At 60.9% G+C, this 57671-nt stretch carries 50 protein-coding genes, 1 tRNA gene and 1 pseudogene (2 of these 52 cut by a window edge); 22 read left to right on the forward strand and 30 right to left on the reverse strand.

What is annotated here, in order from left to right:
* Both ACIOU9_RS07755 and ACIOU9_RS07760 read left to right on the forward strand, forming a co-directional pair.
* Positions 1-323 carry the 3' portion of an MMPL family transporter gene (locus ACIOU9_RS07755; RefSeq protein ID WP_105661746.1) on the forward strand. 3181 nt of this gene lie to the left of the window's left edge, so only the last 323 of its 3504 coding nucleotides appear in the window; its start codon lies off the left edge, out of view; the stop codon is at positions 321-323.
* Positions 320-961, forward strand: coding sequence for a nucleoside triphosphate pyrophosphatase (locus tag ACIOU9_RS07760; RefSeq protein ID WP_105661745.1), 642 nt, complete (start codon positions 320-322; stop codon positions 959-961). The genes ACIOU9_RS07755 and ACIOU9_RS07760 overlap by 4 nt, the downstream gene beginning before the upstream one ends.
* 54 nt (positions 962-1015) lie before the next feature.
* On the opposite strand, the gene ACIOU9_RS07765 is transcribed toward ACIOU9_RS07760, so the two are convergent.
* The gene (locus tag ACIOU9_RS07765; RefSeq protein ID WP_146112252.1) at positions 1016-1219 is read right to left on the reverse strand and encodes a hypothetical protein; all 204 of its coding nucleotides are present in this window, start codon (positions 1217-1219) and stop codon (positions 1016-1018) included.
* A 25-nt stretch (positions 1220-1244) separates the two neighbouring features.
* Here ACIOU9_RS07765 and ACIOU9_RS07770 point away from each other — a divergent pair, with 25 nt between their 5' ends.
* Positions 1245-1763, forward strand: coding sequence for a CGNR zinc finger domain-containing protein (locus ACIOU9_RS07770; protein WP_105657118.1), 519 nt, complete (start codon positions 1245-1247; stop codon positions 1761-1763).
* Between the two features lie 85 nt (positions 1764-1848).
* Positions 1849-2415, forward strand: a complete 567-nt coding sequence (locus ACIOU9_RS07775; RefSeq protein WP_400290185.1) for a GNAT family N-acetyltransferase — start codon at positions 1849-1851, stop codon at positions 2413-2415.
* Between the two features lie 54 nt (positions 2416-2469).
* Here ACIOU9_RS07775 and ACIOU9_RS07780 read toward each other — a convergent pair whose 3' ends face one another.
* The gene (locus tag ACIOU9_RS07780; RefSeq protein ID WP_402696462.1) at positions 2470-2913 is read right to left on the reverse strand and encodes a hypothetical protein; all 444 of its coding nucleotides are present in this window, start codon (positions 2911-2913) and stop codon (positions 2470-2472) included.
* A 306-nt stretch (positions 2914-3219) separates the two neighbouring features.
* Here ACIOU9_RS07780 and ACIOU9_RS07785 point away from each other — a divergent pair, with 306 nt between their 5' ends.
* Complete coding sequence (locus ACIOU9_RS07785) at positions 3220-5001, forward strand: acetyl/propionyl/methylcrotonyl-CoA carboxylase subunit alpha (RefSeq protein ID WP_402696651.1); 1782 nt, start codon at positions 3220-3222, stop codon at positions 4999-5001.
* Positions 5002-5072: 71 nt separating this feature from the next.
* Here ACIOU9_RS07785 and ACIOU9_RS07790 read toward each other — a convergent pair whose 3' ends face one another.
* From ACIOU9_RS07790 to ACIOU9_RS07805, 4 genes are all read right to left on the reverse strand, one after another.
* The gene (locus tag ACIOU9_RS07790) at positions 5073-5528 is read right to left on the reverse strand and encodes a DUF6176 family protein (RefSeq protein ID WP_286134588.1); all 456 of its coding nucleotides are present in this window, start codon (positions 5526-5528) and stop codon (positions 5073-5075) included.
* A 102-nt stretch (positions 5529-5630) separates the two neighbouring features.
* Entirely contained in the window at positions 5631-6371 is a 741-nt protein-coding gene (locus ACIOU9_RS07795) for an SDR family oxidoreductase (RefSeq protein WP_402696464.1), read from the reverse strand.
* Between the two features lie 183 nt (positions 6372-6554).
* The gene (locus ACIOU9_RS07800) at positions 6555-7943 is read right to left on the reverse strand and encodes an MFS transporter (RefSeq protein ID WP_105657113.1); all 1389 of its coding nucleotides are present in this window, start codon (positions 7941-7943) and stop codon (positions 6555-6557) included.
* A 335-nt stretch (positions 7944-8278) separates the two neighbouring features.
* Positions 8279-9688, reverse strand: a complete 1410-nt coding sequence (locus ACIOU9_RS07805; RefSeq protein ID WP_181148819.1) for an NAD(P)H-quinone dehydrogenase — start codon at positions 9686-9688, stop codon at positions 8279-8281.
* A 126-nt stretch (positions 9689-9814) separates the two neighbouring features.
* Between ACIOU9_RS07805 and ACIOU9_RS07810 the strand changes: the two genes are divergently transcribed.
* The 5 genes from ACIOU9_RS07810 to ACIOU9_RS07830 all read left to right on the forward strand — a co-directional run bounded on the left by ACIOU9_RS07810 (position 9815) and on the right by ACIOU9_RS07830 (position 14016).
* Positions 9815-10615: a purine-nucleoside phosphorylase gene (locus tag ACIOU9_RS07810; protein ID WP_402696653.1), complete on the forward strand. Its 801-nt coding sequence runs from the start codon at positions 9815-9817 to the stop codon at positions 10613-10615.
* Between the two features lie 52 nt (positions 10616-10667).
* A complete protein-coding gene (locus ACIOU9_RS07815) occupies positions 10668-12398 on the forward strand; it encodes a phospho-sugar mutase (RefSeq protein WP_402696466.1) in 1731 nt (576 codons plus the stop codon).
* Positions 12399-12457: 59 nt separating this feature from the next.
* Positions 12458-13144 carry a deoxyribose-phosphate aldolase gene (gene deoC / locus ACIOU9_RS07820; RefSeq protein ID WP_402696468.1) on the forward strand — a complete coding sequence of 229 codons (687 nt, stop codon included), beginning with the start codon at positions 12458-12460 and terminating at the stop codon, positions 13142-13144.
* Between the two features lie 35 nt (positions 13145-13179).
* The gene (locus ACIOU9_RS07825) at positions 13180-13437 is read left to right on the forward strand and encodes a hypothetical protein (protein ID WP_105657110.1); all 258 of its coding nucleotides are present in this window, start codon (positions 13180-13182) and stop codon (positions 13435-13437) included.
* Positions 13438-13521: 84 nt separating this feature from the next.
* The gene (locus ACIOU9_RS07830) at positions 13522-14016 is read left to right on the forward strand and encodes a tetratricopeptide repeat protein (RefSeq protein ID WP_402696469.1); all 495 of its coding nucleotides are present in this window, start codon (positions 13522-13524) and stop codon (positions 14014-14016) included.
* 60 nt (positions 14017-14076) lie between these two features.
* Here the strand turns inward: ACIOU9_RS07830 and mfd are convergent, their stop codons facing one another.
* Complete coding sequence (gene mfd, locus ACIOU9_RS07835; RefSeq protein ID WP_402696470.1) at positions 14077-17691, reverse strand: transcription-repair coupling factor; 3615 nt, start codon at positions 17689-17691, stop codon at positions 14077-14079.
* Positions 17692-17931: 240 nt separating this feature from the next.
* Here mfd and ACIOU9_RS07840 point away from each other — a divergent pair, with 240 nt between their 5' ends.
* Together ACIOU9_RS07840 and nhaA are read left to right on the forward strand one after the other, a co-directional pair.
* The gene (locus ACIOU9_RS07840) at positions 17932-18426 is read left to right on the forward strand and encodes a DUF2505 domain-containing protein (protein WP_105657107.1); all 495 of its coding nucleotides are present in this window, start codon (positions 17932-17934) and stop codon (positions 18424-18426) included.
* A 170-nt stretch (positions 18427-18596) separates the two neighbouring features.
* The gene (nhaA, locus tag ACIOU9_RS07845) at positions 18597-19946 is read left to right on the forward strand and encodes a Na+/H+ antiporter NhaA (RefSeq protein ID WP_402696472.1); all 1350 of its coding nucleotides are present in this window, start codon (positions 18597-18599) and stop codon (positions 19944-19946) included.
* Positions 19947-20026: 80 nt separating this feature from the next.
* Here the strand turns inward: nhaA and sufU are convergent, their stop codons facing one another.
* From sufU to ACIOU9_RS07870, 5 genes and pseudogenes are all read right to left on the reverse strand, one after another.
* Positions 20027-20479, reverse strand: coding sequence for a Fe-S cluster assembly sulfur transfer protein SufU (sufU, locus tag ACIOU9_RS07850; protein WP_105657105.1), 453 nt, complete (start codon positions 20477-20479; stop codon positions 20027-20029).
* Entirely contained in the window at positions 20480-21772 is a 1293-nt protein-coding gene (locus ACIOU9_RS07855; protein WP_133833245.1) for a SufS family cysteine desulfurase, read from the reverse strand.
* Positions 21773-22029: 257 nt separating this feature from the next.
* A complete protein-coding gene (pth, locus tag ACIOU9_RS07860; protein ID WP_105657104.1) occupies positions 22030-22611 on the reverse strand; it encodes an aminoacyl-tRNA hydrolase in 582 nt (193 codons plus the stop codon).
* Between the two features lie 42 nt (positions 22612-22653).
* A pseudogene (locus ACIOU9_RS07865) lies at positions 22654-22926 on the reverse strand (50S ribosomal protein L25); the annotation flags it as partial.
* A 214-nt stretch (positions 22927-23140) separates the two neighbouring features.
* Complete coding sequence (locus tag ACIOU9_RS07870) at positions 23141-23485, reverse strand: hypothetical protein (protein ID WP_332487855.1); 345 nt, start codon at positions 23483-23485, stop codon at positions 23141-23143.
* 416 nt (positions 23486-23901) lie between these two features.
* Between ACIOU9_RS07870 and ACIOU9_RS07875 the strand changes: the two genes are divergently transcribed.
* Positions 23902-24060, forward strand: a complete 159-nt coding sequence (locus ACIOU9_RS07875; protein WP_166650657.1) for a hypothetical protein — start codon at positions 23902-23904, stop codon at positions 24058-24060.
* Between the two features lie 124 nt (positions 24061-24184).
* Here ACIOU9_RS07875 and ACIOU9_RS07880 read toward each other — a convergent pair whose 3' ends face one another.
* The 3 genes from ACIOU9_RS07880 to ACIOU9_RS07890 form a co-directional block, all read right to left on the reverse strand.
* The gene (locus ACIOU9_RS07880) at positions 24185-25165 is read right to left on the reverse strand and encodes a ribose-phosphate diphosphokinase (protein ID WP_105657098.1); all 981 of its coding nucleotides are present in this window, start codon (positions 25163-25165) and stop codon (positions 24185-24187) included.
* Positions 25166-25237: 72 nt separating this feature from the next.
* The gene (gene glmU / locus ACIOU9_RS07885; RefSeq protein WP_400342585.1) at positions 25238-26689 is read right to left on the reverse strand and encodes a bifunctional N-acetylglucosamine-1-phosphate uridyltransferase/glucosamine-1-phosphate acetyltransferase; all 1452 of its coding nucleotides are present in this window, start codon (positions 26687-26689) and stop codon (positions 25238-25240) included.
* A 133-nt stretch (positions 26690-26822) separates the two neighbouring features.
* Positions 26823-26897, reverse strand: a tRNA-Gln gene (locus ACIOU9_RS07890).
* 197 nt (positions 26898-27094) lie between these two features.
* Between ACIOU9_RS07890 and ACIOU9_RS07895 the strand changes: the two genes are divergently transcribed.
* Both ACIOU9_RS07895 and ACIOU9_RS07900 read left to right on the forward strand, forming a co-directional pair.
* On the forward strand, positions 27095-28885 hold the full coding sequence (locus ACIOU9_RS07895; RefSeq protein ID WP_105661906.1) for an ABC-F family ATP-binding cassette domain-containing protein: 1791 nt from the start codon (positions 27095-27097) through the stop codon (positions 28883-28885).
* Positions 28886-28995: 110 nt separating this feature from the next.
* The gene (locus ACIOU9_RS07900; RefSeq protein WP_105661730.1) at positions 28996-29274 is read left to right on the forward strand and encodes a putative quinol monooxygenase; all 279 of its coding nucleotides are present in this window, start codon (positions 28996-28998) and stop codon (positions 29272-29274) included.
* Here ACIOU9_RS07900 and ACIOU9_RS07905 read toward each other — a convergent pair.
* The 7 genes from ACIOU9_RS07905 to ACIOU9_RS07935 form a co-directional block, all read right to left on the reverse strand.
* A complete protein-coding gene (locus ACIOU9_RS07905; protein ID WP_105661729.1) occupies positions 29261-29761 on the reverse strand; it encodes a GNAT family N-acetyltransferase in 501 nt (166 codons plus the stop codon). The two genes, ACIOU9_RS07900 and ACIOU9_RS07905, sit on opposite strands and share 14 nt — an antisense overlap.
* 16 nt (positions 29762-29777) lie before the next feature.
* A complete protein-coding gene (locus tag ACIOU9_RS07910) occupies positions 29778-29957 on the reverse strand; it encodes a hypothetical protein (protein ID WP_133833061.1) in 180 nt (59 codons plus the stop codon).
* Between the two features lie 31 nt (positions 29958-29988).
* On the reverse strand, positions 29989-31359 hold the full coding sequence (locus tag ACIOU9_RS07915; RefSeq protein WP_105661728.1) for an FAD-binding oxidoreductase: 1371 nt from the start codon (positions 31357-31359) through the stop codon (positions 29989-29991).
* A gap of 154 nt (positions 31360-31513) precedes the next feature.
* The gene (locus ACIOU9_RS07920; protein ID WP_105661727.1) at positions 31514-32446 is read right to left on the reverse strand and encodes a 4-(cytidine 5'-diphospho)-2-C-methyl-D-erythritol kinase; all 933 of its coding nucleotides are present in this window, start codon (positions 32444-32446) and stop codon (positions 31514-31516) included.
* A 2-nt stretch (positions 32447-32448) separates the two neighbouring features.
* Positions 32449-33333, reverse strand: coding sequence for a 16S rRNA (adenine(1518)-N(6)/adenine(1519)-N(6))-dimethyltransferase RsmA (gene rsmA, locus ACIOU9_RS07925; RefSeq protein ID WP_105657482.1), 885 nt, complete (start codon positions 33331-33333; stop codon positions 32449-32451).
* Between the two features lie 100 nt (positions 33334-33433).
* Positions 33434-34600, reverse strand: a complete 1167-nt coding sequence (locus ACIOU9_RS07930; protein ID WP_105657481.1) for a resuscitation-promoting factor — start codon at positions 34598-34600, stop codon at positions 33434-33436.
* Positions 34601-34858: 258 nt separating this feature from the next.
* Entirely contained in the window at positions 34859-35815 is a 957-nt protein-coding gene (locus tag ACIOU9_RS07935; RefSeq protein WP_286134587.1) for a TatD family hydrolase, read from the reverse strand.
* Positions 35816-36024: 209 nt separating this feature from the next.
* Between ACIOU9_RS07935 and ACIOU9_RS07940 the strand changes: the two genes are divergently transcribed.
* The 3 genes from ACIOU9_RS07940 to ACIOU9_RS07950 are packed head-to-tail and all read left to right on the forward strand — an operon-like array spanning position 36025 to position 40739.
* Positions 36025-36987 (forward strand): MoxR family ATPase, encoded by a 963-nt coding sequence (locus ACIOU9_RS07940; RefSeq protein ID WP_105657479.1) that lies wholly within the window; start codon positions 36025-36027, stop codon positions 36985-36987.
* A 9-nt stretch (positions 36988-36996) separates the two neighbouring features.
* Entirely contained in the window at positions 36997-38313 is a 1317-nt protein-coding gene (locus ACIOU9_RS07945; RefSeq protein WP_105661726.1) for a DUF58 domain-containing protein, read from the forward strand.
* Entirely contained in the window at positions 38310-40739 is a 2430-nt protein-coding gene (locus ACIOU9_RS07950) for a transglutaminaseTgpA domain-containing protein (RefSeq protein WP_402696655.1), read from the forward strand. Before ACIOU9_RS07945 ends, ACIOU9_RS07950 begins: the two co-directional genes overlap by 4 nt.
* Positions 40740-40806: 67 nt before the next feature.
* Here ACIOU9_RS07950 and ACIOU9_RS07955 read toward each other — a convergent pair whose 3' ends face one another.
* Both ACIOU9_RS07955 and rsmI read right to left on the reverse strand, forming a co-directional pair.
* On the reverse strand, positions 40807-42294 hold the full coding sequence (locus ACIOU9_RS07955) for an NAD-dependent succinate-semialdehyde dehydrogenase (RefSeq protein WP_105657476.1): 1488 nt from the start codon (positions 42292-42294) through the stop codon (positions 40807-40809).
* Positions 42295-42432: 138 nt separating this feature from the next.
* Complete coding sequence (rsmI, locus tag ACIOU9_RS07960) at positions 42433-43293, reverse strand: 16S rRNA (cytidine(1402)-2'-O)-methyltransferase (protein WP_105657475.1); 861 nt, start codon at positions 43291-43293, stop codon at positions 42433-42435.
* Between the two features lie 68 nt (positions 43294-43361).
* Between rsmI and ACIOU9_RS07965 the strand changes: the two genes are divergently transcribed.
* Positions 43362-44972, forward strand: coding sequence for a dolichyl-phosphate-mannose--protein mannosyltransferase (locus ACIOU9_RS07965; protein WP_105661724.1), 1611 nt, complete (start codon positions 43362-43364; stop codon positions 44970-44972).
* Positions 44973-45050: 78 nt separating this feature from the next.
* The gene (locus tag ACIOU9_RS07970) at positions 45051-46892 is read left to right on the forward strand and encodes an AMP-dependent synthetase/ligase (RefSeq protein ID WP_402696475.1); all 1842 of its coding nucleotides are present in this window, start codon (positions 45051-45053) and stop codon (positions 46890-46892) included.
* A gap of 72 nt (positions 46893-46964) precedes the next feature.
* Here the strand turns inward: ACIOU9_RS07970 and ACIOU9_RS07975 are convergent, their stop codons facing one another.
* Together ACIOU9_RS07975 and ACIOU9_RS07980 are read right to left on the reverse strand one after the other, a co-directional pair.
* Positions 46965-48401 (reverse strand): TIGR01906 family membrane protein, encoded by a 1437-nt coding sequence (locus ACIOU9_RS07975; RefSeq protein WP_402696477.1) that lies wholly within the window; start codon positions 48399-48401, stop codon positions 46965-46967.
* Between the two features lie 284 nt (positions 48402-48685).
* On the reverse strand, positions 48686-49087 hold the full coding sequence (locus ACIOU9_RS07980; protein ID WP_402696479.1) for a DUF3499 domain-containing protein: 402 nt from the start codon (positions 49085-49087) through the stop codon (positions 48686-48688).
* A gap of 91 nt (positions 49088-49178) precedes the next feature.
* Between ACIOU9_RS07980 and ACIOU9_RS07985 the strand changes: the two genes are divergently transcribed.
* Positions 49179-49637, forward strand: a complete 459-nt coding sequence (locus tag ACIOU9_RS07985; RefSeq protein ID WP_105661721.1) for a metallopeptidase family protein — start codon at positions 49179-49181, stop codon at positions 49635-49637.
* 11 nt (positions 49638-49648) lie between these two features.
* On the opposite strand, the gene ACIOU9_RS07990 is transcribed toward ACIOU9_RS07985, so the two are convergent.
* From ACIOU9_RS07990 to ACIOU9_RS08005, 4 genes are read right to left on the reverse strand one after another with little or no spacing between them, the layout of a single operon-like run.
* On the reverse strand, positions 49649-50578 hold the full coding sequence (locus ACIOU9_RS07990) for a heme A synthase (RefSeq protein WP_402696480.1): 930 nt from the start codon (positions 50576-50578) through the stop codon (positions 49649-49651).
* Between the two features lie 26 nt (positions 50579-50604).
* Positions 50605-53226, reverse strand: coding sequence for a DUF5719 family protein (locus tag ACIOU9_RS07995; protein WP_402696481.1), 2622 nt, complete (start codon positions 53224-53226; stop codon positions 50605-50607).
* The gene (locus ACIOU9_RS08000) at positions 53226-56750 is read right to left on the reverse strand and encodes a glycosyltransferase family 2 protein (RefSeq protein WP_402696657.1); all 3525 of its coding nucleotides are present in this window, start codon (positions 56748-56750) and stop codon (positions 53226-53228) included. The genes ACIOU9_RS07995 and ACIOU9_RS08000 overlap by 1 nt, the downstream gene beginning before the upstream one ends.
* The gene (locus ACIOU9_RS08005; protein ID WP_402696659.1) at positions 56696-57220 is read right to left on the reverse strand and encodes a WhiB family transcriptional regulator; all 525 of its coding nucleotides are present in this window, start codon (positions 57218-57220) and stop codon (positions 56696-56698) included. Before ACIOU9_RS08005 ends, ACIOU9_RS08000 begins: the two co-directional genes overlap by 55 nt.
* Positions 57221-57508: 288 nt before the next feature.
* Between ACIOU9_RS08005 and ACIOU9_RS08010 the strand changes: the two genes are divergently transcribed.
* Positions 57509-57671: the beginning of a TIGR03089 family protein gene (locus tag ACIOU9_RS08010; RefSeq protein WP_146112920.1), read on the forward strand. It continues 566 nt past the right edge of the window; only the first 163 of its 729 coding nucleotides appear in the window; it begins with the start codon at positions 57509-57511; its stop codon lies off the right edge, out of view.

The following is a 57671-nucleotide window of genomic DNA, read 5'->3' on the forward strand; positions in this document are numbered from 1 at the left end:
CACCGGTCGTCACCGCCGCTGCGCTGATCATGATCTCGGTCTTCGCCGGCTTCGTGTTCTCGCACCTGGCAATGATCCGCCCGCTCGGTTTCGCGCTGGCTTTCGGTGTGCTCTTCGATGCGTTCATCATCCGCATGACCTTCATTCCGGCAGTGATGCACCTGCTGGGCGACAAGGCCTGGTACCTGCCTAAATGGCTGGACAAGATCCTGCCGGATGTTGATGTCGAAGGATCGAAACTCAACGATATGCTGGATTCCGGGGAAAGCACTTCCGCTGATAATTCCAGCCAGGACCAGGCCAAGGAGAACGCCGCCGTATGAGCGAACAGATGAAGACAGGACCCCGGTTGCTGCTGGCTTCGGCTTCGTGGGGACGCAAGAAGGTCCTGGCCGATGCGGGCATCAAATTCACCACCCAGGTTTCCGAGGTGGATGAAGATGCGGTGCTGGCAGCTGCCGTGGCCCGCAACGGCGAGCAGAGTCCAGCGCAGACCGCATTGCTGCTGGCTCGTGCCAAGGCCGAGAACGTGACCCAGGCAGATCATCCGGCAGGCACCGTGGTGCTGGGCTGCGATTCGGTCTTCGAACTTGATGGCGTGGCCTACGGCAAGCCGCACACCAAAGAGGTAGCCCGCGAACGATGGCTGCAGCTGAGCGGTTCTACCGGAATCCTGCACTCGGGCCATTGGCTGATTGATCCCGCCAATCCGGAACAGGCTCGCGGCCAGGTATCTTCCACCGTGGTGCATTTCTCCACCGTGGATGATGCCGAGATCGAGGCCTACGTCGCCAGCGGGGAACCGCTGCCCTGCGCCGGGGCATTCACCATTGACGGGCTGGCTGCAGCCTTCATCGAGTCCATCGAAGGCAACTTCCAGAACGTCGTCGGATTGGATGTCTTCGTGCTGCGCGGCCTGCTGGCCCAAGCCGGGATCAGCATCGTGGATCTCTGGAAATAATCCGGTTCCGGCCGGCAAATGGTGTCTTCCGCCCCACAGCGGAAGGCACCTTTTTCATGCCTGCAGTTCCCTGCTCAGCAGCATCTGTTCGTGCCCGAACCCGCGCTGGAGCATGATGTGGCGCCGGCAGCGGCGGCAATGGAAGTATTCAACAATCCCGGCGGAAGTCCGATGGCTGGATCCGATCTCCCAGCAATGCTCATGGACATCGGTTTCCTGCCCGGAATCAACGGCTTGGCTGTGCTGTGCAATAGTCATGGCTCCAGCATGATGTAATGTTCTTATGCAACTCAACCCTTACGGAGAATATGCGGTGCTCCTCGCTGCATCTCTGGCCAATGACTGGCCATCGGACCGCGACGGCATCGAACAACGCACCCGGCAGAGCGGCATGACCATGCCTTTTCCGCGGTTCGCCTCGGACTATGCCCAAACGCGCGCGGTAGTGGATGACTGGCTGGACATCGTTGATGCGCCGTCCGATCCCGAGCGGGCGCTGCTGCTGAATTTGCAGGCGGCTCGCGCTTCGGCCTATCCACGCCTGGTGGACCACGATGGGGAGGGTTGGCACCTGCACTATCGCGATGACGGCCAGAGCATGCCCCAGGTGCTGCGCTCGGTCTTCTGCGTGGGCACGGCATTGCACCTGACCACCAGGGGCATGCACCGGCTGCGGCGCTGCGAGGCCGCACCGTGCGGCCACGTGGTTGTGGACGTGACACGCAACGGGCGCCAGCGTTTCTGCTCGGTGCGTTGCGCCAATCGCGCGGCCGTCAGGCGGCACCGCGAACGGCAGGCGTAGCTGCCGGGGCTGATTCATGCCAGGCCGGAACCATGGCGTGGCGGCGCACGGCGGGAGGCCGGGCTGGCTTGGCTAGGATATGGATATGACTTCAGCTATCCGTTCCGCGCGCCGCGCGGATATTCCCAGTGCGTCCTCTACTTTGGCCGAGGCGTTTGCGTTCTACCCCTGGACACGGTGGAGCATTCCAGCCGATCGCTACCTGGAGCGCTTGGAACGCCTTCAAGCCGTCTACCTTTCCCACGCTCTGGAGCATGGAGTCGTCCTGGTCAGCGAGGACCTCGACGGTGTCGCTGCGCTCCTGCCACCAAGTTGTCCAGAGCCTGGCTTGGGCATGCAGGAAGAGATTTCGCAGCTGATGGGCGATCGCTTGGAGATCGCCTACGGAGCCGACCTGCCACAGCGGCCTGAGAACGCGTGGGACTTTGCCACGCTTGGGGTTGCTGGATCCAGCGTTGGACGGGGTCTTGGTTCGGCACTCATCAGCCGGTGCCTGAACCATATTGCCGCGTCGGACTATCCCGAGGTGTCGCTGGAAACATCCAACGAGAGAAACGTCCGCCTATACGAGCGGCACGGTTTCGAGGTATTGCATCGCACCGCGATAGCAGAGGGACCTGTGGTGTACACCATGGGCGCCAACCTTGGATAACCCAATCCTGCAGGCGTCAAGCGGCCCTTCAGGAATCCCTTGGCTCCCGGCCAGCTAGAACACCAGAATGTTCTCGTGGATCCTGGTCCAGCCCACCTCTTCCAAGTCCGAGAAGTCGCTTCCGGCCCGGACCAGCATCATCCTCGTTCCAGGCGCCCTCACCTCGACGATGGCGTCCGCGTCCCCTGCCCCGCCGCATCCGCCAGCTGCGGAGACCTCTCCCTGGGCGAATTTGAACAGGCAAGCCCTTTGCTCATCTGCCGATGCGGCGGCGTAGTAGTCGGCGTTGCCGTGCATGACCAGAAAACGCACGGATTGCATGCCAAGGTTCTCCAACTGGCTCCTATCCCCCGGCCACTGGTCGGTTCCAGCCGGTTCGCGGTCAAGCGCCGGGATGCCGGTTGCGCTGGAACAACCGGCCAGGGCGAGCATTCCAGCAGCCAGCAGCGCACAGAGCGCTTTGCCTCGATTTCCCACGGCAGCCTCCTTGTTTTCCATCTTGTCGATAGCCTAGTTCGCCGGGTGCGCGAAGACTAGGGCAGAGGCCAGCGCTGCCAGCGCACCAGCTGAGAGCAGCGCCCCTTTCAGGCCTCGCCGGCGACAGGGTCCGCAGGCCTCGCCGGCGACAGGGTCCGCAGGCCTCGCGGGGCAGGTTCCACGTTGAGCCAGCGCCAAGGTCCTTTGTAGGATTCCTCCAAAAAATTCACCCTAACACCCTCGTTCTAGGCGATAACTACATATAGTTCCCACAAAAACGATAGGCTCATAGCTGAGAAACCCTATTTTTAAAAGACAAGGTTCATGATGAATCCATTGACGAAGGTGCTTATCGCCAACCGCGGCGAGATTGCAGTGCGTATTATCCGTGCCGCACGCGATGAAGGAATCGAGTCCGTTGCGGTCTATGCCGACTCGGATCGCGATGCCCTGCATGTGCGTCTGGCTGATGAAGCCTACGCGCTGGGCGGGACCACCGCCGCTGAATCGTACCTTCGCATTGAGAAGATCCTGGACGCAGCTGAACGCTCCGGCGCCGACGCGATCCACCCGGGCTACGGCTTCCTCTCGGAGAACGCCGAGTTCGCCCAGGCTGTTATTGACGCGGGCTTGACCTGGATTGGCCCATCGCCAGAGTCCATCGACCAGCTCGGCGACAAGGTCAAGGCCCGCCACATTGCTGAAAAGGTGGGCGCTCCGCTGGTTCCCGGCACCAAGGATCCGGTGGCCTCGGCCGACGAGGTATACGCCTTCGCCGACGAGCACGGACTTCCACTGGCCATCAAGGCTGCCTACGGTGGCGGCGGACGCGGCATCAAGGTGGTCCGCAACCGCGAAGAAATCGGCGAGATGTACGACTCGGCAGTGCGTGAAGCTGTCGCGGCTTTCGGCCGCGGCGAATGCTTCATCGAACGCTTCCTGGATGCACCGCGCCACGTGGAGACCCAGTGCTTGGCCGATATCCACGGCAACGTGGTTGTCGTCTCCACCCGCGACTGCTCGCTGCAGCGCCGCAACCAGAAGCTGGTTGAAGAAGCGCCGGCCCCGTTCTTGAGCGAAGAGCAGACCACCCGGCTGTACGAAGCATCCAAGGCCATCTTGCGCGAAGCGAAGTACAACGGCGCAGGCACCTGCGAATTCCTGGTAGGCCAGGATGGCGTCATTTCCTTCCTCGAGGTCAATACCCGCCTGCAGGTTGAGCACCCGGTCTCCGAGGAAGTCACCGGCCTGGACTTGGTTCGCGAGCAGTTCCGCATCGCCCGCGGCGAAGAACTGGGCTACACCGACCCGGTGATCCGCGGCCACTCCTTCGAGTTCCGCATCAACGGCGAAGATGCCGGCCGCAACTTCATGCCGACCCCGGGCACCATCTCCAAGATGAACCTGCCATCGGGGCCCGGCGTTCGCGTTGACTCGGGCATCGAGCAGGGCGAAAGCGTTTCAGGGAACTTCGACTCGATGATCTCCAAGCTGATCGTCACCGGCAGCACCCGTGAAGTGGCTGCGGCTCGTGCCCGCCGTGCGCTGGAAGAATTCCAGATCGAGGGCATGGCTACCGTGCTGCCATTCCACCGTGCAGTGATGAGCGACCCATCGTTCGTTCCGGCCCAGGGGCCGTTCAAGGTCCACACCCGCTGGATCGAAACCGAATTCGATAACGCCATCGAGCCCCACCCGATGCCAATGGACGGCGAGGACGCAGCCGAAGACGAGCGCACCAGCGTGACCGTTGAAGTTGGCGGCAAGCGCCTGGAAGTCACCCTTCCTTCGTCGCTGGGATCGGTATCCTCCAACGGTGCCGAGAAGGCCGCAGGCAAGAAGAAGCGCAAGCCGGGCCGCAAGGCAGCCAGCTCCGCTGGCGCGAACAGCGCAGAACTGCGTTCGCCGATGCAGGGCACCATCGTGAAGGTTGCCGTTGAGAATGGCGAGGCCGTGGCCCAGGGCGATCTGATTGTCGTGCTGGAAGCGATGAAGATGGAGCAGCCAATTACTGCGCACCGTGATGGCGTGGTCAGCGGCTTGGAAGTTGCCCCGGGCGAGACCCTGTCATCGGGCGCCGTCATCGCTTCGATCGAAGAAGCCAAGTAGCACTCGTTTGCAACGACGCAGGGCCTGGACAGATATGTCCAGGCCCTGCGTCGTTCTGCAACTGGAATCTTCTACTCTGGCACCTGTCCATGTTCTGCCCAGTGCGCCATGGATGCCTTCAGGTGATCGGGCATGAGCAGGAACTTCGGTTCAAGTTCTTCCCAGCCAGGCATTTTCGCCTGGCGGCTAGCTGCTTCGTGCGCCACATCGATATCCTGCTGCGTATCGAGCCCGCCGCCGTTCTCGCCTACCAGGCTCAGGTGGTAGATCCATATTGAACCATCGGCTTCCACATGCCTGAATGTTGCTTCCAGCGCTGCCCGTTGTGCCGATAAGGATGCTTCGCATTCCTCGTAGCGCGCATTGAGCATGTCGATCCAGGCGCCAAAGTTCTCATCCTGCCCATCCTTGATCCTTGAACGGCTCAGCTCCAGACGCATGCCTTGCGGCACTGAAGCTGGCATCGCAAAGCCGGGAAAGTCCCGAGGCGTGGGATTGTAGGGAACATGCGGTTCTTTTTCGTCCATGACGTGATGCTTCCAGAATCCACTTGTTTTGTCACGGCTATTCGGATGCTGGAAGTTCCCGCACGCCAGCCAATGGATACTGAATAAGGAGGCTGGTTCGGGCTACTGCCGCGCTAGCCAGGCATCGAAGGTTTCGTGGCCCAACCGGGCGGAACCGCCTGGCAGCAGTCCCCCATCACGCATGGCCTTGCCCATGGGGCCAGGAACAGGCACTTCAACCATCTTTGGAGACCTGCCTTGGGCCTGCAGGTACTTGGCAAACAGGTCGGGAGCGTATTCTTCTTGCGGCCCAGCAAGGTCTTGCACCACGCCCTGCGCCGACCCCTCGGCAAGATCCACTAGTGCTGCAGCCACTTCGATGCCCGCGATGGGCTGCATCCGCATTTTCGGCGCCATCTGCACCGGACCCGCGCCCAGACGCTTGATATTCTGGCCAATGAATTCGTGGAACTGGGTCGAGCGCAGCAGCGTATAGCCACCGGGAAGCATGTGCAGCATCCGCTCTTGCACGGCTTTGCCCGCGTAATAGCTGGAATCCACTTCGGCCGCTCCGATGATCGAGAGCGCCACGTGGTTCTGCACCCCGGACTCGCGCCCCACACTGACGAGGTTGGCCGTCGAGTGGGTGAAATACCGCATGGTTGCAGCAGAGCTGGTGGTGGAAACTCCGGAAACATCGATGACCGATTGGCAGTCAACCAGCCACTGCTTTACCGCGTTGCGGTTCACCAGGTCGCATCCCACGGACCGTGCGAGCACCACTGGTTCGTGGCCAGCACTCTTGAGTTTTTCGACCACCAGCGTGCCGATAGCGCCGGTGCCTCCCGCAACTGCAATACGCATGAGCATTCCCCTTCGGTATTGGATATTCCGCGTCCCATGCTTCCATGCCGCGCATCAAGTTGTCAGGGGTTGATGGCCCTTTTCAGCTCGTATTCATCCAGGCTGCACGGAAACGGGAAACGGCCCGGCGAATCATCATGGCTTGATGATTCGCCGAGCCGTTCCCTCGGCAAGACTGTCGAACTACTCGACCCACTCTTCCATGTCCATGTCAGAGGTATCGCGCGTCATGAACAGCGCGACCAAGGTCAGTACCGCGCCAAGTGCCAAGTACAGGCCAACGCCGGTGGTGTTGCCCGCACCGGCCTTCCACAGGGCTACAGCCACGAAGGAAGCAGGAGCCGCACCGATCACCGAGGACATGTTGTAGGCAACAGCCGAGCCGGTGTAGCGGACATTGGACGGGAACAACTCAGGCAGATACGCAGCCATTGGGCCGAAAGTCAGACCCATCAGGGTGAACCCGATGATCAGCCCGGCCATGGCAGCGCCCTGGCCTGGACCGAAGAACAGGGTCCACGACAGTCCGAAGACGAAGATGCCCGCGGTAACCCAGATCAGGAACTTGCGGCGGCCGAACTTCTCAGCCAACGGGCCGGAAACCACGGTGAAGATACCGAAGAAGACGACACCGATGATCAGCATGGTCAAGAAGGTCGGGCGTTCAATGCCCAAGCCCGGAACGAAGCCTGCGGCGTCAAAGGTTTTGCCCTTGGCTTCAGCTGCAGCAGTCGCCTGCTCGACGGTAGCTGGCTGGGTGCCGTAGGTCAGGGTGAAGGAGGTCATCAGGTAGAACAGCACATAGGTTGCCAGCATGATGAAGGTACCGGCCAGGGTTGGGCGCCAGTGCTTCTTCATGGTCACCGCAAACGGCGACTTCACTACCTTCTTCTGGTCCAGGACCTTCTTGAAGGACGCGGATTCAACCAGCTTCAGGCGTACCCACAGGCCGATGATCACCATGACTGCCGAGAAGTAGAACGGAACGCGCCAGCCCCATGCCATGAACTGCTCTGCAGTGCAGAAGGTCTGCAGGGCCACGAACATCAGGTTCGCGATGATGAAGCCGATGGGTGCGCCCAGCTGGGGGAACGTGCCGTAGATGGCGCGCTTGTTCTTCGGCGCATTCTCGGTGGCCAGCAGCGCAGCGCCGGACCATTCGCCGCCCAGCGCCAGGCCCTGTGCGAAGCGCAGCAGCACCAGTGCGGTCGGAGCCAAAACGGTCCAGTTGCCCGCGGCCGGCGGCAGGAAGCCGATCAGGAAGGTGGCAATGCCCATCAGCAGCAGTGACGCCACCAGGGTGCCCTTGCGGCCGAGCTTGTCGCCGTAGTGGCCGAAGATGATTGAACCCAGTGGACGAGCCACGAAAGCCACGCCGAAGATCGCGAACGATGAAAGGATCGCGTTGATGGTGGAGGCGTTAGGGAAGAACAACGCCGGGAAAACGAGAACCGACGCGGTGGCGTAGGCGTAGAAGTCGAAGAATTCGACAGTGGTGCCAATCATGCTGGCAAACAGCACGCGACCGCGGGTGTTTTCCTTCGGCGCCACTGCTTGGTTAGCCTGCGACATGGAGGCTGCTCCTTAGAGTGAAAGTACGAGTCAGATGTTCATTTACGTTGCCATAATCGTAAACCTCGGTGACCAGTATTCGGATATTGATGTCCAGCATTTGGACACCAGATGAAATGAAACTGAACAGCAAACGGCAATTCACGGGCCTACTAGCAGGAATATGCGCTTCCACATATTGAGACGTGACCTGAGAAAACGGTTTTTACACTTATATCAGAGTCGGTCGGCAAAGTGAATGGCGTCACAAGAGCTTGTATTACGGCATTAATGGCAAAAGGACGGCATCTCCCTGAATGCAAGGGAAATGCCGCCCTGGAAAAGTTCTTCAGAACCTACCGATGACGGTGCAGGCGACGTGCCGCTTCGGCCAGCGAACCGGACAACGACGGGTAAACGGTGAAGGTTTCAGCCACGTCATCAACATGAAGGCTGTTCTGGACCGCCAGTGCCAGCGAGAAGATCAATTCACTGGCACGCGGAGCAACCACAACACCGCCGATAACAGTGCCCGAGCCCTTGCGGGAAACGATCTTCACGAAGCCCTGGTCCACGTTCATCATCTTGGCGCGAGCGTTGGTGTTCAGGTCAACCTTGATGATGTTGGCCTGGTACTTGCCCTCGGCAACCGCACGCTGGGTCACACCCACGGTAGCGATTTCCGGGGAGGTGAAGACGTTGGATGCCACTAGATCCAGGTTCAATGGCTTTACCGAGTCGCCGAGCAGGTGGGCCACGGCAATGCGGCCCTGCATGGCTGCTACCGAAGCCAGGGCGAAGACGCCCGTGCAGTCGCCGGTAGCGTAGATGTTGGTTGCGGTAGTGCGCGAAACGCCATCGACCTTGATGTGGCCCGAGTCGGTCAGCTGCACACCGGCTTCTTCCAGACCCATGTTGGCGGTATTGGGGATGCCGCCCACTGCAACCAGGCAGTGGCTGCCTTCGAGCACGCGACCGTCCGCCAAGGTGACCAGCACCCTGTCGCCCTGGCGCTCCACGCCCTCGGCGCGAGCCTGGGAAACAACGTTAACGCCGTTGTCCTTGAAAGCATCTTCCAGCACGCCAGCTGCGTCTGCATCCTCGCCGGGCAGCACGCGGTCGCGCGAGGAAACCAGCGTGACCTTGGCACCGAGCAAGTTGTACGCCGAAGCGAATTCTGCACCGGTAACGCCGGAGCCTACAACGATCAGGTGTTCAGGCACCTCGTTCATGTTGTAGATCTGGGTCCAGTTGAAGATTCGCTCGCCATCAGGCTTGGCGGTAGGCAGTTCGCGCGGGTGGGCTCCCACGGCAATCAGCATGGCGTCCGCTTCGATTTCCTGCTCGGAACCATCCGGGTGCGATACGGCAACCGTGTGGTCGTCCAGCAAGCGGCCCTCGCCGATCACGATGCGCACGCCAGCGCGTTCGAGGGTGGTGCGGATATCCGAGGACTGCTCCTTGGCAAGATCCAGCAGGCGGTGGTTCACCACCGAGAAGTCGGTGACGGCCGAGTCGAGGCCGTCAACGTGGACTCCAAAGGTCTCTGCGTGCTTCACCCGGCGCACTGCGTCCGCCGTAGCGATCAGGGTCTTGGAGGGCACGACGTCGGTCAGCACCGCTGAACCGCCCATGCCTGCACGCTCCACGACGGTGACATTGGCGCCCAGCTGGGCTGCACCCATGGCAGCTTCGTAGCCGCCAGGTCCTCCGCCGAGAATAACTAAACGGGTTGCTTCATTCCTACGATCTGCGCTCACATTCACTATTGTTCACCATGCACGGTGATTGCGCACATCGAAGCACGATCCCGGAACGTGATTTTGAATCTGAAGCACTAGTTTCACCTGACAAAGCGCCCCGCTACCGGTAGCGTATTTCCCGTGACTGATATGCAAAATGACCCACAGGTCCTGGCGGCACAAGCTGCCCAGGCAATCGCCGAACAGACCGGCGTCGAAAAACACGACATCGCGGTGGTCCTGGGCTCCGGTTGGGGCCAGGCCGCCGAACTCATCGGCGAAACCACCCACACCCTGGATGCCGCCTCGATTCCAGGCTTCCATGCCCCGGCCGTACCCGGGCACAAGGGCAGCATCTCCTCGATCCTGACGTCCACTGAAAAGCGGGTCCTGGTTCTGGGTGCCCGCACCCATTACTACGAAGGGCGCGGCGTGCGCGCGGTAGTCCACCCCATCCGCACCGCGGCAGCTGCCGGCTGCGAGCAGCTGGTGCTCACCAACGGTTGCGGAGGCCTGAATCCGGACTGGACCCCAGGCACCCCGGTAATGATCTCGGACCACATCAACTTGACTGCCGCCTCCCCTTTGGAGGGCGCGACCTTCGTTGACCTGACCGACCTGTACTCCTCGCGCCTGCGCGAGATTGCCCTCGCAGTTGATCCGACCCTGGATCAGGGCGTGTACGCGCAGTTCACCGGACCGCACTACGAAACCCCGGCCGAAGTCCAGTACGCCAAGGTGATCGGTGCTGATCTGGTCGGCATGTCCACCGCACTGGAAGCGATAGCCGCCCGCCATGCAGGCATGGAGATCTTCGGCATTTCCCTGGTGACCAACCTGGCCGCCGGCATCAGCCCGGTGCCGCTGAGCCACGAGGAAGTCATCGAGGCCGGCCAGGCCGCCGGTCCGCGCATCTCCAAGTTGCTGGCAGAGATCATCGCGAAGCTCTAAGCCTCGCATTATCGGCGCAAAGAAGCAGTCAGTGTCCTTCGAAGGGAAATCAGTGAATCACACGCAGAAAATCCAGTTGCTTGATGCGGCGGGCCAATGGGCAGCCCAGGATCCCGATCCGCAAACGCAGGAAGAACTGCAATTACTGATCCAGCGCGTCACCGACGGCGACGCGCTGGCCTTCGAGGACATCGCCGACCGCTTCAGCGGCGTCCTGGAATTCGGCACCGCAGGCCTGCGTGCCGAATTGGGCGCCGGCCCGATGCGCATGAACCGTGTGGTGGTCCTGCGCACCGCTGCGGGCATCGCCCGTTTCCTGGGCGAAAAGGCCAACGGCGGATATGTCCCGAAGGTCGTCATCGGATTCGATGCCCGTTTCAACTCGGATGCCTTCGCCAAGGATTCAGCCGCCGTCTTCGCCGCTGCCGGTTTTGAGGTGCTGCTGATGCCCTCGGCCTTGCCGACCCCGGTGCTGGCTTGGGCCGTTCGTGAATTCAGCGCGGAAGCCGGCGTCATGGTCACGGCCAGCCACAACCCTCCGCGGGACAACGGCTACAAGGTATACGTGGGCGGCAGGATCACCGATGCGCCGGGCCGCGGGGCTCAGATCGTCTCCCCGATCGATGCGCAGATCGCTTCCTTGATTGACCAAGACCAGCCAGTGGCGCAGATCCCGCTGGCACAGTCCGGTTGGGAAGTGCTCCCGGCCCCAGGCGAAGAAGGCGATATCGAGGCAGCCTATCTCGCTTCCATCCACCCGATCATCGAAGCGAACCAGCCGCAGGGCCTGGTGCGCAAGAATCTGCGAATTGTGGTTTCGGCAATGCACGGCGTGGGTGGCCACACCATGCGCCAAGCCCTGCTGAACGCTGGATTCGACGACGTGCACATGGTCGTTGAGCAGGAACACCCCGATCCGCTCTTCCCTACCGTGAAGTTCCCTAACCCCGAGGAGCCAGGGGCCATCGACCTGTCGCTGGAACTGGCCCGCACGGTCGGTGCTGATCTGGTCATTGCCAATGACCCCGATGCCGACCGTTGCGCGGCAGCCATCCTCGACGGCGGCAGCTGGCGGATGCTGCGCGGCGATGAGGTAGGTTGGCTGCTCGGGGACCAGGTCTCCAAGACCTTGCCAGAGGGCAAGAAATTGGCCAATTCCATCGTGTCTTCGCGCATGCTGGCAGCCATCGCCAAGGACGCCGGACGCGAGCACGAAGAAACCTTGACCGGATTCAAGTGGATCTCACGCGTTGAGGACCTGGGCTACGGCTACGAAGAAGCCCTGGGCTATTGCGTAGCCCCGGAACTGGTGCGCGACAAAGACGGGATTTCTGCCGGGATCGTCCTGGCCGATCTGGCTGCGCAGTTGAAGGCCTCGGGCAGCTCCATCCCGGACCGCCTGGATGAACTGGCCGCCAAGCATGGCGTGCACGTCACCGACCAGCTGTCCCTGCGCTTCACCGACTTGGCGCAGATCCCGGTGCTCATGGAAAGGATCCGCAAGAACGCTCCGGCCTCGCTGGGCGGCTCCGAGGTTTCCGAGGTGACCGACCTGTCCAGGGGCACCGAGAAGCTCCCTGCGACCAACGCCATGGTCTTGCATACATTTTCCGGTGCCCGCGTGATCGTTCGGCCCTCGGGAACGGAACCGAAACTCAAGTGCTACTTGGAAACTATTGAGCCGGTCGATGATCTGGCCGAGGTCCCTGAAGCCCGCAAACGCGCTACAGCGCAGGTCTTGGCAATCAAGGATGAATTGGCAGCTTACCTGAATGCCAACTAGGCTTACCCCTTCGAGACCTTCATTTGAAATGATTGAAATCTTTATTGTTAGAGGAAATGATGACTGAACTAAGCGCCCGCGAGATCGCAAGCTACATCGATCACACCCTGTTGGCTCAGAATGCTTCCCGCGAACAAGTTGTGCAGATCTGCGAGGAAGCCAAGAAGTACGGCTTCAAGTCGGTCTGCGTCAACCCGTTGTGGGTTTCCACCGTTTCGCGCGAGCTGGAAGGCTCGGACGTACTGACCTGTTCGGTCATCGGTTTCCCGCTGGGTGCCTCGGCCACCGATACCAAGGTATTCGAAACCAAGCACGCAGTTGCAGACGGTGCCAACGAAATCGACATGGTGATCGACGTTGCCGCCGCCCTGCGTGGCGATCGGGATGCCTTGGTCAACGAGATCTTCGCCATTGCGCAGGCCGCGCATGAAGGTGGAGCCATCTTGAAGGTCATCATCGAAACCTGCTTGCTCACCGAGGAAGCCAAGGTCCTGGCCTGCGAGGCCGCAAAGGCCGCTGGCGCTGATTTCGTCAAGACTTCCACCGGTTTCTCCACCGGCGGCGCGACCGTCGAAGACGTCGAGCTGATGCGCAAGACCGTCGGCCCGGAAATGGGTGTCAAGGCCTCGGGCGGCGTTCGCAGTGTTGAAACCGCGCGGGCCATGATTGCGGCCGGTGCGACCCGGCTAGGTTCTAGCTCAGGAGTTGCTATCCTAGAGGGAGAGCAAAGCGGTTCCAGCTACTAGGAAATCGCACCAATCCGTTTTCCCAAGGAGAAAAAGTGTACTCGAACGGCAAGAACACTGCCCATTCCGGTGAAGGCCGCCTTGTCGGCAATATCGTCAACCTCGTGATCTTCTTCGTGATGTTCTCGGCTGGCGTCTACACCTTGGGCTACTGGACCCTTGAGGTTGCTTGGTGGCCGACCCTGGTCAGCTTCGCTCTGATGTTCCTGGCTTTCGCTATCCCGATGCACCTGATGGGTCGCGCGGAAAAGGCTGAGGATCTGGTTGCGGCAGCTAACGCCCACCAGAATTAATTAGAACTTTTCAAGAGAGGGAAACCCGTGTCCGGGTTTCCCTCTCTTGCGTTTAAGCTGCCTTGCCTCGCTTAGACTGGCCCCATGGAATCATGGGATCAGCGCATCGAAGAGTTCTGGAACTCAGCCAATGGCAAACGCCCTGAACAGTTGCGCACCGAACTGGCACTCCTGGTGCAGGGCAAGGATCCGCAGGATCCGCGGGTGCTCTTCGAGGTCGCGTCCCTGCACGACTACCTAGGGGAAGAAGAACAAGCGGTCGGCCCCTACCGGGCGGCACTGGAAGCTGGGCTGGAAGCGCCAAGGCACGATGAAGCGCTGCTCCAGCTAGCCAGCACGCTGCGCACTCTCGGGCAGTACACCCAGTCCATCGAACTGTTGCAGCAGATCACTGCCGATTCACCGATCTTTACCGACGCCCAGGCCTTCCTGGTTCTGGCCCTGCACGATGCCGGGCAATCCACCGAAGCGGTCCAGCTGGCGGTCAGCGCATTAGCGCGCCATGCCTCGCTCTACGCCCGGGCGATCAAGGGCTACGCCGGAGAACTGGCCTCGCCTGCTGCCTCGGGCCAGCGGTAGCAAACGCCGGCCAGCAGCCTGCCGGAAAAGGCATCCTACTGGCCCGCGAGTTCAACCGAATCAGTCCTTTGCTGCCGGTGCGGGTGCTGGCTCGAAAATAGCGTAGAGCAGCTTCTCCGCCCACTCCAGGATCTCCCCGTCGGCCAAGTCCCGTCCGCCAATGGGCGAGGTCTTGGGCTTCGGGATGAAGATCGAATTCAGCGCCGGCTTGTTCGCAGCCCCCGGGTACAGGCGTTCCAAGCGCACCTGGCGCGAAGCTGGCAGGTCTTCAATTCTGGCCGGAGCCAGCTTGATGTGGTTGCCGACCTGCTGGATATCATGCAGCCCCGCAGCACGCGCGCGAATACGCAGGGCCGCGACGCGCATGAGGTTCTCCACCGGAGTTGGAAGCTTGCCATAGCGATCCACCAGCTCATCGCGGACTTCACCCAGCGCCTCGTCGGTCTCGGCCTGGGCAATGTTGCGATAGGCTTCCAAACGCAGTCGTTCACCAGGTACATAGTCGTGTGGCAGGTGGGCATTGACCGGCAGGTCAATCTTCATCTCGGCGGCTTCTTCCTCGCCTTCGCCCTTGTAATCGGCCACGGCCTCGCCTACCAGGCGCAGGTACAAGTCGAAGCCCACACCGGCGATATGCCCGGACTGCTCGCCGCCCAGCAGATTACCGGCTCCACGCAGTTCCAGGTCCTTCATGGCCAGCTGGTAGCCGGAGCCAAGCTCGTTGTGCGCGGCAACGGCTTTCAGGCGCTCCAGGGCAACCTCCCCCAGCGGTTTCTCTACATCCCACAGGAAGTACGCGTAGGCACGCTCACGGCCGCGCCCAACGCGCCCGCGCAGCTGGTGCAGCTGGGACAGGCCGTAGTTGTTCGCGCGGTCCACAATCAGCGTGTTCGCATTGGAAATATCCAGGCCGGTTTCGATGATGGTGGTGGAGACCAGTACGTCGAATTTCTTCTCCCAGAAGTCCTGGATGATCCGCTCCAGCCGGGATTCGCTCATCTTGCCGTGCGCTACCTCCACGCGCGCTTCGGGGGCCAGCTCGCGCAATTCGGCCGCTACCCGCTCAATGGAGCTGACCCGGTTGTGCACGAAGAACACCTGGCCATCGCGCATCAGCTCGCGCTTGATGGCCGCGGAAATCTGCTTGTCGCTGCGTGGACCCACGTAGGTCAGCACCGGATGGCGTTCTTCGGGCGGGGTCGCCAAGGTGGAGGTTTCGCGGATGCCGGTCAGCGACATCTCCAAGGTACGCGGGATCGGGGTGGCGCTCATCGCCAGCACATCCACGTTGGTGCGCATCTTCTTGAGCTCTTCCTTGTGCTCCACTCCGAAGCGCTGTTCCTCGTCAATGATGACCAGGCCCAGGTTCTTGAACTCCACGTTCTTGGAGAGCAGGCGGTGGGTGCCGATGACAATGTCCACGCTGCCGTCCTTGAGGCCGGCCAGGATTTCCTTCGATTCCTTGGCGCTCTGGAAACGCGAGAGGGTCTTCACGCGGACTGGGAAGCCCGAATAGCGTTCGGTGAAGGTCTGGTGGTGCTGGGAAGCCAGCAGGGTGGTAGGAACCAGCACGGCAACCTGCTTGGAGTCCTGGACGGCCTTGAAGGCGGCGCGAACCGCAATTTCGGTTTTGCCAAAGCCCACGTCACCGGAAATCAACCGGTCCATCGGGATTTCCTTCTCCATATCGGATTTCACCTCGTTGATGGCGGTGAGCTGATCCGGAGTCTCGATGAACGCGAAGGCTTCCTCCAGCTCGTTCTGCCACGGGGTGTCTGATGCGAAGGCGTGGCCACGGCTGGCCATGCGTGCCGAGTAGAGCTTAATCAGGTCGCCAGCAATTTCCTTGACGGCCTTGCGCGCCTTGGACTTGGTGCTGGCCCAGTCCGAACCGCCCATTTTGGACAAGGTCGGCGCTTCGCCGCCGACATACCGGGTGACCATATGCAGCTGGTCCATCGGGACGAACAGACGGTCCCCCGGGGCTCCGCGCTTGGAAGAGGCGTACTCCGCAACCAGGTACTCGCGCTTGGCATCCTTGCCCGAGCCATTGACCTTGCGGGCCACCAGCTCGACGAACTTGCCGATGCCGTGCTGTTCGTGGACGATGTAGTCCCCGGCCTGCAGGCTCAGCGGATCAACGGCATTGCGCTTGCGCTTGACCGTCAGCTTGCGGCCCTTGCGGTTCGGGTACGCGCTGGAGCGGCCCAGCAAGTCTGCTTCGGTGAGCAGTCCCAGCTTCAGTTCCTCGAAGACAAACCCGCGGCCGGCGGTGGCCTGGGTGATCTCGATCAGTCCAGCGGTGGGTTCCGCGGACAGGTCATCCACCCTGTGTGCCGGGATCTTGAACTCGGCGAAAAGCTCCGAGAGGCGGGCTGCCGGGCCGGGACCCTCGGTAGCCACGACGAAACGCCATTGGTCCTTGACGCGTCCGGCGATGAATTCCATCATCGCCTCGATGTCGCCCTGGTAGCCGTGCGGTTCACGGGCCGGGACACGGATGGTGGCCGCGCCCAAATCCAGCTCGTCATCGGCACCCAGGGAGGTAATAGCCCACCAGGAAACCTTGGCGGCTTGTGCGTGTTCTACTGTTTCTGCCAGCGAGGCAAAATCGCCGGTAGCCAGCTTTCGCTCGGAATCCGCGGTGGTCAGATCCAACGGAGCGCTGGCTCCATCCGAAGCCGAAGCCCACGCGGCAGCCAGGAATTCGGCATTGGTGGCGTTCAGGTCATGCGCGCGGGCGCGCACGCGCTCTGGCTCCATCACCAGCGCAATGGACGATTCCGGCAACAAGGACAGCAGCGGAACCATCTTGTCCACCAGCAGCGGAGCCAAGGATTCCATGCCTTCAACAGCGATGCCGCCGGCAATCTTGGTGAGCATTTCCTGGGCCGCCGGGAAATGGTTCTTCAGATTCGCTGCCCGGCTCATCACCTGCGGGGTGATGAGCATTTCACGGCAGGGCGTGGCAATGATCCGGGTGGGACCGGGATCATCAGTGGACCGCTGATCTGCGATGGCGAAGAATCGCATCGAGTCGATCTGGTCCCCGAAGAAATCAATGCGGACCGGATGGTCCAATGTCGGCGGGAAAACATCGATGATGCCACCACGCACCGCAAACTCGCCGCGGTGCGTCACCATGTCCACTCGGGCATAAGCCGCAGCAGCCAAGTCCTTGATGACTTTATCGAAGCCCGGCTCGGCATCCAGTTCCAGGATGACCGGGCGCAATTCGCCAAGGCCGGCGACCAACGGCTGCAGCACGGCACGAATTGGAGCAATGATGATGTTTAGGCTCTCATCCCGGTCGTGCAGGCGGCGCAGCACTTCCAGGCGGCGTCCCACGGTATCGCTTCGCGGCGACAAGCGCTCATGGGGCAAGGTTTCCCAAGAAGGGAACTCGGCGATCTGGCCTGCCGGGAGGTAGGCACCCAGTGAGCTGGAGACTTCTTCGGCTTCACGGCCGGTCGCGGTGACGATGAGCGTCACCCCCGAATGCTTGCTTTCACGCAGCGCCTGGCTGATATGCGCCGAGAGGATCGGTCGCATGCCCTGCGGGGCCGCGATTTCCAGCTCTTCGCTGCGCGTCGGGTAGTCATGAGCTGCGCGTTGCCCAATACGCCTGAAGGAAGGTTCCTCGCGCAGGAAATCATGAAGTCCGCTTAGGCTCATGGGGGTTCGGGTCCTCTCATGCAGACGCTTGGCCGGGTGCATTCATACTGTATTACGTCGAAACGACACCACGAACGCCGACCGTAAATGTTTTTCCACGGCCGGAAACGTCAATATGCTGTTTTGGGTGCAGTCCTAGCCTACCCAATGCGGCTTTGCAGATAGTGTTAATACTGTCCGTTGCCGGGCCTGCGATTTCGTTGCCCGGCCACTTAGATTTCCAGATTGGGATTAGCTTTCATGGCATTGAACGCAAGCACTCAGATCGCCCACCCTGCAGACCAGGTCATCGCTACGCTTAGCGATCGTGGCTTTGCCGAGCACCTGACCAAGGTCGCCAACGGTTCCTTGACCGATTTCTCCGTGAACGGCGATACCGCAGGCGCCTTCACCGTGACCACCGTTCGTTCGGTCCCCACCGATCGCGTTCCGGATATCGCCCGCAAGTTCGTTGGCGCGACCATCGAGATCACCCAGGTAGACCAGTGGACAGCACCAGATGCTGCCGGCAACCGCTCGGCTACGGTAAAGATCTCCGTTGCCGGTGTTCCGGTGACCGTCAGCGGCACCGAACAGCTCAAGGCCCAGGGCGAAACTTCCGAATTCTCCATCGACGCCAAGGTTTCCTCGTCGATTCCATTCATCGGCGGCAAGTTGGCTTCGGCTGCGGAGCCTTACCTGGGCAAGGCACTGAATTTGCAGGCTGCTCAGGTCAATGCCTGGCTTTCGAAATAAGCCACTCCGAATAGTTACGTTTCACATTCAGTCCCCGGACGTGCGATTTCTCGCAAAGCGTCCGGGGATTTGTGCTCTGAAGCACTGTTCGCGCTAGGGTTGGTGACAGGTGTGCCGGGAAGTCTGGTCGGCGAGAAATATTCATTTAACGAAGTAAGCGAGTTAAAAGCATGACCCAAACTCCGTCTTCGGGTTCCAGCAAGAACCTGTTTTCGCGCCCCAGCTATAAAGAATCTATCCGTATCGGCGACATCCTGCGCAAGGAAACCGTCGGCGGCATGGTACTCATCGCCGGCGCTTTGCTGGCATTGATCTGGGCTAACACCCCGCTGCGCGAGTCCTACTTCGCACTGCGTGACTTCCACTTCGGACCTACCCTTTTCGGTGTGGATCTGAATCTGTCCATCGGCCACTGGGCTGCCGATGCTCTGCTGGCGGTGTTCTTCTTCCTGACCGGCTTGGAGCTGAAAAAAGAATTCGTCATTGGCGATCTGCGCAATGCGAAAACGGCAGCCGTACCGGTAGCGGCCGCTTTTGGCGGCGTGCTGGTGCCGGCATTGATCTTTGTCGCTATCGCTTCCATGTCCGGTGGCGGTGAGTTGTTGCGTGGCTGGGCCATTCCAACCGCAACAGACATTGCGTTCGCCGTGGCTGTGCTCGCGGTGATTGGTTCGGCGCTTCCCGCAGCGCTGCGCATCTTCCTGCTGACTCTGGCTGTAGTCGATGACCTGATCGCTATTGTCATTATCGCCGTCGTATTCACCGATGACCTGAAGCTGTCCTACCTGGGCCTGTCGCTGATCCCCATCATTCTCTTCACGGTCCTTGCCCGTTTCCTTGGCAAGTTCTTCGCCAAGCGTGCGTGGGCCGCGTGGGCAATCCTGCTGCCGCTGGGTGTCATTACCTGGATCTTCGTCTTCGGCTCCGGCATCCACGCCACCATCGCCGGTGTGGTCTTGGGCTTCTGTGTCCCGGTCAAGCGCACCGATGGCCGTGACGGCATCGGCCTGGCTGAACGATTCGAGCACCGTTTCCGCCCGCTGTCCTCCGGCATATGCATTCCCATCTTCGCCTTCTTCGCCGCCGGCGTGACCGTGATTTCCCCTGACAATGGCAGCGGCGGCCTGCTCACCGATCCGGTGTTCTGGGGCATCGTGCTGGGTCTGGTGCTCGGCAAGCCGATCGGCATTATGGGCTCGACCTGGGTGCTGACCCAGTTCACCAAGGCCTCGCTGGACAAGGATGCCCGCTGGGGCGACCTGCTGGGTGTCACGTTGCTGGCAGGTATCGGTTTCACCGTATCCCTGCTGGTCTCCGAATTGTCCTTCGGCTTGGAGTCGGCGCACTATGAGCATGCCAAGGTAGCAATCCTGGCTGGTTCATTCGTTGCCGCGATCCTCGGTGCCCTGTGGCTGATTCCCCGTAACCGCCGATACAAGGTCATCCACGAGCGCGAGACCCGCGATGCCGATAAGGATGGCATCCCTGATGTGTACCAGCAGGACGACGAAGGAAAGTAGCCTTCTGGAATCCTGAAGAAATAGCTCGGGCGCCGGCTTCCACATGTGGAAGCCGGCGCCCGAGCTGTTTGGTTTTGCTACTATTTGCGGGCCTCGTGCATCGCGACCTCAGCGGCCACCCAAGCGAGCATTGCGCACTTGACGCGTGCGGGGAACTTGGAGACGCCGACGAAGGCAGCAGCGTCTTCCAGCACCTCTTCATCCGGCTGGAAGTTTCCCTTGGAGCGCATCATCTCGCGGAAATAGTCCCGCTTTCCAAGAAATTCTTCCTTGGTCAGTTCAGGCAGCATCTCGGCCAGCACCGAGGCAGAGGCCATGGAGATGGAGCAGCCATCGCCTTCCCAGCTCATCGAAGTGAAATGCTCCTGGTCATCGAGCTCTACGCGGACACGGATCTGGTCGCCGCAGATCGGGTTGTGCTGGTGGGACTCGCCGTGCAGCAATCCTTCGGTGGTTTCGACCAGCGGCGAACCGATGCGGCGCTTCGAGTGGTCCAAGATGACCTGTTGGTATAGCTGATCCAATTCGTTCATTTAAACTCCAAAGTATTCGCGCACGGAGCTCAAGGCCTCAAGCAGGGCCTTGATGTCTTCTTCCGTGTTGTACAGATAGGTGCTGGCGCGGGTCGTGGAATTCACGCCCAGGGCGCGGTGCAGCGGCTGCGCACAGTGGTGGCCCACGCGTACCGCAATGCCGCGCGAGTCGAGGTACTGGCCGACATCATGCGGGTGCACCCCGATCACTTCAAACGGGACAGTACCGATACGCTGCGCGTCGGCCGGACCGAAAACGCGCACGCCTTCGATTTTCGAGATGCCCTCATAGAGCATTGCTCCGAGGTGCTCTTCCCAGGCCGCGATACGGCCCATGCCGATTTCATCCAGGTAGCTGACTGCGGTAGCCAAGCCGTGGGTCTGAGCGATGCGCTGGGTTCCGGCCTCGAAACGCTGCGGCGATGGCATGTATTCTGCGTGCTCCATGTCCACCACGGTGATCATCGATCCACCCGTGAGGAACGGTGGCATTGCGTTGAGCAGTTCTTCACGCCCGTAGAGTGCGCCGATTCCGGTTGGGCCGAGCATCTTGTGGCCGGAGAAGGCCATGAAGTCAACGTCCAAGGCTTTCACGTCGACCGGCAGGTGCGGCACGGACTGGCATCCGTCCAGCACGGTCAGGGCGCCGACCTTGCGGGCAGCGTCAACGAACTTCTGGGTATCGGTGATGGTGCCCAGCACATTCGAAACGTGGGTGAAGGCAACGAGCTTGGTTTTCTCGGTAACCAGCTCATCAAGCAATTCGTAGCGCAGTGCACCGTCTTCGGTGACTGGCACGTAACGCAGCGTAGCACCGGTGCGGAAAGCCAGTTCCTGCCACGGGATCAGGTTCGCGTGGTGTTCAAGTTCGGTGGTGAGGATTTCATCGCCCGGGCCCAAGCGGAATCGGGCCGCGGCCTCTCCCCCGCGCCCCAAGGAGGCATTGGACATCGAGTAGCTGATCAGGTTCAGCGCTTCGGTGGCATTAGCAGTCCACACCAGTTCGTTGGTGCGTGCACCGATGAACTTGGCGACTTTCTCGCGGGCTTCCTCAAAGATCTCGGTCGCTTCAACTGCCAAGGAATGCGCACCGCGGTGTACTGCTGCGTTGGCGTTCTCGTAGTAGTGCTGCTCGGCTTCATAGACGCAACGCGGCTTCTGGCTGGTGGCGCCGGAGTCCAGGTACACAACGTCAACGCCGTTGACTTGGTGCTCCAGAATTTCAAAGTCGGCCTTGATGCGCTCAACTTCTCCAGCTGTCAACGCCTCAAGGGCTTCTGGCTGACCGGTCATCGTGTGCACGTGGTCCTCCGAATAATTGTCATGGATGCCCGGCAGGCCGTGGCAAAGAATCGTCACAGGCCTATTAGGCAAGGGGTACATTGGGTAATTATTCCACTCCGGGCCTCGAAGCACATCTAAGTTAGGCCTTAGTAAGGAACGCCTCGGTCCATAGCTTTCCTAATTTAATGAAGTCGAGGACCGCTGCGGACCGTTCAAGTCCCCAGCGGTCCCCGCTTGGCTTCACCGCGCCCCATAGGGATCAGCGGTCAGCTGATATGGAATTTTGCCTGTGCAGCTTCCAAACCCGAGTTCATCAGCAATTCCACTGCGTCAGCGCAATTGTCGATCAGAAACGGAAGATCGGCCTTTTCGGTCTTGGAGAAGTCCTGCAAAACCCATTTGGCAGTATCCATGCGGCCCGGAGGGCGCCCAACGCCTGCGCGCACGCGCAGGTAGTCCTTGGAGCCCATGGCCTTGGAGATATCCCGCAGGCCGTTATGCCCGCCTTCACCGCCACCGCGCTTGAGCTTGATGGTATCGAAGGGAATGTCGATCTCGTCGTGCACGACAATCAGCCGGGCGGCATCGATGCCGAAGAACTTTGCCGCGTTAGCTACCGGCCCGCCCGAAAGATTCATGAAAACCATGGGCTTGGCCAGCACGATGCGTGGACCGCCAACCCCCATGCGTCCTTCGACAACCTGGGAACGCGAGGAGTGGGTCTTGAATTTCGAGCCGACTCGATGAGCCAGCTCATCGAGCACCATCTGCCCGATATTGTGTCTATTGCCAGCGTAGCCGGACCCGGGGTTTCCGAGTCCGGCTACGAGCCAAGTTCCATCACTCATGATGCTCAGCTAAAACCTAGTTCGCTGTAATTAGGCAGCGATGATCAGGTCCATGTGATCAACGGTGCGGTTCAGCGCGTGGATCTGGATGTCCTTGATGGTGGTCTTCACGGTCTTGCCTTCGATATTCAGAACCAGCTCAACACCGCGGTCGCGAACGGCCAGGGTGGTTTCGCGGCCTGGAAGCAGTACGTGCTGTGGCTCGGAGCCTGCACCGTAGACAACTGCTGGGATCTGGCCATCGCGGCGAGCCTGGCGGGCAGCGCCCTTGCCGAAATCGCTACGTACAACGGCGTCAAGGTTGACAGATGCCATGATAATTCTCCTTAGGAAATGAATGCTTCGTTAAGGCCCTTGCGTGGACTCGGGAAGCATCCAACATCTAGGAGATGAAAGAGCTTTTCCGGCCTTGTCGATAACGGTCCCACCATTGCTGGTGTTTCCCTCGCCTGGGCACAGTCAACAATTCTACCAGCTGCCATCGCCAACGGGAAAACCTGTAGCGAACGCCACTATTCCTGGATTCCGCTCAACGGCTTTGGAAAATAAAAGTATCGTCCAGCGTAAAGCCGTGGGCGTCATCGCAGCGATAACCGCGCAGCCGCGGCACTCCATCCACCATCCGCAGATAGAATCCGCGCGGGAATTCCTGATCGCCGGGTGCCGCGGAAGCGACGGCCAACGAATCAGCCGGCTTCTTCCCATCACTGAGCACTGAATTGCTGGAAGACGCTTGGTCCAGAAAATCCAGTCGCAGATACGGGCCGGTCATGGCGGGGCACAACTTCAATCCGACGCTGACTGCGCGTTCAAGGACCTGAGTCAACGTTGCTCCGACCTCCAGACCAAGCTGTCGCAGATTACGACTTACCACGGTCACCTTTTGGGGCCGACACAACCTCATCGAAAATCCGGTGGGCTAACAGCATTTTGGCGTAGTCGTTAAGCTGAACCCCTGTTTGGACCATGCGTTGCAGTAGCTCAGCGCGTTCCAGCCCTCCCACAGCGACCTGGCGTATGCCAAGTTCCATGCTGCCCCTCTTGGTCCTTGATCCACCATAAATAATAGTTTTCCGTGTCTGTATAAGGCACCTTCACCGGGCATTTTCTCGGGCGGGGTATATGGGAATCCGAAGTGTTTGAAAACTCGGTGTTTCAAAGATTAGCCGAGTCAAGAACACGTATATCCCGTATGACGACCGGCTTGCGGGACACTCTCAACGAACTCCCCAGAAAGTCACATTGCCTCAGCTGGACGTGCCTATTCTCGAAATTAGATAGTCTGGTGTAATGAAATCACTATCGATTGGTGCAACTGTCCTACTCCTGGTCGCTGCGGGTTTTGCTTTTCCGGTCAATCCGCTATGGGGTGCACTTTCGCTTGCTGCCGCGATCTGTTCAGCAGCGACTTATTTCGTATACAGAAAACAGGCAAAAAACACGCGCTAATTCTGGACATCTCGAAACTCTAGTCCCAGTGAACGTTCCTCTTACGGGCACTGTCAATGATCGCTTAACCGCCTCTGGCCGGCACCCTAAGGTGCCGGCCAGAGGCTTTGCGAAACGAGGGCTGCTAGGCGCGGCCGTCAAACAGGTTCGTGACCGAACCGTCGTGGAATACTTCCGAGATCGCGCGGGCGATCGTCGGGGCGATCGAGAGCACGGTGAGGTTCTCGAAACGCTTCTCTTCAGGGATTGGCAGGGTGTTGGTGACAACAACCTCGCGGGCACCGCAATCAGCCAAACGCTGGGCAGCCGGATCCGAGAAGACCGCGTGGGTAGCCGCGATGATGACGTCCTTGGCGCCGGCTTCCTTCAGCACGCGCACAGCGCCTGCGATGGTTCCGCCGGTGTCGATCATGTCGTCGATCAGGATCGCGATGCGGCCCTCCACCTGGCCAACCACGGTCTTGGACTCGGCCTGGTTAGGCACCGTCAGATCGCGGGACTTGTGGACGAAGGCCAGCGGGGTGCCGCCCAGTCGATCTGCCCACTGCTCGGCAACGCGCACGCGGCCGGTGTCAGGGGAAACCACGGTGACTTCATTTACATCGACCTTGGACTTGATGTAGTCAGCCAGCAACGGGAAGCCGAACAGGTGGTCCACCGGACCGTCGAAGAAGCCCTGGATCTGTGCGGTGTGCAGATCGCAGGAAATCACGCGGTCAGCACCGGCGGTCTTGAACAGGTCGGCAACCAGGCGGGCCGAGATCGGCTCGCGGCCGCGGCCCTTCTTGTCCTGGCGCGCGTAAGGGTAGAACGGCGCCACGACAGTGATGCGGCGGGCCGAAGCACGCTTCATCGAGTCAATCATGATCAGCTGTTCCATCAGCCAGTTGTTCGTTGGTGCTGGGTAGGACTGCAGCAGGAAAACGTCCTTGCCGCGAACCGACTCATCCGAACGCACGTAGATCTCGCCATTGGCGAAGTCGTAGGCGTTCAACGGCAGCAGTTCGGTGTCGAGTTCCTTGGCTACTTCTGCAGCCAGCTCAGGGTGCGCACGACCGGTGGCCAGCACCAGCTTCTTGTCGACGTTATGGCTGATTTCACTCATGGGGTTTGCTTTCTCGCTCGCTTCGCTATCACGTATGAGGTTGTTGTCGAGGAAATGAAGTCTGTAGCTGAATTACTCGGAAGCCGAAGAGTTCAGCGAGGACTTGAACGCTGCGTCAGCCGAGGAGGTGCCTGGGCGCTTTTCCAGCGTCCACCCCTCGGAGTTGCGCTGCGGTGCCACAGACAGTGCCAAGGCACCGGCCGGGACGTTCTTGCGGACGATGGCTCCGGCTCCGGTGTAGGCGCCGTCCCCGATTTCAACCGGGGCAACGAATACGGTGTTGGAGCTGGTGCGCACATGCGAACCGATCTTGGTGCGGTGCTTCTTTTCGCCATCGTAGTTTGCGGTGATGTTGCCGCAGCCGATATTGGTGAATTCACCGATTTCAGCATCTCCGGCGTAGCCGAGGTGCGAGAGCTTGGAGCCACGGCCAATCGTGACGTTCTTGGTTTCGTAGAAGGCGCCGATCTTGCCATCCGCACCGAGGTCGGTGCCGGGACGCAGGTAGGCGAACGGGCCAACCGAGGCGCCATCAGCGATGCGCGAGTCGGTGGCGTCGGTGCGCTTCACGGTAGCGCGCTGGCCAACAACCACGTTGGTCAGGGTGCTGTCCGGGCCAACAGTGGCATTGGCGCCGATGATGGTCTCGCCGTGCAGCTGGGTGCCTGGCTTGAGGGTGGCGTCCTGGCCGATCATGACGTCAGCGTCGATCCACGTGGTCGCCGGATCAACGATGGTCACGCCCTGGCGCATCCAGAATTCGGTCTTGCGCTCGTTGTAGATGCGGGCCAGATTGGAAACCTGGACGCGGTCGTTGGCGCCCTCGATCTGCCAGCGGTCAGCGATCTGCGAGGAGGCGACGCGGCCACCGCGTGCGCGGGCGATGGCGAGCACATCGGTCAGGTACATTTCGCCCTGCGCATTTTCGGTGGTGACCTCGGTCAGCGCCGAACGCAGGATCTGGGCATCGAAAGCGTAGATGCCGGAGTTGATTTCCTTGATCAGCAGTTCTTCTGCCGAAGCGTCCTTCTGCTCGCGGATTCCTGCCACCTCGCCCTGTTCATCGCGCAGGATGCGGCCGTAGCCGTTAGGGTCATCCAATTCGGTGGTCAGCACGGTCACGGAGTTGCGGTTCGACTCGTGCGTAGTAACCAGTTCCTGGAGCACCTCGCTGGTGAGCAACGGCACATCGCCATAGGTCACCACAACGGTGCCTTCAAGCGATGGGTCCACGGCTTCCAAGCCCAACTGCACGGCGCGGCCGGTACCCGGGATTTCATCCTGGTCGGCAATGGTGATGGAAGGGAACTGTCCCAGAATGTGCTCTGCGACCAGATCACGCTGGTGGCGGACCACCGCTACCAGGTTCTGCGGCTCCAACGCGGAAGCCGCGTAGAGTGCGTGGCCAATCATCGACCGACCTGCGATTTCATGCATGATCTTCGGCTTCGCCGATTTCATGCGAGTGCCAGCGCCGGCGGCTAGGACGATGACAGCTACTGGTGCGTTGACCTGATCACTCAAGTGCATTCTCCTGCAAATTGGATTCAAGGTTTTGGGCAGAGAAGTAAAACCTCAAAGCAAGTCTATCGCGAGCTCCGGGGTGCGCTGAAACTGGTTAAAAAATAAAAGCGCCACTTGCGTGACGCTTCATCATTGGTTCCGCCCCTAGGATTCGAACCTAGAATGCACAGCTCCAAAGGCTGGCGTGTTGCCATTACACCAGGGCGGAAAATGGCTTGCGCAGGTCATGCCCGACAAGCACGCTAATTATTCTGCCATGATCAGCCCGATGTGCGAAATCGCAAAACACCGTAGCTAAACTCACTTTTATTCTCTGCTTTAAACTGCCCAAGCCCCCTGGCACGGCACACGCTCAGATGGTCCTGCCAGGGCCTCGATTTGCTCCCGGAACGTAAAATGGAAATTGTGGCTCATTTACTCGGGGGCGAAGCCCTACATCTGGAATATCCCACCCATGTCGTTTTCGACTCGGTAACCATCGGCATTTCCGATGGCGACCGCATCGGCCTGGTGGGTCGCAACGGCGAAGGCAAGTCCTCGCTGCTCGGCATGCTCTCTGACAGGATCGAGCCCAACTCCGGGCGTGTTACCAAGCGCAACGGCCTGCGCGTGGGCGTGCTGGACCAGTCGGACACCCTGGATCCCGAAGCGACCGTGCACTTCTGCGTGGTGGGCGAGATGGACGACCACGAGTGGGCCGGCGAAGCGCGCATCCGCGACATCATCTCCGGGCTGGTCGCCGACCTGGACTGGGAAGCGAAGGTCAGCACCCTCTCCGGCGGCCAGCGCCGCCGCGTGGCTCTGGCCGCGCTGCTGGTGCAGGACTGGGACGTCGTCATCCTGGACGAACCGACCAACCACCTGGATGTCGAAGGCATCTCCTGGCTCGCCGAGCACATCAATAACCGCTGGTCCAAGAACGCCGGCGGCCTGATGGTCGTCACCCACGACCGCTGGTTCCTCGACGCGGTCTGCACCACCACCTGGGAAGTGCACGACCGCCTGGTCGAGCCCTTCGAGGGCGGTTACGCCGCCTACGTGCTGCAGCGCGTGGAACGCGACCGCATCGCCGCGGTCACCGAAAACAAGCGCCAGAACATGATGAAGAAGGAACTGGCCTGGCTGCGCCGCGGCGCCCCGGCCCGTACCTCCAAGCCGAAGTTCCGCATTGAGGCAGCCAACCAGCTGATCGCCGATGTCCCGCCGGCACGCAACCCGCTGGAGTTGCAGAAGATGGCCACCAGCCGGCTGGGCAAGGACGTCATCGACCTGCTGGACACGGAGGTCTCCTTCGGCGCCAAGCAAGTACTCAAGCCCTTCACCTGGCGCATCGGCCCGGGCGAACGCACCGGCCTGCTCGGTGCCAACGGTGCCGGCAAATCCACCTTGCTGGGCCTGATCGCCGGGACCGTGGAGCCAACTGGCGGCAAGATCAAGCGCGGCCAGACCGTGAAGCTGGCCGTGCTGGACCAGCAGTTCCGCGAACTGGAGCAGATCGGCCAGGACAAGGTCCGCGAAATCCTCGCCCGCTACCGCACCACGTTCAATGTGGATGGCAAGGACCTGACCCCGGCCCAGCTGCTGGAGCGCCTGGGCTTCTCCTCGGCACACCTGTCGACCAAGGTTGCTGAACTCTCCGGCGGCCAGCGCCGCCGCTTGCAGCTGCTGATGATCCTGATGGATGAGCCCAACGTGATGATCCTCGATGAGCCCACCAATGATGTCGATACCGACATGCTGGCGGCCCTGGAAGACCTGCTGGATTCCTGGCCCGGCACCTTGATCGTGGTCTCCCACGACCGCTACCTGCTCGAACGCGTCACCGACCAGCAGTACGCGATCCTGAACGGCAACTTCCGCCACGTGCCCGGCGGCGTGGACGAGTACCTGTTGCTGCGAGCTGCCGAAGGTTCCACTGGCGGGTCCAATCCTTCGCAGGCTTCTTCCGAAACTGCCGCCAAGCCTGCTGGCCCTTCGGGCGCAGAGCTGCGTGCCGCGCAGAAGGAACTGAATGCCAATGAACGCAAGGTCGGCCAGCTAGAGGAAAAGATCGCCAAGGTCCACGCCAAGATGGCCGATCATGACCAGAGCGACTATGAAGGGCTGGGCAAATTCACCGCTGAGATCAACGAGTACCAATCGCAGATCGACGAGTTGGAAGAGCGCTGGCTGGAACTGTCCGAGCTGCTCGGATAGCGCTTCTGCCTTGACGCAGGCGAAGGGCTCGGAAACTTTCGGTTTCCGAGCCCTTCGCTGATCCACGAGTTTTTGCCCCATCCGCCAAAGATCGTGGCAGACTGGCGAACATGGGAATTGTGATCATGGAGGGCCGGTTGCTGTGCGCGGACGCGGCTGAGGCTGAATTGGTGGAGAAATTGCTGCCGGAGCATATACGCCTCACCAAGGCGGAAAACGGCTGCATTTCTTTCTCTGTCACGCAAACCGGCGATCCCTGGGTCTGGCTGGTGCACGAGGAATTCGAAGACAGCGCCGCTTTCGAGGCCCACCAGCAGCGGGCCGCGAAGAGCGAATGGGGCCAGGCTACCTCCGGATTGCAACGAATCTACAAGATCAAGGGCTTATAGCCAGGTGCATTTTGAAGCCCACATGCGACGCGGTAAATCCTAGCCCCTCGTAAAAGCGGTGCGCGTCCTGGCGTTGCGCGTCGCTTGTCAGCTGGACCAGCGGAATTCTCTTGCTTTCGGCTTCGGAAATGGCCCAGCGGATCATTTCCGTTCCCAGGCCCCCGCCGCGCAACGCGCTTGCCACGCGCACTGCCTCGATCTGCATCCGCTTAGCTCCCCTGCGCGCAAGACCCGGCAACATGGTCAGCTGCATCGTGCCGGCAATGGCTCCGTCATTGCCCTCCACCACGATCAGCGTATGCGCTGGGTCTGCGTGAATCTCGTTGAAAGCCTCCAAATACTGTTCCCCGGCGTCCCCAGCGTCCGCATGCTCTGCACGACGGATCTCATCATCTGCCATCAAGGCAATGATCTGTTCAAGATCCGTTGCCCGTGCTTCGCGCAGGAGGTAGTTCTGGCCGCGTGCCGACAAGCTGCAGGCGCCCATGGGCTCCTCGCGCACCTCAGGCACGGGCCCTGGGCGTACGCGCCGCACCCACCGAGATGGCCATGACGATGATTCCGGCACCTTGCAGTGCCCAGCCAAGGATTCCGGCCTGCATCAGCGTGATCATCAAGACGCCAGAAATAATGAGCACTAGTGCTAGTGCGCAAACATAGATTCCACGTTTATCAAGTCCCATGGCCACAGCCTATGTCCCGCAGTGCCAGCGCTCAAGGCTTTCCGGTGATTCTATCGGCCAGCACGGCCAGCGGCGAGGAGCTCCCCCGTCCCTTCAGTTCGCTTCGATCTGCGGCACCATAGGCTGCATAGAGCCCCTTGGTTGCCAGCCAGCGCAGTGGTTCCGGCTCCCATTTGCGCACCTGGTGATTGACCCACGGCAGATTGGCCAATTCAGTGCTTTCCCCGAGGATCAAGTCGCGCAAGGTTCGTCCGGCCAGGTTCGCTGCGCCGACCCCGGTGCCGACATAGCCGCCGGCCCAGCCCAGTCCGGTCGCCGGGTCCAGCCCAACGGTAGCGGCCCAGTCCCGCGGCACTCCCAGTACCCCGGACCAGGCATGATCGATTCTCGAATTCCGGGTCTGCGGGAACATGCGGTGCAGGATTTCCTGCAGTCCCTCCACGGTGCTTTGCGGCGTCTGGCCATCGGCATCCGTGCGCGAACCATATTTATACGGCATTCCCCGGCCTCCGATGGCAATGCGGTTATCCGCGGTGCGCTGGGCATACATGTAGACGTGGGCGTAGTCCCCCAGAACCTCGCCGTTGTTCCATGCCAGTTCGTCCCAGATGGATGGAGCTAGCGGTTCGGTGGCAATCAAGGACGAATTCATCGGGAGCCACAAGCGCTTGTGTCCTGCTAGCCCGGCAGTAAACCCTTCGGTGGCACGGATGATGTACTCGGCGTCCAATGACCCACCGTCGAATTCGATGCGGCGTGCGCGCAGTGTGGTGGCGCGGGTGTTTTCATAGATCCGTACGCCGAGCCGCTCCACGGCTTCGGCGAGTCCGCGTACCAGTTTTGCAGGATGGATCCTGGCCGCGTGCGGATGCCACAGCCCGGCCCGGGCATTGGCGACGTTGATCTTGCCTTGCGCTGCCTCGGCTTCCAGCAATTCGGTGTGCGTGTGTTCCCATTGCGCGTCGGCCATGGCATCGGCGCGCAAGCGCTTTTCCTGGGCAGGGGTGTAGGCAACTTCGAGTTCGCCGCCCTGCAGGATATCTGCATCGATCCCCTCGGCAGCGCACACCTCGATGACCTCGGCGACGGTCCGGTTCATGGCCAGCTGGAAGTCATTGACTGCTTGCCTGCCATGGGATTTCAGGTAGCGTTCGCGGCCAGCGGTGATGGTGTTGGTCAGCCATCCCCCATTGCGCCCCGAGGCGCCGTAGCCCACGTGCCGGGCTTCGAGGATCGTGATGCGAAGATCCGTGTTGGCCTTGGCCAGGTAATAGGCGGTCCACAGTCCGGTGAACCCGGCACCGATGATGGCGACATCTGCGGTGCCCTGACCGCGTAATTGCTGGCGTGGCTCTGGCAGGCCGATGTCTTCCCACCAGTGCGAGACGCGTCCATTGAGCATGTTGTATTCCGCCCCAGATCCAAAATGAATGGCTCTCAATAATTGCCTTGGGACTCAGCCTAGGGCCGGGCCCAGGGCGCAACAAGAGGGGTGGCGGAAAATGATGCAGGAAATCCCTGCCCGGCCCAAGGCCAGACAGGGACTTCCGGAAAAATTATTCGGAAACGGTGATGTGCGCTCCGGGCGCTGGAGCGGTCACCGGGATGGTAGCGACGCCCACCTCATCGCCCAATTGGGCCATGACCTCTTCAGCATGCTCGGCATCTTCGACCAGCAGAGCCAAGGTCGGCCCCGAACCGGAAACCATGGCTCGCAGGGCACCGGCGCCTTCTGCCATATCGCGCATGGTGCCTAGTTCCGGGGCAAGGGCCAAGGAAGCCTGGGTCAGGTCATTGGCCAGTATCTGGGCCAAGGCTGGCGCGTCCGAAGCCATCAGCGCTTCGATGACCGCTGGATCGATTTCCTGCGGGACTTCGATCTCCGTGCCGGAACGCAACCGATCGAGCATGCCATAGACTCGCGGGGTCGATAGGCCAAAGCTGGCCGGGATCAGCACCCAATGGGTCTTGGCACGAGTCAGCAACGGGGCAAGCTTGTCGCCGATGCCCAGGCCGATGGCGGCCCCGCCCATCAAGGCGAAAGGCACGTCAGCACCGAGGCGTGCGCCCAAGCGGCCGAGTTCTTCCCGGTCCAGCCCGGTTCCCCACAATTCGTTGCAGGCTACCAGGGTGGCCGCCGCGTCTGCAGAGCCTCCACCCATTCCGCCGGCGATCGGGACGCGCTTGGTGATGTGCAGGTTCGCTCCGAGGCTGCAGCCCGTGTGCTCACGAAGCAGCTGGGCTGCCTGGTGCACCAGATTGCCTGCGCCCAACGGAAAGCTTTCCGGTTCGGAGACCACAGGGGAATTCGGTTCCAGGCTCAGCTGCAATTCCCCGTCGGTGCGCAGCGTCGCTTCAATCTGCTCGGCCAGGGAGACCGCGACGTAGAGGCTCGCCACTTCGTGGTATCCGTCTTCGCGAGGAGGACCGACCTTGAAGTAGCAGTTGATTTTGCCCGGTGCGGTCGCGATGACACGCTGCTTAGACATGCTTATGCCTCGCTAGCTGGAGCTTCAGCGGGAATATCCTGTGCGGCACGGGCAATGTCGATGTACTGGTCAATATCCAGCTTCTCGCCGCGTTCCTTCGGATCAATGCCCGCTGCTACCAGGATCTGTTCGGCACGAGCACCGGAGCCTGCCCAGCCGGAGAGGGCAGCACGCAGCGTCTTGCGGCGCTGGGCGAAGGCTGCATCGATGATGGCGAAGACTTCCTTGCGATCCGGGGCGTCGCTGCGGTCCTTGTCGCGGGTGAACCCCACCAGGCCGGAGTGGATTTTCGGCGCTGGCCAGAAGACGTTCATGCCGATCACGCCAGCCTTGCGCATGGTTCCGTACCAGGCGCCCTTCACCGATGGGACGCCATAGATCTTATTGCCCGGGGTGGCGGCCATCCGGTCGGCAACTTCGTCCTGCACCATAACCAAGCCATTGCGGATGGAAGGGAAGTGCTCCAGCAGGTGCAGCACCACCGGGACGGCAACGTTATAGGGAAGGTTGGCGACCAGCGAGGTTGGCTCGCCGGGAAGTTCGGTGACCTTCATGGCGTCGGAAAGGATCACGGTCAGATCGTCTTCTCGGCCAGGGCGGAACTCTGCCATGGTCTGCGGCAGTCGCTTTGCCAGGGGTGGATCGATCTCCACGGCCACGACCTTGGCGGCGGCATCCATGATGCCCAGGGTCAGGGAACCTAGGCCCGGGCCTACTTCCAGCACTGTTTCGGATGGGTCGACTTTGGCGGCGGCGACAATGCGGCGGATGGTGTTCCCATCGATCACAAAGTTCTGCCCCAGCGTCTTGGTAGGGCGGATTCCCAGCTCTTCGGCCAGACGACGGATTTCGGTGGCCCCAAGCAGCGGCAAAGATTCCTTAGACATCACAAATCCAATTCTAGTTCAGCTAAATTGATCCAAACATAACAACGCGACGCATCCACCGTGATGGTGGACGCGTCGCGTTGTTATTCGGCTTTTGCTTTTAGCGCAGGCCCAGCTTGGACGAGCACGATGGCCAGTGGCCCCAGCCGCCTGATCGACGCAGCACTTCAGCTGCAGCGATCTGCTCCTGCGGAGTTGCCTGGTGCGGCAGCGGTGCGTACTTGGTGCCACCCACATTGCGCCACGACGATGCAGAGAACTGCAGTCCGCCGTAGTAGCCGTTGCCGGTGTTGATCGACCAGTTGCCGCCGGATTCGCACTTGGCCAGGGCAGCCCAAGTCGAGGAGATGCTGCTCGGGGTTGGAGTGTTCTTGGAAGTTGAAGTTTCCTTCTTCTCTTCCTTGGTGCCAACACGGATTTCCTCGGCAACGGGCTTCTTGGTGACCTTGGACTTGAGGACTTCTTCCTCGCCCTTCTTGCCGTTGCGGGTTTCCTGGCGCAGGGTCAGCTCACGCTCGCCCTTCTTGCCTTCGGTCTTGACCTCGGTGTCGCCCTTATCCAACGAGCTGTCCTTGACCTTCTTGGTCTCGAAGTCGATGTCGCGCGTTTCGTCCCACGTCTTGACCGTTACGTCGATCACCTCGACAGTGGTGCCCGCGGCCAGCTTGACGCTGTCCTTGACGTCCTTGTCGGTTTCGTCCTTGATCTTGACGTTGATTTCGTCGTTGCCGTCGACCTTGATCTTCTCGTCGGCAAGCAATTGCTTGACGGTCAAAGCAGTCGTTGCGATTTTCTTCTTCTTGTCCTTGACGACCAGGGTCATTTCCTTGGGAGTGATGACTTCCAATTCATCGCTCAAGGCTGCGAGCTGCATGTCCTCATCGAGGGAAACCTCGGAATCCTTATCCAGGTCGAGCTGTTCAACCACGTCGGCAACGGTCATGCCGGTAGTGTGCACAACGCGCTCGGTGCCATCCACGGTTACTTCGATCGACTTGTTGCGCTTGATATCAACAAGCTGCTGGTCGGCAAGCTCGGAATCCAGTGCTGCGGAGATCTCGTCGCGCTCAGCCAAGGCAACGTCCTGCTGTTCCAGCAGTGCGCCAACGGTGGCAGCACGGGTGGTGATTTCCTGGCGCTGGCCGTCCACCGACATGACGACCGATTTCTGGCCAGAAATATAGAAAACAGCACCGGCAATAACCACAGCTACGGCGAGCGCCTGAGCCAGGTATTTCACCCAGGTCTTCTTGAGCAAGTGAGTCACGGTAATGAGGTCCCCATCGTTTGTAGACCCAACTGCGGGAATCCTGTCAGGATCTCCGGTTGGGCCCGGCAGTGTTCGCTGCCTGTCCTTCAGTCAAAGTTGCGCCGTGTTTCCACTTGCAGCAAGGCGTGAGGATCAGGCTGTCCTGAACACACCGTGCCGAAAATAGGCGGGGGCGGTACCGGACATCTCATCCACCGTAACCGAATTGTTATATTTGTGGCAAGTGTCCTGTAACGAGACACACAACCTCCGGGTCTAGAATTCTCCGTACACTTCTCGCGTATTCGCATCGATCCGGGTGCAGAATTCGGCCAGATCGATCCCCTTGGTTTCCGCCAAGAACCTAGTCGTGTACGGAATCATGTAGCTGGCGTTCGGGCGGCCCCGGAAGGGGTGCGGCGTCAAGAACGGTGCGTCGGTTTCTACCAGAAGCAGTTCTGGATCCGCCAGCGCCAAGGCCTCGCGAAGATCATGCGAATTCTTGAATGTCACAGTTCCAGAGAACGACATGTACCAGCCGTTGTCGTTGCAGATCCGGGCTAATGCCGCGTCCCCAGAGAAGCAGTGGAAGACCACTTTCCCCGGCAATGGCGCGTCCTTGAGCACACGAACCACGTCCTCATGGGCATCCCGGTCATGGATCTGCAGGGCCTTGCCCTGCTCCACCGCAATGCGCAGATGCTCCCGGAAGGAATGCTCCTGGGCGCCCCGTCCGTCTTCACCGGTACGGAAGTAGTCCAACCCGGTTTCGCCAATTGCACGCACCCGCGGATCCGCGGCAAGTTCTTCGATCCGCGCGATCGCTCCTTCCAGCTCCCCGCGTTCAGCCAGACGCGCGGCATCGTTGGGGTGAATGGCTACCGCGGCCAGGATATTCGAGTACTCGTTAGCTACCTGGACCGCGTATTCCGATGACTCCACGTCGCAGCCGACCTGGATCAGCCCTTTCACGCCAACAGCTGCCGCCGCCGCCAGGGCATCGGCAGCCGTGACCTTCACAGTTCCGTCAAGGAAATCCAGATGCGTATGGTTATCGACCACTGGCATTGGAAGCGCTTCTGGCGCTTCCGGGTACTGCAAATTGCGCTGGCTTCCGCCCTTTTCATTGCCAGAAGCACGCGACCGCTCCCCCTGCTCTGCTGCAGCGGCTTGCTCCGTCGGGCGGTAGGCCTCGGGAACCAGGGTGGGATCAGTGTGCTTCTTCTTGGACACGGTTATCCTTTGCGCGTGAATACTGGGATCGAATCTGTGGTTAATTGTGGCACCACTAGGGGTAGCAACGACAATCAGGTGCTCAGCTCCCGGTAGTTAGGCTCTGTTGCTGGACAAAAGATCCCCATATGATGTGATGCAAGACCCAATTGAATGAATGCTGCGGCGATCGATCTTGCCAACGATTCGTTCTTCAGGAGGAACCGCGCATGAGTGCAAACCGAACAGTGCCGTCGCTTGATTCGGCATTCCAGTCCAATTGCCAGCGCATTTTCGATGCTGTCCAGAGCGTCATCACCGGCAAGCCGGAGGCGGTGACTAGCGCATTGACGGTTCTGCTGGCACAGGGCCACCTGCTGGTGGAAGACGTTCCCGGGGTCGGTAAGACCATGCTGGCCAAGTCATTGGCGCGCAGCGTCAATGGTTCGGTGCACCGCATCCAGTTCACCCCGGACCTTTTGCCCAGTGACGTCACCGGTGTCTCGGTTTACTCCCCGCAGACTCACGAATTCACTTTCCATCCCGGACCGGTCTTCGCCAATATCGTCATCGCCGATGAAATCAATCGTGCGAATGCCAAGACCCAGTCGGCATTGCTGGAATGCATGGAAGAAAAGCAAGTCACCGTCGATTCGATCACCCATCGGCTGGAGCAGCCTTTCATGGTTGTGGCCACGCAGAACCCGGTGGAATCCGAGGGCACATTCGCCCTGCCCGAGGCACAGCGTGACCGATTCATGGCACGGCTTTCGCTGGGTTACCCACAACGCGATGCCGAAATCACCATGCTCACCGGCCGGCACCAGTTCGACCCATTGGAAGCACTGCAAGCCGTGGTGCAGCTGGCTGATCTGGGATACATGATTGAGCAGGTTAAAGCGGTGACGGTCACCGAACGGCTAGGCGCCTACGTGGTGGATCTGGGCCGAGCCACACGCGAGCACCCGCAGGTGGCGCTGGGGGCCTCGCCTCGCGCACTGATTCAGTGGGTTCGCGCGGCCAAAGCCCATGCCGCGATTCATGGACGCGACCACGTCTTGCCAGAAGACGTTCGCAGCGTGGCCCAGATGGTGCTGAACCACCGGTTGATCCTGACCCGGCGAGCGGTTGCGGACGGCTTGGATGCCAGCGCCGTGATCCAAGAGCTTGTTGCCAGCACCCCAGTGAGCTAACGGGCAGCCATGGAGAAGATTCCCCGCTACGATTCGCGCGATGCCCTCTCCTGGACGCGCACCGAAAATTCGGCGACAGCCCTGCGGCGTTGGCACCTTGACCTGTTCACCGTGCGCGGTTGGTGCACTGCCGGAGCTGGCGGCCTGCTGGTGTTCGTGGCATATCTCCTGGGCCGGCACGAAATGATGGCTTTGGGCCTGGCCCTGGTGGCGTTGGCTTTGGCGAACTGGGGTTTGGCCTTGCGCCTGCGCGGACGCACGATTATCCACCGGGAGCTGCTCTCGGCGGTTCCCAGCGTTGGCGAGGTCAGCAAGTTCCGCTTGTCGTGTGCTGAGCGTTCCATCATCCAGGAACAATTGCCGGAGGATTTCGGACCCGGCCCACGATTCCAGGCCCCGGGTTCAATCGAATACGAATTGGTGTTCCGCACACGCGGGATCCACCTTGTGGGACCAGCCCAGCAAATAGTCGTGGACCCTCTGGGGCTGATACAGGGAATGGTGCGCACCGGAGCGAGCCTGCAGATCCCCGTGCGTTCCCAATTGCACCGCTTGGATCGTTTCGCCCCGCTCGGCGAACGAACGCTCACTGGCGATGCGAAATTCTCCAGGAGCACCACCACCGACTACTACGATGTCGCGACGCGCGACTACCAGCAAGGCGACTCCGTCCGCCAGGTGCACTGGAAAGCCAGTGCCCGGCACGGAAAGCTCATGGTCCGCCAGGAAAACCACGTGGCAACCGCGCAGGCGCTCCTGGTCCTGGACACTTCCTTCGAGCATTGGAATCACAGCGGATCGGATCTGAGGATCTCGTTGCCGCAGGCTCACGCGGAGGCACTCACCAGCAGCCGCCGCTTTGAAAATGCGTTGTCGTTGGCCAGCAGCATCGGCCTGAGATATGCCACTAGCGGCTACCAGCTCGCCTTCCGGGACCTCACCGGGGCCTCGTTGGCGCAACGAGACCCGCAAAGCGTCTCCGAGCTCGGCGCGCTGAACAGTTTTGAAGACTTCCATGCCGCAACTTCGGACCTGGCCTTGGCCAACGGAACAGTTGAAGCCAACGGTTCCGAGATTCTGGGCAATACCCTGCGCAAGGAGCTCTTGGTGTTCCGCGAAGAACCGGTCATCATGATCCTCGGAGAGCTCACTGCGCCGCAGGCAGCTTGGCTGGCTACGCTCTCGCGCACCGTGCGCAATGTCGAGGTTTTCCTGCTGGTCAGCCACCCTGAACGCTATGGGCAGATACAACTTGAATTGGCTCGCACCAGCTGGAAAGTGCATATTCTTCCCGGCAATATGGCGATAGACGAGATGTGGGGATGATGAGCGCTGGCCGTACTGGGGCAAGCATTCTGGCCCCGACTCCCGACAACCCGGATCCGAGCGTTGGCTCGGCTCCCGCGATGCGGCTTCTGCTCGTGCGGGTTGCTGCTGCCTGCTGCCTTGCAGTCGCTGTATTAGCGGGTGCCGCCTCGCTGTCCGGGGTCATTGAAGGCTCCAGCTGGTTCCCGGCCTTGGTCCTCCCGGTCTTCGCCGTGCACCTGTGCGCCGGTCTGCTGCGCGCAGTCCGCCGCTTGCGCTGGAGTGCTCTTCCTGCTGCGGCAATCGTCGCTGTGGCATCCATTGCGCTCAGCGATGCCCGGGAAAGCAACATCTACGGTTTGCCTCTCGCCCAATGGGTCTGGAATGTGCTTGGTGAAGCGGGAATCCAGCTAGCTACCCAAGTGCCGCCGGTAGCCAATTCCCGCTCTGTGGCTTTCAGCGTATTGTGCTTCACTTTGGCAATCAGCCTGATCGTGGAAATGCTGGCCAGCTCGCGGCGCATGGCCATGCTGATCATCATTCCCTTGTCTCTGGCACCGATCATCGCGTCGCTGTTCAAGCAGGAAGGCGCCGGAATTGGCTACCTCGCGCTGCTGTTGTCGGCAGTGCTCGGCTATATTGCGCTGATTCCGTATCTCTTTGCCCCTGCATCTTCCAAGCATTCCCAAGTGATGCTTCCCACGCCCAGGACGCTGGGAATCCTGGGTGTCAGCGTGATGGCCTGTGTCGGTGCCCTCTTGGCGGCCAGCATCTGGATGCCTGGTTTCCGCAGCGGCATGTTCTCCGAGGGGCAACGTCCTTCGGGTGATCTGCTGGCCAGCAATGTCGATCCGCTGATCAACCTCGGAAGAGACCTCCGCTCGAACAGCGGTGTTCCCATCCTGGACTACTACACAACTGCAGAAGAAGCGCCTTACCTGCGCACTCAGGTGATCAAGGATCTGTCCGCAGACCGCTGGGAACCAAGCGAAAGCTCCATGCAGCACACGCTTGATGGCACCTCCGCGGTGTCAACGAATTTCAGCACGTTCAACAGCACCGACGAAGTCTTGCGAATGACTTGGCCTGATGGCATCAGCAGTCCGGTCCTCCCGTTGCCCAACCAATCCTATTTCGTGCAGGGCATCGTCGGGGATTGGAACTGGACCTACGAGACCTCGGTGGCTAGGCTCACTGGCGACGCCATGGCATCGACCAACGACATTTCAGTGGCCTACGCGGATTTGGCCATCAGCACGCAAATGGTCCGCAATGTCGGGCACATGGGAGTCGACGCCAGCGACCAGCTGCCCGAGGAATACCTGCGTCTTCCGCAGGATCCTGACAACGGATTGGAACCGTTGCTGCAGCAAACCCTCGATGAGGTTTTCGGCAAGAAGGGGAAGCCTGCCAACGACATTGATACCGCCGTGGCTTTGCAGCATTTCTTCCGTTCCGGGAATTTCGTGTACTCCGAACGCACCCCGCTGCGCGAAGGCTACGACGGGGCCAATCGTCGAGTTGTCGAAGCATTCCTGGCCCGGCGCCAGGGGTATTGCGTGCACTTCGCCTCGGCGATGGCCCTGCTGGCTCGTGAAGCCGGAATCCCTTCGCGCATTGCCGTGGGGTATGCACCCGGTGAAGCCAGCGGAGACACTCTCGAAATCACCGGGGACACCGCCCAGAGCATGCTGGAACGGCGCCTGGAAGAAGGTACCGAGCTCACCGGATATACCGTCAGCGGGAAACAGTCCCACGCGTGGCCAGAATTGTATTTGAACGGGCTGGGTTGGATTCCGTTCGAGCCCACCCCGGGTCGGGGCTACTCGCCAAGTTACGCGCCGGAACCAACTCCTACGTCGAACCCGCAAGAAAGCACTGCACCCCAAGTGCCCACCGAGCGCGGCAACCCGAGCCTACCGGCCAGCGCCGCGCCTTCTGCGCCGGCACCGTCCGCAGATTCTGGGACCCAGGGCGCAAAGGCAGTGTGGCTGTTGCCAGCGGTCCTGTTGCTGGCCTTCCTCGCACTGGGAGTTGCTCCGTGGCGTCGCCATCGCCTGCGTGAGGAGCGGCTAGGACGCGTGCGCCGTGGCGGCGCTGATGCCGCTCCAGCTCTGCTGGCCGAGCTGCAGGCTATTGGGGCCGATTACCGGGGGCCGGCCGGCAGCCACGAGTCGGCCGGTGACTACACTACCCGGCTGGGCGAAGACCATCCCCAAGTCGCCAAGGATTTGCAGTCCCTGAAAACTGTCATCCAAGAGAGCTTCTACGCCAACAGGCAACCCAGCGCTGATGATGCCGCTCCGCTGCTTGACGCCTTGCACGCGATCCAGGGCAATTTGCGCGGCGAGCTGTCCTTTATCCAACGAATCAGGGCATTCTTGTTCCCTGCTTCGGTGCACCCGCGTCATTCGCGCTCGGAAGAATCCACGCGAATCGACATGTAGCCATCGGTTTAACCGGCCAAGGCCCGACCGGAAGAATCCGGTCGGGCCTTGGCGCGAGCTGGAGAATCTACTTCTTGGCTGCGTAAGGATCGGCAATGCCGATGTACTGCACGGTGGTGTATTCCTCCAGGCCTTCGGCGCCGCCTTCGCGGCCCAGGCCCGACTGCTTCACGCCACCGAATGGTGCCGCGGCGTTGGAGATCACGCCAGCGTTGAATCCAACCAGGCCGAATTCGATCTGCTCCGAAACACGGAACATGCGGTTGAAGTCCTGCGAGTAGATGTAGGAAGCCAAACCGTATTCGGTGGAGTTGGCCAGCTTGATAGCCTGGGCCTCATCCTTGAACGTGGTCACTGGTGCCACTGGGCCGAAGATTTCCTGGCTCAGGATCTTGGCGTCGTTGGCGACATTGGCCAGCACGGTTGGCTGGTAGAAGTAGCCCGGGCCGTCAACTGGCGCACCGCCGGTGATGGCAGTCGCGCCGGCGGCGACGGCGGCTTCAACCAGCGAGTGGACTTCGTCGCGGGCCTTTTCCTCGACCAGCGGGCCTACCGTGGTGTCGGCTTCGGTGCCGCGTCCTGGCTTCAGGGCCTTCATCGCTGCAGCGAACTTGGCGGTGAATTCCTCGGCAACGTCCTCATGGACCAGGAAGCGGTTAGCAGCGGTGCAGGCTTCGCCCATGTTGCGCATCTTGGCTGCCATGGCGCCCTCGACAGCAGCATCCAGATCGGCATCCTCGAAGACGATGAATGGTGCGTTGCCACCCAACTCCATCGAGGTGCGCAGGACCTTGTCTGCGGCGTCCTTCATCAGCTGCTTGCCCACCGGGGTCGAGCCGGTGAAGGAAACCTTGCGCAGGCGGTCATCTTGCATCAGCGGGCCGGAGATCTTCGAGGCCGAAGCGCCGGAGACCACGTTCAGCACACCAGCTGGAAGGCCTGCTTCCATCATCGTGGCTGCGAAAAGCTGGGAAGTCAGCGGGGTCAGCTTGGCTGGTTTGAGCACCATGGTGCAGCCTGCCGCTACTGCCGGGCCGACCTTGCGGGTAGCCATGGCCAGCGGGAAGTTCCATGGGGTGATCAGCAGGCATGGGCCAACCGGCTTGTGCTGGACCAGGACCTTGTTCTTGCCCTCGGGGGTGGTGAGGTAGCGGCCGTAGTGGCGTACGGCTTCTTCGGAGAACCAGCGCAGGAATTCGGCGCCATAGGTTACTTCGCCATAGGCCTCGGCCAGTGGTTTGCCCATTTCCAGGCTCATCAGCAGCGCGAAGTCATCCTTGCGCTCGGTGACAAGGTCGAAAGCACGGCGCAGGATCTCCGCGCGTTCGCGTGGTGCGGTCAGTGCCCATTCGGCTTGGACTGCGTCAGCTGCATCCAGTGCAGCCATTGCGTCTTCGCTCGTAGCACTGGCCAGCGTCAGCAGCTTCTCGCCGGTAGCCGGGTCGAGCACGTCGAAGGTGCCACCGTCGGAGGCATCCCTCCATTCGCCATTAATCAATAGGCCGGTTGGCACCTTGGCAAGCAGTTCCGCTTCGCGCTGGGCAGTAATCGACATACGAGCATCTCCTGATAGAAAATAATGAAAACTGATCGTCTTTGATGTCTACGCTATTCCTGGCAGGTGGTGGCTGTAAATTGCCGTCTGCACGATAAACGCGAGCATTCATTGTGCATTTAGCCTATGCGACTTCGGCTATTTTCCCGCTTCGTGACGTGCTGCCAAAACAGCTTCATAAAGCTCGCGTTTCTGCACGCCGAATTTTTCGGCCACTTCGGCCACGGCCTGCTTCATGCGCATGCCTTCCTCCACGAGGGCTGCAACCTTGGGAAGCAAATCCTCGATGGATGCGGCCTCGGCTTCCGGGGCTCCGTGGACAACCACAACAATTTCTCCGCGTACGCCATCTTCTGCCCATGCGCGCAGATTTGCCAGTGAATCTCGACGGACCTCTTCAAACTTCTTGGTCAGCTCGCGGGCTACGGCGGCCTGGCGGTCTTGGCCAAATGCTTCGATAGCGGCATCCAGGAAGTCGCTCAGCCGGTGAGGAGCCTCGAAGAACACCATGGTGCGATCTTCGGCGAGCAAGGAATCCAGGCGCTTGCGGCGTTCCCCCGCCTTGCGCGGCAGGAAGCCTTCAAAGGTGAAACGGCCAGTTGGCAATCCGGACAGGGCCAGCGCGGTGAGCACCGCAGAAGGGCCCGGTACCGCGGTGACACGGATGCCAGCACTCAAGGCAGCGGCCACCAATGGGTAGCCGGGGTCCGATACCGCCGGCATTCCTGCATCGGAAACCACCAGCACAGTCGCGCCCTCGGCGGCCAGGTCAATCACCTCGGAGAGCTTGTGAGCCTCGTTGTGCTCATGCAGGCTCATCACCCTCGCAGTGATTTTAATGCCCAGGGCATGGGCCAGGTGGTGGAAGTTTCTGGTGTCCTCCGCGGCGATGATATCGGCACTGGCCATAATCTCCCGCAGACGCGGGGAGGCGTCGGACAAATTGCCAATCGGGGTGGCTCCCAGGACGATTACGCCCTCATTATCTGAGTTCTGCACATTCTTAAGCCTACGCGACGCAGGAAAAGCCCACTTTCTGGACTTTCCCCCGGTAGCATGAATTGGTGATGGGCACCTCGGTTTTAGACACTCCGGACTCTGGCCACGTACGCTCGGCGCGACAGGCCTTCACTTTCGAGAGCCTGAAACAGCGGCTCCTGCCTGTGGTGGCTCCCAGCGGCCCGCTGATATGGATCATTCCGCTGGTCGTGACACTGATTGCCGGCCTCTTGCGCTTCGTCAACCTGGCGCACCCGCACCTGCTGATCTTTGATGAAACCTATTACGTCAAGGACGCTTTCGCGATGCTGCAAAGCGGATACGAGCGCGAATGGGCTGACGACAGCGACGGGAAGTTCATCGCGGGCGACCCGCAGCTGGAAGCTGAAGCTTCTTTTGTCGTCCACCCGCCGCTGGGCAAGTGGTTGATCGGCGTGGGCATGCTCCTCTTCGGTGATTTCAATGGCTTCGGCTGGCGTTTTTCCACAGCGCTCGTCGGCACCCTCTCGGTCCTGCTAGTCACTCTGTGCGCCCGCTTGCTCTTCGGTTCCCACGTCCTTGCCGGCATCGCCGGTTTGCTCATGGCCATCGACGGCCATTCCATAGTCATGTCGCGCACCGCGTTGCTGGACATCTTCTTGATGTTCTTTGTGATTGCCGCGTTTTATGCCCTGCTCAAAGACCGGATACATGGCAGAACCGTGCTTGCCCGGAAGCTTTCAGTGCCCGAGGGTAACCGGCCAGATGACTTCCTGCTCGTTCATGGCCCTATGCTCTGGTGGCGCCCATGGCGGCTGATCGCAGCGATCATGCTCGGTGGCGCAGTTGGCATTAAATGGTCGGCGCTGTCCTTCGTAGCTGTATTCTGCCTCATGGCGGTGCTTTGGGACTTTGGTGCGCGGCGCACCGCAGGAGTTCACAAGTGGCAGTCGGCGGCATTCATCCGCGACGGAATCTATTCCTTCTTCACCATGCTGCCGCTGGTGCTGCTGACCTATTTGTCCACGTGGACCGGGTGGCTGATCACCCAGGGCGGCCGATACCGCCATTGGGCCGAGGAGAATCCCGGCGAAGGCATTAGCTGGCTGCCCTCGCCGTTGCGTTCCTTGTGGCATTATCACCAGGCTGGCTACGAATTCCATACCGGGCTCGACTCCGAGCATGGCTGGCAATCCTCGCCGTGGACGTGGCCCTTCGCCGGACGTCCAGTGCTGTTCTACTTCGAAGGCTACGACAAGGGCGCCAACGGCTGCGGGCTGGAGCGTTGCACCGAGGTTATTACCGACCTGCCTAACCCGTTGATGTGGTGGGCCTGCACCATCAGCATGTTCTTGCTGATTCTGTGGTGGATTGGCGCCCGTGATTGGCGCGCCGGAGCGATCCTCTCATCGGTGGCGGCCGGGTTCCTGCCGTGGCTGATGTACCCAGAACGCACAATGTTCTTCTTCTACACCCTGCCACTGGTTCCGTTCATGGTGCTCGCGTTGACGTATATGATTGGCAGGTTCATTCCACGCGACCCTAATTCCAGTGCCGCGCACCGATCACGCATCATCGTACTCACCATATTCATGGCGTTATTCCTAGTCACGTCGGCCTTTTTCTGGCCGATATGGAGTGGGGAAATGATCGCGGATGACTACTGGCGCTTGCACGTGTGGCTCCCCAGCTGGGGCTAGGCTGCCCGTGGCTTGGCCACCTGCTTCCATGAAATAGGCCACTAAGACGACCATCGAATCCCAAAGGACAATTCTTCAATGCAAGAAGTAACCGTCGAGCTACTCACTGATCTAGCACCAGAAGTAAACACGACGAGCCTACTCCTTGATCGCGTAGCACGTGGGGCGCAACGACCACTGTTCAGCGTGCAGCGCGACGGCACCTGGCATGATCTCAGTGCCGGTGATTTCCTCATTGATGTCAAGCGCCTGGCAATGGCGCTGATCAATGATGGGCTGCAGCCCGGTGACAAGGTCGCCATTATTTCCCGTACCCGCTATGAATGGGCTTTGGCAGAGGAAGCGGTGTGGTTCGCCGGAGGCGTGACGGTCCCCATCTACGAAACTTCCAGCGCCTTCCAGATCGAATGGATCCTGCGCGACTCCGGTGCGCGCGTGGTTTTCGCCGAAAACCACGAGCTGCGCGCCAACGTCCGCCAGGCGGCGGCTCAGCTGGGCGAACCGGTTCGCACCCACATCTTTGAAGGCTCCGACACGGCGGACAAGACGCTTATTCCCTCCGCTGGCCTGCATCAGCTGATGGTTCCTGCCAACCAAGTCGATGAGCAGCTGGTCGAATCCCGCCGTGCTTCCATGACCCTCCAGGACGTGGCCACGATGGTCTACACCTCGGGTACCACCGGGCGTCCCAAGGGTTGCAACATGACCCACTCGAACTTTGCCATGGTGGCGCATAATCTGGCCGGCCATATGCTCGAAGTGCTCGGTGAAGAGCGCCGAACGCTGATGTTCCTGCCGCTGGCCCACGTATTGGCTCGTGCCGTCCAGCAGACCTGCATCCACGGCGGATCGGTGATTGCGCATTCCAGTTCCATGGCCAATCTGGTCGAGGACATGTCCGCGGTCAAGCCCGGCTTCCTGCTGGCCGTGCCGCGCGTCTTCGAGAAAATTCGCACCACCGCTTTGGCCACAGCCGAGCGTGGCGGCAAGGCCGAGCTGTTCCTCAAGGCAGAACTGGCAGCCATCGAGGTTTCCAAGATCCGTGATGCGCGTGCGCGTGGCCTCAAGACTCGCATGCCCTTGGGCCTGCGTGCCCGCCACGCCTTGTTCAGCAAGGTCCTCTACCCGAAGTTGCAGGCCGTCTTTGGCGGCCACTGCGGTTACGCGATTTCCGGAGCCAGTGCATTGAACCCGGACTTGGCGCATTTCTTCCGCGGCGCTGGCATTGAACTGCTCGAAGGCTACGGCCTGACCGAAACCACCGCCCCAGCCACCGTGAATCAAGCATCACGAATCCGCGTGGGCACCGTGGGTCGTCCGCTTCCCGGCACCTCCATCAGGATCGCTGATGACGGTGAAATCCTGGTCAAGGGCATTGGGGTTTTTGCAAGCTATCACAACAACCCTGCCGCCACGGCTGAAGTCTTCGATGAAGACGGCTATTTCAAGACTGGTGATACCGGTGTCCTGGATGATGGAGGATTCCTCCAGGTCACTGGCCGCAAGAAGGAACTGATCGTCACCGCCGGCGGCAAGAACGTCTCCCCTGGCCCGTTGGAAGAGATGGTCCGCGCCGGACGCATCGTCTCCCAGTGCGTACTGGCTGGCGAACAGCGCCCATTCATTACGGCCATGATGACCCTGGATCCCGAAGAACTGGTGCTGTGGTCCAAGGCCAAGGGGCTTGGAGCCATGACCCTGGCTGAGGCGGCGGTCAACCCAGCAGTGATCGCCGAGGTCCAGAGCTACGTGGATACCGCTAACTTGACCGTTTCCAAGGCTGAGTCCATTCGCAAGTTCGTGGTCCTGGAAGAGGAATTCACCGAAGCGTCCGGGCACCTGACCAACTCGTTGAAGCTCAAGCGCCAGAGCGTTCTCGAAGAATTCGAAGGCCGCGTGGAAGCCCTCTACCGCCAGTAATTCCCACTGGGTAAAGCAATGGGGAGCAGTTCACCATGAACTGCTCCCCCAGTGCTTTAAGCCTTGTGCCAGCTAGTTGCCAATGCCGAACGCACGGGCCTCCTGGCGCAGCCGGGCCGCCTCACGGCGGCGGCCGGTTGGCCAGCAACTGATCAACACAGCGACGATCGTGGCCAGCACCAGCACGGCGATACCGATGGCGCTATCGAGCCAGTACTGCTCTGGGTACAGGCGGATCAGCGTATCGCTGACGTTGAAGGTCCAGGTGCCGTCGGAGAAGAAGAGGGCATGGAACTGGGTGAAGAAATTGTCCCATCCCACAATCGCGGAGACGGCAAGCGCAGCAATGCCCGCCAAGGCCAAGATCGCTCCCGAGAACAATGCACGCCGTACGCCGCCTGCATAGCGCTTGGCGAGGTACCAAACACCGATGATCAAGATGACCGCTAGAACAGCTCCGAGGATATAGGCGAACCCGATGAGGTTCTTCACGTCCACCATGTGCTGGACTTCCCCTTCGGTGAACATGCTTGAACCGGTGGAAAGCTTCAGGCCTGCCAAGTATTCGGGGCCGGCAAAGTTGTTCAGGTAATCCACACCGTAGCTGCCGTAGGTCAGGCGTTCAGAATCGGTGAAACCAAAGGAATCGCTCGGGAATCCAGGGCGGCCGTAGGACAGGGCCAGGAAAGCCGGCGTGGCAACCAAACGGATGGCAGCGATCAAGGTCAGCAGCGGGAAGACCAGAGCCACGATCACCTGGGCAGTACGGCCCAGGGCCGGCTTCGAGTTCAGTGCCCGTTCGCGCGCAACCCTGCGCTTCACGGCCGCTTCGGAAGGTTCCGGTTCTGGCGCGTAGCTGCCAAAGACGCGGTTGCGTGCTTGGGCAACGGCAGCTTTTGTTGTTGGCAGGGATCCGGTCTTCGGAGCAGCAGACACCGGTGGCACGCTTTGCGCGGTGGTTGCCTTCTCGCTGGCTTGCGGCTCAGCGGACTTTCCGGCACCGGCGGCGGCTTCGTTTTGCACCTGCTTCTCAGCTTCGATTTCGTGCGGCAGCTTGATGGCGCGAATGACATCTTCTACTGGCTCTTTAGCGGCCGGCTTCGCAGCGGGCGCCTTGGCGGCAGGCTTCGCGGCCGCAGGTTTGGCCGCAACTGGCTTGGCGGCTGCCTTCTTGGACGCCTCGGGCTTGCCGGGCGCTGGCTTGACCGGCTGCTTGGTTGCCGGGGCTTTGGCCGCAGCAGGCTTGGCCTCAGCTGGCTTGGCCGCAGGGGTCGCGGCAGGCTTGTCTGCCGCTGGCTTCACGGGGGCAGGCTGCGCCTTGGCTGCAGGAGCTGCAGTTGGGTTCTTGGTCTCGGCGTCGGTTTTGCCGGACATCGCGCGGCGGATGGCCTCTTTGCGGGCTTCTTCCTTTTGGGCAGCGGCGTTTGCCTGGGCCTGGTTCTTGTGCTTTTCCAGGCGCGCAGTAAGCTCTTCAGCTTTTTGGCTCAGGCTGGTCTGTGGGCCTGGCATGTTGCCAGTGGCAGCCGGTGCCGGCTGGCCCGTAGTTCCTTGCCCTCCAGTGGGGTTTTTCGCCGCCTCAGCCATGAGGAGTCCTCCTGCAATTCGCGCGATGGTGTGCTGTTTTGGGGTTGCTTTACGGGCCGAGTACGGCGCACGCGCCTTTAGCATATCCAGCGAGGCGAGTCATCTGACGGATTACCACACCACAATTGGATTTCAGCTAGGACACAAAGAGGTGCTGCAGATGCCGCCGAAGTGCCGATGCAGGTTCAAGAATTCTTCGAGAAGAAGGTCTAGGCTTCTTCGTCGCCAGCTGGGAGCACAGCCAAGCGGACGCGAGTGTCAAAGCGCTGTGCACGGATATCGCGGGGACGGACCGAATCAATGGGCGAATCCGATGCATGGCGAGGTTCGCGAACCTTTGGTTCGCGATCGCGGACGGCATTCACCAACGCGTTCAGCTCATCTTCTGGTTCAAGCACATCTGGGATGGCGCCACGGATCAGGCTCCACCCGCTGGGAACTGTCAGACGGTTCGCATGGCGGGCGCACAGGTCATAGCAGTGCGGTTCCGGGTACGTCGCCAAAGGCCCAAGAACAGCAGTTGAATCTGCGTATACGTAGGTAAGAGTAGCGCGGGCCGTTTCACGGCAGGCTGGGCGAGAACAAAGACGAAGACCTTTCACGTTTGCCATTCTACTCGGCTGGTCAGCACATCCTTGGGATCTTCGCCCATTTGCGGGCTGATGGGCACCGGCACAGTGTCGCAAGCGCTAGGCTGAGTTAATGAACTCCAAGTTGCCTGATCCGCCAAGCGGTTCCCGTCGCCACCGCCACGGACGCGGGCGGCGTGGCCCGCTGATGCCCATGCATCTTCCTGCTTACCGTTCACGGCCGGAACGATTTGATGATGCCGTGATGGCCAGTGCGCAAAGGCTCTCGGAACGCTGGCCCGGAGAAATTGAAAAGATCGATTTCCTGATTGATCCGGTGCCCAGTGACAAGCTGCTGGAACAGGCTGCTGCACTGGGCGAGCGGGTGCCGCTTGCATCATCAAAATCAGCTTCGGCTATCCGCCCAGCGCGCATCATCATTTATCGCTTGCCCATTGAGCAGATTGCGGAAAACACCGGCGAACTCTTGGATCTGGTCCATCAGTGCGTGGTGCACGAGGTCGCGCAGCTTTGGATGAAACCCATCTCGGAAGTGGACCCCGCATATTTCCCTGAGGATCCGGACTACTAGGGCCATCTTCTCTAGCTGGCCTGGATCCGGCTTTCACGTCCCGGCGCATGGGAGGCCAGGCCAACGCGCACGGCACCGATCCATACCAGCGCAGCACCAACCAGGTGGGCGACCACAAGCAGCTCTGGCAGGCTGATCATGGCCTGGATCGCTCCGAGCAGCCCCTGTCCGGCCAATACCCAGAGGTAGAGCTTGGCTTTGTGCGCCACGTCCGGTACTTGTTCTTTTCTTGCTTGACGCCACATCACCAAAGCAACAACCAGTGCGCCCACGGCTGCTGCGGCATGCACGAGAGTGATCTGCAGCCAGTCGAAGCCCATCCGCGGGACCTCGGCCGAGTCTCCGGCATGCGGACCTGAGCCGGTCACCCCGGTGCCAATAATGACGAGCAGGGCGCTGAGAACAACTAACCAGGTTCCCAGCGACTTCAGCGAATCCGTACTGGCTTTTGAGCCGGCGTTTCCCAGATTCTGCACCTTGTCCCAGGTGGCCGCAGCGGCAGTGAGCAGCAAGGTTGCAGCCAGGAAATGGGCGGCAACTACGTAGGGGTTCAGTTTCACCCAGACGGTGATCCCGCCAATGACCGCATTGAGCACAACAAGCCAGAACTGGAACCACGCCCATCGGGTGATGCCCGGAACTGGTTCGCGTTGCAGTCGGGCGGCAATGATGACCCAACCAACCGCTGCGCACAGGACAAAGGTGAGCAGCCGATTGACGAACTCGATGGTCGCGTGAATCCCCATTTCAGCGGTTGGCGCGATGGAGCCGCCGGTGCAGGTTGGCCAGTCGGGGCAGCCTAGTCCTGACCCGGTGACTCGAACGACACCGCCGCCGACAATAATCAGAATCGCTGCGATCATTGCCGATAGCGAAGCTGCCTTGAGCGAACTACGTTCCAGCGTGATTCGCTCAGCCAGCCATGCGAAAGGGGTCTTCAATTATCCAGTTCCTTAATGGCGGATTCCTAGCCGCCGATGTTCACCACAATGCCGTCGCGTCCGGCATTCGCCTGTGGCATGGCAGCCCAAGCGATGGAACGTTCGGAACCGAGCACCAGCTGGGCCAGGTAAGCGTTGGCATCTGTCGAGAAGATGACTGCTTGGGCATCTTCGGAGACAGATTTCGGGTCAAAGACAACATTCTGCCCGGCCTTGATCTGGAGTTTCTTCGGTTCCTCCAGCTTGCCGTCCTTATTAACCACCACTGCTTCCACCGCTGAGTCTGCAGCTACGGCGGCGATGGCGAATTTCCCAGTGCCATTAGCCGACAGCGGCATGGCCTGCGTACCGGCTAGCGCGTTGGAGCTCACCGCCCAGGCAGTGTCCGAGGAGTCCTTCGGGTCCGCACCGCGAACCATCTTCACCGCTGCGGTGACCGGAGCATCGGACTCGACAACTACCGTGTAATAGCCACCAGCCAGCTGGGTCAGATCCACAATCTTCGTCGCGTCGGAGTCGACGGCGAGGTTATCGTCGAAGCTGGCGGCGACTTCGCCGTCTTCGCCCAGGACCTTCACCTTGAATCCAGCGCCCGAGGAGCCTGTTGCCGCAACGTGCAGCTGTGGAACCAACGACTTGTTGTCCTTGCTGAGCTTGGAAATATTCTCCTTGCTCTCGATCCACACTCCCGGAATCACCTGGCTATTGGAAGCCGTCGCGTTGGCGCTGACCAGTTCAACACCCGACGGGGTCAAACCGCGCAGGGCGGCCTGTTGGACCGATGCAGTGATTTTTCCGCCAACACTGGTGATTTCAGCCGAAACAGAATTCAGGTTCTGCGCGTAGCCGCCGAGCACGATGGCCCGGCTCTCCCCCGCTGCCAGGACAATGTTCTGCAGCGTCGAGGTGTCGATCAAGCCGTCTGGACCTCGAAGCCGCAGGGACACCTGGGCAGTGGTATGCGTTGGGTTGGCCAAATGCATCACGCTGGTGGATCCGGTACTTGTCTGCAGGCCGGTGAATCGCCAGTTGGACGCCGGGGCCTGGCACGTTGCGGCAGCAAGCCCTGCCAGGTCGCCTTCCTTGGCTTGGTAGCTGCGCACGGCGCTGCCCTTCGAAGCGAGTTCGCCCAGCGGCTGCAAGGTGTAGACCTGGGCGTCATCGATATCGTTGGCAGTTGAAATCTTGCTGGCGCGGCCGGTCAGGCCCTCATCATCAGCGCCACGGGCCTCGGCAGCTTCATCCTCAGCGATGCGTCCAGTCAGCTCATGCGCGCCGCTGCCGTCGAGCTTGGTGAAGGATGAGCCCGGAATGCGCTTGGCCAGATCCGAAACGGCAATGCTGCGCAGGTTGCTGGAAATGTCCTTGGCACCTGGGGCGAACTGCGCATCGGTGCCTTCCACGCCCTTGAGCAGCTGCGGGGTTGCCGAGCAAACGCTGCTGGAGTCACCTGCGGGCAGGTTCGTCACGGCAGCTGGCAACGACTTTTCGGCCGGTGCCGGGGCAAAAATTGATCCGGCACCCACTGCAGCGCCGGCAGCCGCAACGGCAACCAGGCTGAGCAGAACCGCTCCGGTCTTCTTGCGCGTCGGCGCGGCTGCCGCATCCTTGGAGGCCGCGGCGCGGGCCTTGTCCAGCTTCTGGCGACGCTTCGAGACGTTGCCGTCCACCGATTCCGTCTGCGGCCCGGCTGCAGGCGCAGCCAGCGCACTGGCAGCGGCAAGTTCTTCCTTCGCGGCGTTCCGCGCGCGAACCTTCTCCAGCCGATGGCGGCGCTTGGCAGCCTTCGGATCTTCCGGTTCTGATGCCTTCGCGGCTTCTTCTCCAGGCTTGGGGCCGGCCGGCTGGTTCTTCTCAGCCTCGGTGGAACCAGCGCCAGCTGCGGCACCAGTGGCTGCCACGCCGGCAACTTGCGCAGCTGCGCCTTGCTGCCACGAGGAGTCCCCGGCATCGTTCTGCTTCCCCGAAGCCCTAGCCGCTTCTGCGGCCGGCGGCTTGACTGGTTCGGGAACAACTACAGGGTCCTGAGCTGCAGGCTTCTTCGGTCCAGCGTCCTGGGCGGCACCAGGCCCCGTCTTGCTTCCAGCCGCGGCTGGGCCGGCGTTCTTGGCAGGCTCGGCGCCCTGGGAGTGTTCCGGCTGCGCAGCTGCATCAGTGGTGCCCGCGGCGGCTGCATCAGCTGCAGGCAGTTTGGCGTGCGCAGCCTCGGGCTGCTCCGATCCGGCTTGAACGGAGTCCGGCTTGGGAGCCGGCTTCTGTTCCGCCGGTTCGCCTTGAGCCTTCGCCTGGGCAGCCTGCGCGGTGGGCACCGTTTCCTTGGCGTCCTTGTTCCCTGACTTCGCCTCAGGCTGCGGCTTTGCCTTTGGTTCTTCCCGCTGAGCGGCCTTGGCTTCAGCCTTCGCCGCTTTCTCGGCGTTCTTCGCTTCGGCCTTGGACCGGGCTTGGGCTTCCTTGGCGCGGGCCTTGTCCAATTTGGCATCGACCTTGGCCCGGGCCTTGGCAGCCTTTGTCTCAGCACGCGATAGTGTCGCCGACACTGGGGTGGTGTCCTTGGCTTCTGGTTGCGCGGAGGCCGGCTTCGGGGCCGGAGTCTGTTCAGTTGGCTTGTCAGCAGAATCCGCTGAGTTCACGTTCTTCTCGTCGCTCACTACTTCTTCTCCTGCTCGGCATCGGCGTCCGAAATCCGGTCGCTGAGCTTCGGGGTCAAGTTCTCACGAATCTCGCTGGCGCGTTCGCGTGCCTCGCGGCGGCTCAGTGGCATGGTGCCGGTAGCCGGGCTCTGGACTTCGGCGGCCGCCAAAACGGCCGAGCCGTCGGCGAGTTCTTCATTTTCGTCGCGTGGTTCACGGAAGCGGTATTCGTTGTTGCGGTAGTTGGCGAATCGCCGCGAGCTTGGCACTGGAATGGCCAAGAGGACGGTAATCAGCAGAACTATCGCGCTGAGCACCAGAACCGGTATGGCCGTGGAGTCCTTGTGCGACAACGTCAGCTTGCCGCCCTCGGCAGGAAGCTTGTAGGCCTGGGCCCATCGAGTTTCCGAATCCTCGGGATAGGACACCGAACGCAGGGATTCGCCATCAACGCTGGCCCGCAGCTTCGGATCCGACGCTGTTGCAAGAACCAGGGTCCGCTTGGCATCAGAAGCCGGAATTTCCAGATTGGCGATCTTGCCACGCTGGGTCGGCAATACGCTCACGTCTCCGTTTTCAGCGACAACGCGGGCAAATCCAGCGCCCTGATTCTCTTCATCGGCTTCATAATCCACTCGCCACAACCAGCCGCTGTCGGTCTGGCCGACCGATGCCAGCCCAGTGGCCGCATCCAGGATGCGAACGGTCGCTGGGACAGATTCACCAGTCTCGTTGAGCACGACAAAGCCCACGCCCAAGTCGCGCAACGATTCGCGCGAATCCAATGCAGACTCGGAGAGCAGCATCGCTACGGCTTTGCTCTGAACCTGCGCGGTGGCAGAAGCTTCATTGCGTTCAGGATCCAGCAGCGGTCCGGTCAGCTGCTTGACCTGCGAGTAGCGGCTGATGCTGTCCAGGGTTTCACCGGAACCCGAAACCAACTGGCTGTCGATTTCACCGGAGGAACGCGGGCTGAGCACCAAGGTGCGCTTCTGGAATTCGGAGCGGCCCGCATCGGCTGCCGTGGCAGGCAGTGTGCGAGGCTGGGAGCTGTGGACCTGCTGGGCCGAATTCAGGGACGTCAGCGTTTCGGACTCCGCGGCCGGATTCAGCTGGGCGCCAAGCAGCACGGCGCCGGAAGCGAGAACCGCGAGCACGCTGAATGCGGCCATCAGGCTCATCGCCGGACGAGAACCCTGCGTCCGCATCGAGCGCGGCTGATCTTCATGGCGCAGGGCAGCTAGCGCGTTGGCGGCAGCTGCAAGCAATGCAAACATGGCAAAGGAGACGAACGGACCGGTGTAGGCGCTCACCGCGGTGTGCGAGTCCAAGGTGAACGGGACAAAACCGACGGCCCATCCCGCTGCCAGCGACAGGACTGCGCCCCACAGCAGGCGGCGGGAGTTCCGGCGCATGCTGGAACTGTGGCTGAGCGAAGAACTCAAGGTCCCGAAAACAGCCAGCACGATGATTGGAGCCCCGACCAGCAGTGCGGCAACCAACGCCCACGGACCGGCGGGCAGGAAGTCCCAACCCACCAGCGAGGCGTTGGCGTCGAAGGATTCCGGGAAGCCCAGCAGCATCTGCCATGGGGCAGCTGGCGAGAACGCGCGCGCCGCGCCGGGCTCGGTGAACAGCAGCCGCAGATCGCCTAGGCCGGCAAACAGCAGCGGAAGATTCCACACGATTGCAGGCAGCGGGATCCACCACAGGCTGCGTGCGCGGCGCACCGAGAAGATGGCCAAAACGTAAATCAGGATGCTGGCGGTCAGGAAGAATGAAACGGAACCGGCGGAGATCACCCAGAGCAGCAAGGCGGCGCTAGCCGAAGCGGTCCATGCGGATACGGATTGCTGCTTCGGGTTCTTGGGCTTCGCGCCTTCGATGGCCACATGGGCATTCATGGCACGGATAATTGCCAGGAAGAACAGCGGCAGCAAGATGTGGATCAATACTGAGCCGACTCGTCCCGAGGCCAGCGAAGAGACCAGCGAAGGCAATAGGGCCCAGATCAATGCGGCGAAGAACCGGACAGCACGCGAACGGCTCACCGCGCCAATGCCCCACCACGCGGTCAGGGCGGCCAACGGCATCGCGGCGAAGAAAAGATAGATCGAAGCTTCGTTGGCATGGTTGAAAGTCACCAGCGAGAAAAGCCAGAACAGCACATCGGAGTTATCCGGCGGAGCGCTCAATCCGGTGGTGATGTTCTGCCACCACGATAGGGCGTTGGCGCCGATTTCCTGGTTGCTGTTGGACAGCGGGCGCAGCGCGCCGCCGGACAAAGCAGTGGATCCAAGCAGGCTGCGCCAAGCAACCAGTGAAGCGGCCCCGGAGAGCAAGAGTGCCAGAATCAGCGAGAGTACTGCGGTGGTGCGCGGCGGACGGGCGATTCGCACGAAGTCGGAGAAGTTGTCACCGCTAGGTTCAACCATCGCGTCGGCGCCACTGCCATCCCCGTAGACCTCGCCATCGGCACGCCCGGTGTTCACATTGCGGCGGTATTCGCGCACCTGTGCGCCGGAGACCATCAGCTTGCGGACCTGGCGGCGTGGAATCTCGCGGATCTGGGCGACGTTGCGACGTGAAGCGGCCAGCTTGCCCGGGGAGAACAGTCCGCGCAGGACCGAAGCCAGGTGGCTGAAGCCATGCCCCGGGTCCTTGGCCAGCAATGCTACGAGGAAGTGGCCGATGCCGCCGAGCAGCAATCCAATCCACAAGAACGGCAGTTCCAAAGGCGAAGCGAACTTCAAGCGCTGGAAGACTTCCGAGCGCTTGGCTTCGCGCGGGCCTGCCAGCGAGTCGACGACCTCGACCTGGTGGTACATCTTGGCACTTGGCACCACGACCACGCGGTGGCCGGCCAGGCGGTTGCGCCAGCATAGGTCCACGTCGTCGCCACGGCCCGGAATAGCCGGGTCGAATCCGCCCAGCTGCTCAAAGACCTCGCGCCGGATAAACGTGCCGGCCGAGGACACGGCAAAGTAATCGCTTCGTCCGTCGTACTGGCCCTGGTCGACTTCGTCGATATCGATCATGGTCAGGCGCTGGGCCTTGCGGTCCACGCTCAACCCCACCTCGACCAGGTGGCGCGGGTTATCGATGTCCAGCAGCTTGCAACCGGCAATGGATACCGATTCGGAGGCCTCAACGGTCCGAGTCAGCTGTTCCAGCGCGTCGGGAGCAGGCATGGAGTCATCGTGGATAATCCATAACCATTCATCACGGTCCGAACGCGCTTCGGGAAGTTGCGACACCGCTACTTCCAGCGACAGCCCCAGGGATCCTTCATCGGCCACCAGCAAGGCGGAGTTGGACGGCAAGTTCGCCCGCAGGACCTCTAGCGATGCGTCAGAGGACGAAGCGTCAACTCCGACGAAGCGTTCGATAGGCCGGGACTGGTTTCGCAGTGCGGCCAAAGTGCGTGGTAAAAAGTCAGCGCCATCGTGCGAAGCAACGATGGCGGTGACATGAATTGGCGGACGAATTAGATTGCTCGTTTCCGTAGACGGCGACGTTCGCGCTCTGAGAGCCCTCCCCAGATTCCGAAGCGCTCGTCATTGCTCAAGGCATATTCTAGACATTCCGAACGGACAACACATGCGCCGCAGACACGTTTCGCGTCGCGAGTCGATCCGCCCTTTTCAGGGAAGAACGCTTCGGGGTCAGTCTGTGCGCACAGAGCACGGGCCTGCCAGCCCAGCTCGCCCTCGTCAACTTCGCCGCCAACACCAAGCCAAACTGCCTTGATGGTTTCGCGCACTTCGTCATCCTCGTCGAGCTCAGGAGCCCACGAGCCAACCGAGGAGATTTCTTCGGTGTCGGATAACGTGTCGCGCTCTTTCAGGTAGCTGTCGGCCGCGGTCTCCAGATCGGCTGCAACTGCAACCCGTGCGGACTCACCGGCTTGAGGATCGACAAACCAGTCGGATGGTGCGTCCTCCAGCCCGTATTGAGCCGACGCAACAGCCGAGGTCGAAAATTCGGAGTACCCCTGCTCCAGATTCGCCATGGTGATGTTGACCTTTCGATTGGTTTGAGGAGATCGGGCCGTCATTGCTCCCGATCCATCCGGCAGCATTTATTCCATCGAACTAGCGAAAAGTGATGAACCTGCCCGGACTCACCATCTAATTACAGCCGTGTAACTCCGCTAGAGTCAAGCGGGGAGGTCATTCTAAGAAGAGTTCTCAGGAAACTCCCGGCACAACACGCCGTCAAAAGACGCACATGAGGTGGGCGAGTCCCGTCTTGGCTGAATTCTCGGTGAATTCTCAGTAATTAAATTTAAGGACATCCAGTGAGCAATAGCCTACAATCACGAACATTTGTCGAGAATCTTCTCGCGCCGCGACGCAGTTCAGCCTCCCCATGGCTCACCTGGTACTCCGTCAGCGGGGAACGCATCGAGCTGTCCGGACGGGTATTTGACAATTGGGTCGCGAAAAGCGCCAATCTCTTGG

The sequence above is a fragment of the Glutamicibacter sp. NPDC087583 genome, from assembly GCF_044743685.1.
Taxonomy (GTDB): Bacteria; Actinomycetota; Actinomycetes; order Actinomycetales; family Micrococcaceae; genus Glutamicibacter.

Bases quoted from the DNA above. Each gene is read 5' to 3' on its own strand.
- ACIOU9_RS07760 (WP_105661745.1), top strand. From the start codon at position 320: ATGAGCGAACAGATGAAGACAGGACCCCGGTTGCTGCTGGCTTCGGCT.
- ACIOU9_RS07765 (WP_146112252.1), bottom strand. From the start codon at position 1,219: ATGACTATTGCACAGCACAGCCAAGCCGTTGATTCCGGGCAGGAAACC.
- ACIOU9_RS07770 (WP_105657118.1), top strand. From the start codon at position 1,245: ATGCAACTCAACCCTTACGGAGAATATGCGGTGCTCCTCGCTGCATCT.
- ACIOU9_RS07775 (WP_400290185.1), top strand. From the start codon at position 1,849: ATGACTTCAGCTATCCGTTCCGCGCGCCGCGCGGATATTCCCAGTGCG.
- ACIOU9_RS07780 (WP_402696462.1), bottom strand. From the start codon at position 2,913: ATGGAAAACAAGGAGGCTGCCGTGGGAAATCGAGGCAAAGCGCTCTGT.
- ACIOU9_RS07785 (WP_402696651.1), top strand. From the start codon at position 3,220: ATGAATCCATTGACGAAGGTGCTTATCGCCAACCGCGGCGAGATTGCA.
- ACIOU9_RS07790 (WP_286134588.1), bottom strand. From the start codon at position 5,528: ATGGACGAAAAAGAACCGCATGTTCCCTACAATCCCACGCCTCGGGAC.
- ACIOU9_RS07795 (WP_402696464.1), bottom strand. From the start codon at position 6,371: ATGCGTATTGCAGTTGCGGGAGGCACCGGCGCTATCGGCACGCTGGTG.
- ACIOU9_RS07800 (WP_105657113.1), bottom strand. From the start codon at position 7,943: ATGTCGCAGGCTAACCAAGCAGTGGCGCCGAAGGAAAACACCCGCGGT.
- ACIOU9_RS07810 (WP_402696653.1), top strand. From the start codon at position 9,815: ATGCAAAATGACCCACAGGTCCTGGCGGCACAAGCTGCCCAGGCAATC.
- deoC (WP_402696468.1), top strand. From the start codon at position 12,458: ATGACTGAACTAAGCGCCCGCGAGATCGCAAGCTACATCGATCACACC.
- ACIOU9_RS07830 (WP_402696469.1), top strand. From the start codon at position 13,522: ATGGAATCATGGGATCAGCGCATCGAAGAGTTCTGGAACTCAGCCAAT.
- mfd (WP_402696470.1), bottom strand. From the start codon at position 17,691: ATGAGCCTAAGCGGACTTCATGATTTCCTGCGCGAGGAACCTTCCTTC.
- ACIOU9_RS07840 (WP_105657107.1), top strand. From the start codon at position 17,932: ATGGCATTGAACGCAAGCACTCAGATCGCCCACCCTGCAGACCAGGTC.
- nhaA (WP_402696472.1), top strand. From the start codon at position 18,597: ATGACCCAAACTCCGTCTTCGGGTTCCAGCAAGAACCTGTTTTCGCGC.
- sufU (WP_105657105.1), bottom strand. From the start codon at position 20,479: ATGAACGAATTGGATCAGCTATACCAACAGGTCATCTTGGACCACTCG.
- ACIOU9_RS07855 (WP_133833245.1), bottom strand. From the start codon at position 21,772: ATGACCGGTCAGCCAGAAGCCCTTGAGGCGTTGACAGCTGGAGAAGTT.
- pth (WP_105657104.1), bottom strand. From the start codon at position 22,611: ATGAGTGATGGAACTTGGCTCGTAGCCGGACTCGGAAACCCCGGGTCC.
- ACIOU9_RS07875 (WP_166650657.1), top strand. From the start codon at position 23,902: ATGAAATCACTATCGATTGGTGCAACTGTCCTACTCCTGGTCGCTGCG.
- ACIOU9_RS07880 (WP_105657098.1), bottom strand. From the start codon at position 25,165: ATGAGTGAAATCAGCCATAACGTCGACAAGAAGCTGGTGCTGGCCACC.
- ACIOU9_RS07900 (WP_105661730.1), top strand. From the start codon at position 28,996: ATGGGAATTGTGATCATGGAGGGCCGGTTGCTGTGCGCGGACGCGGCT.
- ACIOU9_RS07905 (WP_105661729.1), bottom strand. From the start codon at position 29,761: ATGGGCGCCTGCAGCTTGTCGGCACGCGGCCAGAACTACCTCCTGCGC.
- ACIOU9_RS07910 (WP_133833061.1), bottom strand. From the start codon at position 29,957: ATGGGACTTGATAAACGTGGAATCTATGTTTGCGCACTAGCACTAGTG.
- ACIOU9_RS07915 (WP_105661728.1), bottom strand. From the start codon at position 31,359: ATGCTCAATGGACGCGTCTCGCACTGGTGGGAAGACATCGGCCTGCCA.
- ACIOU9_RS07920 (WP_105661727.1), bottom strand. From the start codon at position 32,446: ATGTCTAAGCAGCGTGTCATCGCGACCGCACCGGGCAAAATCAACTGC.
- rsmA (WP_105657482.1), bottom strand. From the start codon at position 33,333: ATGTCTAAGGAATCTTTGCCGCTGCTTGGGGCCACCGAAATCCGTCGT.
- ACIOU9_RS07940 (WP_105657479.1), top strand. From the start codon at position 36,025: ATGAGTGCAAACCGAACAGTGCCGTCGCTTGATTCGGCATTCCAGTCC.
- ACIOU9_RS07945 (WP_105661726.1), top strand. From the start codon at position 36,997: ATGGAGAAGATTCCCCGCTACGATTCGCGCGATGCCCTCTCCTGGACG.
- ACIOU9_RS07950 (WP_402696655.1), top strand. From the start codon at position 38,310: ATGATGAGCGCTGGCCGTACTGGGGCAAGCATTCTGGCCCCGACTCCC.
- ACIOU9_RS07955 (WP_105657476.1), bottom strand. From the start codon at position 42,294: ATGTCGATTACTGCCCAGCGCGAAGCGGAACTGCTTGCCAAGGTGCCA.
- ACIOU9_RS07965 (WP_105661724.1), top strand. From the start codon at position 43,362: ATGGGCACCTCGGTTTTAGACACTCCGGACTCTGGCCACGTACGCTCG.
- ACIOU9_RS07970 (WP_402696475.1), top strand. From the start codon at position 45,051: ATGCAAGAAGTAACCGTCGAGCTACTCACTGATCTAGCACCAGAAGTA.
- ACIOU9_RS07975 (WP_402696477.1), bottom strand. From the start codon at position 48,401: ATGCCAGGCCCACAGACCAGCCTGAGCCAAAAAGCTGAAGAGCTTACT.
- ACIOU9_RS07980 (WP_402696479.1), bottom strand. From the start codon at position 49,087: ATGGCAAACGTGAAAGGTCTTCGTCTTTGTTCTCGCCCAGCCTGCCGT.
- ACIOU9_RS07985 (WP_105661721.1), top strand. From the start codon at position 49,179: ATGAACTCCAAGTTGCCTGATCCGCCAAGCGGTTCCCGTCGCCACCGC.
- ACIOU9_RS08005 (WP_402696659.1), bottom strand. From the start codon at position 57,220: ATGGCGAATCTGGAGCAGGGGTACTCCGAATTTTCGACCTCGGCTGTT.